Genomic DNA, 57538 nt, shown 5'->3' with positions numbered 1-57538 from the left:
AAAAGCCCACACCGAACTGACCAATCAAAGCGCCTTGGTCTTTGGCGTTGGCTTTGTCGTCGCCGCTGAGCTTGCCCATGAATTCGCGCGTGCCGCTCTTGGCGATGGTGCCGAGGTGGGCGATGGCTTCTTCTTGGCTCATGCCAATGCCGTTGTCGGCAATGGTCAGGGTGCGGGCATCTTTGTCAAAGCTCACGCGCACCTCAAGGTCTGCGTTGCCTTCAAACAAAGCATCGTTGTTCAGGCCTTCATAGCGCAGCTTGTCGCAGGCGTCAGAGGCGTTGGACACCAACTCGCGCAAAAAGATTTCTTTGTTGGAATACAGCGAATGCGTGACGAGGTGCAGCAGTTGCGAAACTTCGGCTTGGAAGGAATGGGTTTGTTTGGTCATGGTTTCAAAAACTAAATTACAAAAAACAACGCCCCAAGATGCGGGGCGTGAGCCTAAATTTCAAGAGGAATAAAACGCGGAAAATTAATGCAGCTTAAAAGCGCTCGTGGGCACCCAGGTAGCGCCATTGCCCAGCAGGCAGTTGCCCCAGTTGGACGTGCCCGATGCGAATGCGCTTGAGGCCCACGACCTGAAGGCCAACTTGCTCGCACATACGGCGAATTTGGCGCTTCTTGCCTTCGGTCAGCACAAACCGAAGCTGCTCTGGGTTTTGCCATTCCACCTGGGCACGTTTGAGGGGCTTGCCGTCCAAGCTCAAGCCGTGGCGCAAGCGTTCGAGTTGGTCCTTCGGAAACACAGCTTGCACGTTGTTGGTCACGCGGTCGTGGTCGCCAATGGCGCTGAGTTGGTTGGCTCTGCCGCCATAGGTGGCGGATGCAGCGGTGGCTGCGGCGATGTTTTCTTGACCGGTGTAGGTCACGCGCACCAAATATTCTTTTTCCATCTCCGAGTCTTCGCCGATCAGTTGACGTGCGACGCGGCCGTCTTGCGTCAACACCAACAAGCCTGTGGAGTCGATGTCGAGTCGGCCCGATGGGGCGAGGCTGCGCAACTGTGTGGGCGTGAAGCGTCGCTTGGATGAGTCGCCCGCCCAATGCGTGCGAGGGTTGATCAGCATGATGGCGGGCTCGTGCCCGTCTTCGGCTTGCCCGCTCACATAGCCCATGGGCTTGTGCAGCAGGATAGTGACTTGTGTGTCTTGGTGGCCCTTGGCACGTGGGTCCACCTCAACGCGGTCATTCGGGCCAACTTTCACACCCATTTCGGCAGGACGGCCGTTGACCAACACCCAGCCTTGATCTATCCACGCGTCGGCCTCGCGGCGTGAGCAAAGGCCAAGTTCGGCCATGCGTTTGTTGAGGCGTGTGAGTTCTGTGGGGGTGTCTGACATAAGGGGCAAATTCTAAGTGCCGCTGGCGCGCAGCGCGGCAAGGTTCAGCACGCGCATGCCGCCGTATTCAATGCGAATCGCGCCTTGTTCTTCCAATCGATTCAGTGCCACGTTCACACGTTGGCGCGACAGGCCCACCAGGTAGGCCAGCTCTTGCTGCGTGATGCGCAAAATCTCGCCCACGCCCGGAAACAAAGTGGGGTTGAACAGCGCTGCCAAGTTGCGTGCCACGCGCACATCTGGATCGCTGGAGCGGTCAATCTCGCGGGCCTCAATGAATTGCGCCAAGCGTTCGTTGAGTTGGTTCATCACAAAGCGGTTGAACCCAATCGAGTTGTCCAGCAACCAATGAAACGTGTCAATTGGCAGCCCCGCCACCACGCTGCGGCGCAAGGCCATGATGTTGTAGCGGTAGGTCTCCCGCTTGATGGCCGTGCCCTCACCAAACCAACCACCGGGCGGCACACCCGTGAAGGTGATGGTGCGCCCGCTGGCGCTGTCCGTGCTCATCTTCAACAGGCCTTCCACCACGCCAAACCAATACGTGGCTTGGCGCCCCATGCGGCACACGTAGTCACCAGGCATGGGGTCGCTCACCACCAGCTGCGATTCGATGCGGTTGCGCTCGTTTTCTTTGAGCAAGCCAAACCACGGGATGAGCTTGAGCTCTTGCTCCGTGAGAGAGCGTCGTCGCTGGTAAACGGTGGGTGTTTGCGCCATGATTCTGATCAATAGAAAAGTTTTATTCGGGTAATCACTGCTCAGTGTCTACCCTAAATTGTCGTCGAAACGACAACTTGGCGTCAAACCGGAGCCTACGATCGCACCCAACGTGAGAAACGCGTCACATGCGCGTCACGATTTTTTGTCGACACACAAAGCAAGGATTAGGAATGCAGACCACGTTCCCACGACTGTTACTCAAGCATGCCAGCGAGCGCCCAGGCGCCCCCGCCATGCGTGAGAAGGAATACGGCATTTGGCAAACCACCACATGGGCCGACATGGCTCAGATGGTGGAGCACATGGCGTGCGGCTTGCACCAAGCCGGTTTGACACGCGGCGAGCACTTGGTGGTGATTGGCTCCAACCGTCCACGCCTGTACGCCACCATGTTGGCCGCCCAATCGTTGGGCGCGATTCCGATCCCCTTGTACCAAGACGCCGCAGGCCCTGAGTGCGTATTTCCATTGAACAACGCCGAAGTGCGCTTCTGTGTGGTCGAAGACCAAGAGCAAGTCGACAAGCTGTTGGAGATTCGTGAGCAATGCCCACAAATCGCTCACATCTTTTTTGACGATCCTCGCGGTCTGCGCAAGTACGACGAGCCCGGCTTGGCCTCACTCGAAGAGTTGCTCGCTGCTGGTGCCGTGTTTGCCAAGCAACATCCTGAGTTTTACAAAGACGAAGTTGAAAAAGCTCACACCGACGACGTGGGCGCGATGTTCTTCACCTCCGGCACCACGGGCAACCCCAAAGGTGTGGTGCACACGCACAACTCGCTCATCAACCGTGCCGAAGCGGGCGCGCTGTTTGACAAACTCACCTCGCATGAAGACGTGTTGGCCTATTTGCCACCCGCTTGGATTGGCCAAAACATTTTCAGCTACGCCCAGTGGTTGTACTGCGGCTATGTGGTGAACTGCCCTGAGTCTGCAGCCACCGTCACCATCGACTTGAAAGAAGTCGGCCCCACTTACTACTTCGCACCTCCCCGCGTGTTTGAAGGCTTGCTCACCAGTGTGATGATTCGCATGGAAGATGCAGGCGCGATCAAGCGTGGCATGTTCCATTACTTCATGGATGTGGCCCGCAAATACGGTCCCACCAAGATGGATGGCAAGTCGATTGGTTTGGTGGGCGGCTTGCTCTATACCTTGGGCAACTTCTTTGTGTACGGCCCTTTGCGTAACAACCTCGGCATGAGCCGCGTGCGTGTGGCCTATACCGCAGGTGAAGCGATTGGCCCAGATTTGTTCAGCTTCTACCGCGCCATTGGCGTGAACTTGAAGCAGCTCTACGGTTCTACCGAAACCGCTGTGTTTGTTTGTTTGCAGCCTGACCACGAAGCACGTGCCGACACCGTGGGTGTGCCTTGTGCTGGCGTGGAAATCAAAGTGGCTGACAACGGCGAAATTTTGGTCAAGTCACCAGGCTTGCTCAAAGGCTATTACAAGAACGATGCAGCTACTGCTGAAGTGCTGACCGCAGATGGTTGGTATCACACCAGCGACGCCGGTTTCTTGGATGCGCATGGTCACCTGAAGATCATTGACCGCGTCAAAGACGTGGGCCGCATCAAAGGTGGTTCAAACGACGGCGCCATGTTTGCGCCAAAGTACGTCGAGAACAAACTCAAGTTCTTCCCGCACATCAAAGAGGTGGTGGCCTACGGCGACCAACGCGAAAAAGTGTGCGTGATGATCAACATCGACATGGAAGCCGTGGGTAACTGGGCTGAGCGTCACAACTTGCCCTACGCTGGCTATACCGATTTGGCGCAAAAGCCAGAGGTGTATCAGTTGATCAAAGAGTGCGTCGAGAAGGTCAACGCAGATTTGGCAGCTGACGAACTTTTAGCCGGTAGCCAAGTGAGCCGCTTCCTCGTCTTGCATAAAGAGTTGGATGCTGACGACGGCGAACTGACACGTACCAACAAAGTGCGTCGCGGTTTCATCGCTGAAAAATACGACGCCTTGGTGGGCGCCCTATACAACGGCGCTACCGAGCAATTCATTGAAACCGTGGTGAAGTTTGAAGACGGTCGCACCGGCAGCGTGAGCGCCACGCTCAAGCTGTCTGATGCCAAAACCTTCACGCCTGTGGGGAAAGCAGCATGAGCAAGAAAATCGGCGACGTCATCCTTGACGTCAAAAATATCAGTTTGCGTTTCGGTGGCGTCAAAGCGCTGACCGACATTTCGTTCAACGTCAAAGAGCACGAAGTGCGCGCCATCATTGGCCCCAACGGTGCAGGCAAGAGCTCCATGCTCAACTGCATTAACGGCGTTTACGCACCGCAAGAAGGTTCGATCACTTTCCGCGGTCAAACCTTTGACCACATGGACAGCCATCAAGTGGCCACCATGGGCATTGCGCGCACCTTCCAAAACTTGGCCTTGTTCAAAGGCATGAGCGTGCTCGACAACATCATGACCGGTCGTAACCTGCGCATGAAGAGCAACATCCTCATGCAAGCCCTGCGCATTGGCCCGGCCGAAAACGAAGAAATGATGCACCGCGAAAAAGTCGAGCGCATCATCGACTTTTTGGAAATTCAAGCCTTCCGTAAAACGCCTGTGGGCCAGTTGCCTTATGGCTTGCAAAAGCGCGTCGACTTAGGTCGTGCGCTGGCCCTTGAGCCCCAAGTGTTGTTGCTCGATGAGCCGATGGCCGGTATGAACGTGGAAGAGAAGCAAGACATGTGTCGCTTCATCTTGGACGTGAACGACGAATTTGGCACCACCATCGTGTTGATCGAACACGACATGGGCGTGGTGATGGATATTTCTGATCGCGTGGTCGTGCTCGACTACGGCAAGAAGATCGGCGACGGCACCCCCGATGAGGTGCGCAACAACGAGGAAGTCATCAGCGCTTACCTCGGCACTTCACACTAAGGACAAGAACATGGCATTTTTTCTTGAAACCCTTTTCGGCGGCCTCATGGCAGGCATGCTGTATTCGTTGGTGGCCCTCGGCTTCGTGCTGATTTACAAAGCCTCTGGCGTGTTTAACTTTGCGCAAGGTGCGATGGTGTTGTTTGCTGCGCTGGCCATGGCCCGCTTTGGCGAATGGATTCCCGCGCTCACAGGCATCGACAACTTCGTTCTCGTCAACTTGCTCGCCTTCGCTGGCGCTGCTGCTGTGATGTTTGTGGTGGCTTGGGTGATTGAGTTCTTGGTGTTGCGTCACTTGGTGAACCAAGAAGGCACCACTTTGTTGATGGCCACTTTGGGTATCACTTATTTCCTCGACGGTTTGGGGCAATCCATCTTTGGCAGCGACATCTACAAGATCGATGTGGGCATGCCCAAAGAGCCGTTGATGTTGATGGAATCCACCTTTGACGGCGGCATCATGATCAACCAAGAAGACTTGGTGGCTGCGTTCATCGCAGCAGCCTTGGTGGCGTTGCTCAGCGTGTTCTTCCAAAAAACCACCACTGGTCGAGCCTTGCGCGCTGTGGCGGATGACCATCAAGCGGCGCAATCCATTGGTATTCCCCTCAACCGCATCTGGGTCATCGTTTGGTGCGTGGCCGGTGTGGTGGCTTTGGTGGCCGGCATGATTTGGGGCTCTAAGTTGGGTGTGCAGTTCTCGCTGTCCACCGTGGCTTTGCGTGCCTTGCCTGTGGTGATTTTGGGTGGCCTGACCTCTGTGCCTGGCGCCATCATCGGCGGCTTGATCATCGGTGTTGGCGAGAAATTGTCTGAAGTGTTCCTCGGCCCCTATGTGGGCGGCGGTATTGAAATTTGGTTTGCGTACGTCTTGGCCTTGGGCTTCTTGCTGGTTCGTCCACAAGGTCTGTTTGGCGAGAAGATCATCGACCGCGTGTAAGGAAAAGAATCATGTTTTACAGAGAAAACGGTCAATTCAAAACGACTTATAAGGAAGACCAACAAATCTTCCCGATCACGCAAGACCGCATTGGTGTGTTGCTGCTCATTGCCTTTGCATTCATCGGTGTGCCCATGCTCGCTGACGAATACATGTTGCGTGCGATTCTGATTCCCTTCCTTATCTTGTCGCTCGCCGCTTTGGGTGTGAACATCTTGGTGGGTTACTGCGGTCAGATCTCTTTGGGTTCAGGCGCTTTCATGGCCGTGGGTGCCTACGCCGCGTACAACTTCTTTGTGCGCATTGACGGCATGCCGCTCATCGTGGCTTTGTTGATGGGCGGCTTCTTTGCAACCTTGGTCGGCATGTTCTTTGGCATCCCAAGCTTGCGCGTGAAGGGCCTGTACTTGGCCGTCGCCACATTGGCTGCGCAGTTCTTCTGTGACTGGGCGTTCTTGCGCATCAAGTGGTTCACCAACGACTCTGCTTCTGGTACAGCCTCGGTGTCTGACTTGCAAGTGTTTGGCTTCCCCATCAACACGCCGTTCGAAAAGTACATCTTCTGCTTGAGCTTTTTGGTGGTGTTTGGTTTGCTCGCTAAAAACTTGGTTCGCAGTGCGATTGGTCGCGAGTGGATGGCCATCCGCGACATGGACGTGGCGGCTGCTGTGATCGGCATTCGTCCCATGTACTCGAAGTTGAGCGCCTTTGCTGTCAGCTCGTTCATCGTGGGTGTGGCTGGCGCTTTGTGGGCCTTCGTTTACCTGGGTTCTTGGGAACCAGCCGCGTTCTCGGTGGACCGCTCATTTCAGTTGTTGTTTATGGTCATCTTGGGTGGCATGGGCTCCATCATGGGCAGCTTCTTTGGTGCGGGCTTCATCGTGATCTTGCCCGTCATCATCAACCACGCATTGCCTTGGTTGGGTGACTTGGTGGGCATTCCTGTCAGCACGGCTGCGCTCACGCATGCTGAGCAAATGATCTTCGGTGCTTTGATTGTTTGGTTCTTGATCGTCGAGCCTCACGGCTTGGCCAAGTTGTGGAGCGTGGGTAAGCAAAAGCTACGTCTGTGGCCTTTCCCTCACTGATCCGTATTTCGTTTTTCTGGTGTTCGCATAATTTTTCTAAGGAGACTTCAATGAAAATCCGTTCCCTCATGATGGCAGTGGCCGTTGCTGCGACTGGTTTGACCAGCGCCTTGGTCACCACGTCAGCTCAGGCGCAAGCCAAAGAGCAATTCTTCCCTGTGCTGCCTTACCGTACCGGCGCTTATGCGCCGAACGGTGTGCCATGGGGTAATGCCTATGTGGACTACCTCAAGCTGATTAATGCACGCGATGGCGGCATCAACGGCGTGAAGATCACTTATGAAGAGTGCGACACCGCCTACGCGACAGACCGCGGCGTGGAATGCTACGAGCGCCTGAAAGGTAAATCACAAGGCGGCGTGTTCCAGCCTTTGTCGACAGGTATCACTTTCGCTTTGACAGAAAAAGCGCCTACAGACAAAAACCCATTGATCACTGGCGGTTATGGCCGTTCAGAGTCCAGCGATGGTCAAGTGTTCAAGTGGAACTTCCCATTGCAAGGTACCTATTGGTCTGGTGCTGACATCATCATGCAGATCATCACCAAAAAAGAAGGTGGCAACATCAAGGGCAAGAAAATCGCCTTGGTTTACCACGACAGCCCATTCGGCAAAGAGCCAATTCCTCTCTTGCAAGAGCGCGCCAAGATGCAAGGTTTCGACCTGCAACTCTTGCCTGTGACAGCGCCTGGTGTTGAACAAAAAGCCACTTGCTTGCAAGTGCGTCAAGCCCGTCCTGACTATGTGTTGTTGTGGGGCTGGGGCGTGATGAACTCCGCTGCTTTGAAAGAAGCCGTAGCCACAGGCTACCCCCGCGAAAAAATGTACGGTGTGTGGTGGTCCGCTGCTGAGCCAGACGTCAAAGACGTGGGCGAGGCTGCCAAGGGTTACAACGGTTTGGTCGCCACAGGCGAAGGCGGCAAAGTCATTGCTGACATCAAGTCTGTTGTGCACGGCAAGAAGCAAGGCACAGGTCCTGTCGAAGAAGTGGGTACCACCCTTTACAACCGTGGCATGGTCAGCGCTGCTTTGGCGGTCGAAGGCGTGCGTCGTGCGCAAGAGCGTTACGGCAAGGGTAAGGTTATGACCGGCGAGCAAATTCGTTGGGGCTTGGAGAACTTGGCTTTGGACCAAAAAGCCCTCGACAAGTTGGGCCTGGGCACAGTGATGAAGCCTATCAGCACCTCTTGCTTGGACCACGAAGGTTCACGCTCTGCACGTCTGCACACATGGGACGGCAAGAAGTGGGTTTACAGCACTGACTGGATCGAAGCCGATGAATCCATCATCAAACCTTTGGTCAAGCAGTTCGCAGACAAGTATGCCGCTGAGAAAAAACTCACACGCCGCACACCTGCAGATTGCCAGTCTTAATCTGACGCACATCAGCCCAAGGGGCTGATGATTTGGCGGCTCTCACGAGCCGCCAAACCTCAGAGGTAAACCTCCCGTTTGCTTTGAGGTTTGGTCCAGTCCAACAACGTTTTTTTAGCAAGGTAAGTTATGAGCGCCAACAACATCGTTCTCAACGTCAATGGCATTGAAGTCATTTACAACCACGTCATCTTGGTGCTCAAGGGCGTCTCGCTCAATGTGCCAGAAGGCAGCATCGTGTCTTTGTTAGGCGGCAACGGCGCTGGCAAAACCACCACCTTGCGCGCCATTTCCAACTTGCTGCAAGGCGAGCGCGGTGCGGTCACCAAAGGCAGCATTGAGTTGCGCGGCGAACGCATCGAAAACCTGACCCCCGCTGACTTGGTCAAGCGTGGCGTGGTGCAAGTGATGGAAGGGCGTCACTGCTTTGCCCACTTGACCATCGAAGAAAACTTACTTACGGGCAGTTACACGCGCAGCAGCAAAGGTGAGATTGAAGCCAACTTGGAGAAGGTCTACAACTACTTTCCTCGCTTGAAAACACGTCGCACCTCACAAGCTGCCTACACCTCGGGTGGTGAGCAGCAAATGTGCGCGATTGGACGCGCCATCATGGCCAACCCCAGCATGGTGTTGCTCGACGAACCATCCATGGGCTTGGCCCCGCAAATCGTGGAAGAGGTGTTCAACATCGTGAAAGATTTGAACGAGAAAGAAAAAGTCACCTTCCTCATTGCTGAACAAAACACCAACATGGCCCTGAAGTACGCCGACTACGGCTACATCATGGAGTCGGGCCGCATCGTGATGGACGGCGCTGCATCTGATTTGGCCAACAACGAAGACGTGAAAGAGTTCTACCTCGGTATGGGCGGTGGTGAGCGCAAGAGCTTCAAAGACGCCAAGAGCTACAAGCGCCGCAAGCGTTGGTTGGCATAAGGGGCGCGCACATGTCCAAGCACTACGACGCGCTCGAAACCCGTAACCCTGTCGAGCGCGAAGCGGCGCTCATGGCTGCGTTGCCTGCACAAATCGCGCATGCACAAAAAAACTCACCTGCATTTGCCAAATCTTTGGCAGGTGTGAGCGCGGCCAGCGTGACCACTCGCGAAGCGTTGGCCAAATTGCCCGTGATTCGCAAATACGAGTTGTTGGCGCAGCAGCAAGAGCAACGTGCTACCAATGTGTTTGGTGGCTTTGCCGCCATTGGTTTTGGCAAAGCCATGCCCCGCGTGTTTGCCAGCCCCGGCACCATTTACGAACCCGAAGGTGCACGCTCAGATTACTGGCGCATGGCCCGTGCCATTTATGCCGCAGGTTTCCGTCAAGGCGAACTCGCACACAACTGCTTCAGTTACCACTTCACGCCTGCGGGCTCGATGATGGAAACCGGCGCACACGCCATTGGTTGCACCGTGTTTGCGGGCGGCACGGGGCAGACCGAACAGCAAGTGGGTGCAATGGCCGAGCTAAAGCCTGCGGGCTACATCGGCACGCCCAGCTTTTTGAAAATCATTGTGGAAAAAGCCGCCGAGATGGGCGTGAAGTTGCCCAGCGTCACCAAAGCCTTGGTGTCTGGCGAAGCGTTCCCGCCTAGCTTGCGTGACTGGTTGGCTGAGCGTGGTGTTGCCGGTTATCAGTGCTACGCCACGGCCGACCTCGGTTTGATTGCGTATGAAACCGAAGCTCGCGAAGGCTTGGTGCTCGACGAAGGCGTGATTGTCGAAATCGTGCGTCCCGGCACGGGTGACCCTGTGCCCGAGGGCGAAGTGGGTGAGTTGGTGGTGACCTCACTCAACCCTGATTACCCGCTGATTCGTTTTGGCACTGGCGACTTGTCCGCTGTGTTGCCAGGCCAATGCCCCACAGGTCGCACCAACGTGCGCATCAAAGGCTGGATGGGTCGTGCCGACCAAACCACCAAGGTGCGTGGCATGTTCGTGCACCCAGGCCAAGTGGCTGAGGTGGTCAAGCGTTTCCCCGAAATCAAACGCGCGCGTTTGGTGGTGACGGGCGAGATGGCCAACGACCAAATGAGCCTCAAGGTGGAAGCGCAAGAGGTGGATGGTTTGGCTGCAAAAATTGGCGATGCCGTACGCGACATCACCAAGTTGCGTGCCGATGTGACGCTGGTGGCCGTGGGCAGTTTGCCCAACGATGGCAAGGTGATTGAAGACGCGCGAACGTATCAATAAGTACGCACGAATAAAAGCCTTTGAGAGGTGGGGAAATAAGTAATTTCCGTCATGAAAACGACCCTTGATCGGCTCTAATACAGGTTCCGTTATTAAGGAGACTTCATGAAAAAATTGTTCGCTTTGAGCGTGTTAGCGTTGGTCACATTGACAGGCGCAAATGCCGCAGATTTCCCCATCAAAGACAAGCCCGTCACCATCGTGGTGCCGTTCGCTGCGGGTGGTCCAACTGACCGTGTGGCACGCGATTTGGCTGAAGCCATGCGCAAGCCTTTGGGCACCACCGTGGTGGTCGAGAACGTGGCAGGCGCTGGCGGCACGATTGGCGCCAACAAAGTTGCCAAGGCCCCACAAGATGGTCACACCATCTTCTTGCACCACATCGGCATGGCCACTTCGCCAGCCCTGTATCGCAAACTGCCTTACAACACGCTCGAAGATTTCGAATACTTGGGCATGGTCAATGACGTGCCTATGACCTTGATCGGTCGCCCCACCTTGCCAGCCAACAATTACAAAGAATTGGCCACTTGGATCGAGCAAAACAAAGGCAAGATCAATTTGGGTAACGCCGGTTTGGGCGCCGCCTCTCACCTGTGTGGTTTGATGTTCCAAAGCGCATTGAAAGTGGACATGACCACTGTGCCTTACAAAGGTACTGCGCCTGCCATGAACGACCTCATGGGCGGCCAAATCGATTTGTTGTGTGACCAAACCACCAACACCACAGGTCAAATCGAAGGCAAAACCGTCAAGGCTTTTGCGGTGACAACTGCAAAGCGCTTGACAACGCCTGCACTGAAAGACTTGCCTACCCTGCAAGAGTCTGGCCTCAAAGGTTTTGAAGTCACCATTTGGCACGGTTTGTATGCCCCTAAAGGCACACCTGCTGACGTGACGACTCAAATCAACAAAGCCCTCAAAGCGGCTTTGAAGGACCCCGAGTTCATCAAGAAGCAACAAGCCTTGGGCGCTGTGGTGGTCACTGACAAACGCTCAGACCCTGCTGAACACAAGAAGTTTGTGGCAGCTGAAATCGCCAAGTGGGGCCCTGTCATTCAGGCCGCTGGCGTCTACGCTGACTAAGCCGAAGTCACTTCGCGTGTGACAAAAAACAAAGCCACCTTCGGGTGGCTTTTGCATGGGCGGTTCACTTAGCTGTGATTCAGATGTTCGAACGGCAGTGACTGTTTCACCAAGATAACCGTGCACGGTGCATCCATTGCCACCTTGATAGGAATGGTCGCTACAAAGCGTTGCATCTGCAGACCATGCGTGGCCGCACCCATGACGATCATGCTCACGTTGTTGCCTTCTGCATAGCGCACGAGGGCGTTGGCCACATCGCTGGCTTCGAGCACATGGAACGAGGTTTGGTGTGTGCCCATGTCCAAAGGTTGGGCCCATTGGTGCAGCATCGTGAGGTATTGGCGATGCACCGAGGTCTCGCTCTTGTCACTTTCAGACGCGCTGGTTTGGTTGGGCGAAATCACCGTCACCACCGCAAGCCGAGCACCAGGGCGAATGCCCAGCGAACGTGCCACGGCTTGGCGCAGTGAATACAAGGTGGCATCACTGGCCTCATGGTGTGGCACGGCCACCATCAGGATGGGCACTTCGTCAATTTGCTGCGAAGGCAATGGACTGGGCTGGTAGTGCATGCCTGCCGCCTTGAGCCAACGTTTGACGTGCGTGAAGAACGGCGTGCCTTGTATCTGTTTGCCGCGCGAGGTGACCTTCACCTGCTCAGGGTGTTCCAAGTCAAATGCCAAATGCGCGGCCGATGGGTAACGCTTGACCGCCTCGGGCTCTAGGCAGCGCAACACCACCTCTTGCAACCACTCGGGCAAGTCGTCGCGCAAGCGGCGTGGCGGGGTCGGGTCCATCCACAAACGTTGGCGCATGCCACCATCGGTTTGTGGGTTGCCAAAAGGCAATTCGCCGGTGGCCAATTCGTACAGCATCACACCAATGGCAAAGATGTCGCTGCGCGGGTCCCCGCGCACGCCCACCACTTGTTCGGGGGCAATCCACGCGGGTGATCCCACGGCCTTGCGCAGCTCTTCGGCCAGCAAGTCGGGGTAGTGCGCATGGGATGACAAACCAAAGTCCAGCAACACGGCGTGGCCGTTTGGGTGCATCAGCACGTTGGCGGGCTTGATGTCGAGGTGGCAGGTGTTTTGTTGGTGCAGGCTGTGTGCGGCGCGTGCGATGGCTGCGCCGAGGCGTGTGATGTCACTCACTTCTGCGCGCGTGCGGTGGTGCGTGTGCGCATCCAGCACTTGCTGCAAGGTCTGCCCTGGCACATGCTCCATCACCAGATAGGGCAAGTTCACCAAATCACCGGCGGCCACAAAGCGTGGCACATGTGTGCCGTGCAGCACTTGCAAAATTTGGTGTTCGACCTCGAAGCCCACAATGTTTTCTGCGCCATCGCCTGCGGTCATGCGGGGGACTTTCATCACCATGTCAAACGGCGCGGGGCGCTCGTCGGCATAGGTCACTTTGTAGATGTGCGCCATGCCGCCCGCATGCAAGCAAGCGCCGATGCGAAAGCCGTCCAACTCGGTGCCTGCTTCTAAGCGTTTCATTTGCCGGTCTCCAAGCGTTGGGCAAAGTATTCGGGCAAGCCTGCTTCACGCACAGCGCGAGCGGCCGCACGGTGGTCATACGCCACGCGGTGAAAAGTCAGCTTGGCGGCAGTGCTGTCAAACACGGCATACATGGCGCGTGGGTTGCCATCGCGTGGCTGGCCCACCGAGCCAATGGTGGCAATCCACTGGCGGTGTTTGGGGGTGGGGATGGGCACGCCAGGCGCGGGTTTGAAAGCCATCAGTTGGCGACCCGTGCCTCGGTAGTACAGCGACTGGTGGTGCACATGGCCACCAAACACGTAGCGCACATCGGGGTGGGCGCAGGCTGCATCTAGGCTCAGGCCTGCGGTGCGTTCGTCTTCCACATAACGCCAACGCTCAGGGGCATCCGCGCTGGCGTGGACCAACAACATCTGATCAACCTGCGCGGTGAGCGGCAAGATTTCTAGCCAAAACCGCTGCGCAGGTGACAGTTGGTTGTGCGTCCATTCCGCGGTTTGACTGCCCAGCGAAGGGTTGGGGTTGGCCGAGTTGATGTGGTGCGTTTGAATCAGCTCTTCGTGGTTGCCACGCAGCACGATGGCGCCGTCTTGCTGCAGCTTTTGGCAACGTGCCACCACTTCGGCGGGAAAGGCGCCATAGCTCACCAAATCACCTAGCAGCGCCATGCGCTCAACGCCTTGCGTTTGTGCGTGTGCCAAGCACGCGTCAAGCGCGTGCAAGTTGCTGTGAATGTCAGAGAGCAGGGCGTACTTCATAGCCAGCGTGTGAAGTGGTCGTTAACGCTGACTTAGTAGGTGTACACGCCTTTGCCGGTCTTGCGACCCAGCTGGCCTGCGGCGACCATTTCTTTGAGCAAGGGGCAAGCGCGGTATTTGCTGTCACCAAACTCTTGCAAGTACACGTCCATCACGGCCACGCACACATCCAGGCCAATCATGTCGGCCAGAGCCAATGGGCCGATGGGCTGGTTACAACCGAGCTTCATGCCTGCGTCGATGTCTTCTGCAGTAGCCACACCTTCGGCCAACACAAAGAAGGCTTCGTTGATCATGGGCACCAAGATGCGGTTGACCACAAAGCCTGGCGCGTTCTTGACGGTGATGGGGCTCTTGCCCAAGCGCGTGGACAGGTCGTGCACGGCCGCGTGGGTGGCATCAGAGGTTTGCAAGCCGCGGATGATTTCAACCAAGGCCATCATGGGCACGGGGTTGAAAAAGTGCATGCCAATGAAACGGTCGGCACGTGTGGTGACGGCTGCAAGTTTGGTGATGGAGATGGAGGAGGTGTTGGATGCGATGATGGCTTCAGGGGCCAGCATGCCGTCGAGTTGTTTGACGATTTTGACCTTGAGGTCGTAGTTCTCAGTCGCAGCTTCGATGACCAGTTGCGCGCCTTTGAGGTCGTCGTAACTGGTGCTGGTTTTGATGCGCGACAAGGCAGTGGCTTTGTCGGCTTCGGTGATTTTTTCTTTCTTGATCAAACGGTCCAAGCTGCCTGCGACGGTGGCGAGACCTTTGGCCACGGCTGCGTCAGAGATGTCGACCATCACCACGTTCACGCCAGACACAGCACATGCTTGTGCGATGCCGTTGCCCATGGTGCCAGCGCCGATGATGCCTACGGTTTGAATGCTCATTGGGGAATCCTTGTTTTGTCGGTTGAATTGATAAATCAATATTAGCGGGGGAAGGGTTGCGTTTGGCTGACGTTGGTCAATATCTTGTCGCCTGTGTTTTTTGTGCGCTCCGGTGAATGGGCTTGGGGCGGCTTCCTCATGCTGGGGTACCAGAAATCGTCAGCCGCCCCAAACCCATTCACCTGCGGGTGTTTGTTTCGGCACTTCGCTTTGCTCGTGCCGTCCGCATTAGGCTTTGAAGCGTTTTTTTGTCAGGTGCAGGGCGATGTTCCAGCCTACGAGTGCGTAGGCAGCCAGCACACCAAGATGTAATGCTGGGTTGGCAGGCCATTGGTCTAGGAACAAAGGCCGCACGAGGTCGATGGCTTGTGTGAGGGGCAGCCACGCTGAGATGTCGCGCACGATGCCTGGCAGTTGGTCGCGCGGAAAGAACACGCCGCTCAAGAACATCATGGGGGTGAGGAACAGCGTGAAGTAGTAGGTGAAGAAGTCGTAGCCTTTGGCCAGCGCGTTGAAGATGAGTGCGATGCAGCTGAAGGTGATGCCCACGCACAAGAGGATGGGCCACGCGGCCAACAGTTTCCAGCTTTGGGTGATGCCCAGGGCAAACATCACGCCCAAGATGGCGGTGATGGTGAACAGCGATTTGAAGGCGGCCCACAGCATCTCTGCCAAGAGCACATCGTCCAAACGCATGGGGGCGTTCAAGATGCCGTCCCATGTTTTTTGCACATGCATGCGCGAGAAGGCCGAGTACAGCGCCTCAAACGTGGCGGCGTTCATGGCGCTCATGCAGATAGAGCCGCTGGCCAAGAACAAGATGTACGGCACTTTGTCTTCGCCTAGCGTCACGTCGCCCACCAAGTCGCCTAAGCCGTAGCCAAAAGCGACGAGCCACATCAAGGGTTCGGCGATGTTGGCCACAAGGCTGGGGATGGCGAGCTTGCGCCACACCAAAAGGTTGCGTAAGAAGACGGGCCAGAAACGGAAATAGGTGTTCATCGCGCTTAGCCTTCCTCACGGATTTGGCGTCCGGTCATTTTCAAAAACAAGTCTTCCAAGTTGGCTGGGCGGTGCAGTGTGCGCAAGCCTGCGTGGGTGCTGAGTGCTTGCAACAACTGTGCGGCATCTTGGGTGTAGAAAAACACCGTTTCGCCGCTGGTTTCTACACGTTGCGCCAAGGCGGCGATGGGGCTGTCGACCAAGGCCAAGGCTCCGCTGCCATACACCTCGACCACATCAGGTTCTAAGTGTTGGGCAATCAAATCACGCGGTGTGCCTTCGGCAATTTTTTTGCCGTGATCCAGTACCAACAAACGGTTGCACAAGCGCTCGGCTTCATCCATGAAATGGGTGGTCAGCAAAATGGATTTGCCTTGTTGCAAGAGTTGCTGCAAACGCTCCCACATCAGGTGGCGGGCTTGGGGGTCTAGGCCTGTGGTGGGTTCGTCGAGCAGCAGAAGGTCAGGGTTGTTGATGAGGGCGCGGGCCAGACTCAGTCGGCGCTTCATGCCGCCCGACAACTCGCCGGGCTTGGCGTTGGCTTTGTGCGAGAGCGCTGCAAACTCCAGCAGTTGCGGAATGCGCGCTTGGATATCGGCCTTTTTCATGCCGAAGTAACGGCCAAACACCATCAGGTTTTCGGCGCAGGTGAAGTCGGGGTCGAGCGTGTCGAACTGGCTCACCACGCCTAAGCGTGCTTTGATGGCCAGTGCGTCATCGGGCATGGACAAGCCAAACGCGTTGATGCTGCCGCCATCGGGTTGAGCGAGTCCTAAGCACATGCGCAGCGTGGTGGTTTTGCCCGCGCCGTTGGGGCCGATGACGCCCAAACATTCGCCGGGGGCGATGCTGAAAGACACATCGTTCACCACGGTGTTGTCACCGTAGCGTTTGAGAAGGTGCTTGCATTCAAAAAGTGGGGTGCTCATAGGTTTGATTGTGCCTGTGGCACGGCAGTTTCGCTGTGCGGTCTGTCGCTCGGGTACATGGCGTGAAGCGCCTAAAATCTACGCAACTTACTTCAAGGCTACGCTGTGTCCGATACCTTATTTGTTCTCTCCCAATATGTGATGCCCAAACAACTGCTGACGCAGCTTGCGGGCGCTGTGGCGCGTGCGCGTTGTGGCAAATGGACGCATGCCCTGATCAAGTGGTTCGTTGGCAAATACCAAGTCAACATGGACGAGGCGGCACAGCCCGACATCACGCAGTACGCATGCTTCAACGACTTCTTCACCCGAGCCCTAAAGCCCGGCGCACGCCCTCTGGCCGACGCCGCGTTTGTGTGCCCGGTGGACGGCGCGATCAGCCAGCTGGGCCACATCGATGGTGACCAAGTGTTTCAAGCCAAAGGCCACAGCTACAGCACGCAAGCGCTGGTGGGTGGCGACGCCACCTTGGCGGCGCAGTTCCAAGATGGCGAGTTCGCCACGATTTACCTCAGCCCCAAGGACTACCACCGCATCCACATGCCCAGCGCGGGCCGCTTGCGCCGCATGATTCATGTGCCGGGTGATTTGTTCTCGGTTAACCCTGCCACGGCTCGTGGCGTGCCCGGCTTGTTTGCGCGAAATGAACGTGTGGTGTGCGTCTTTGACATGCCTGCTGCTTCAGGTGAAAAACCTCAGCAATACGTGTTGGTGTTGGTCGGTGCGACCATCGTGGGCAGCATGGCCACGCCATGGCATGGCGTGGTCAACCCACCCCGCCCCGGCACGGTGCGTGAGTGGACGTATGACGACCAAGACCTGAGCTTGAAGCAAGGCGATGAAATGGGCCGCTTCTTGCTGGGCTCTACCGTGGTGTTGCTGTGGCCTAAGAACACCATTGCGTTCAACCCTGCTTGGCAAGCCGCACAAGGTGTGCGCTTGGGCGAGAAGATGGGTGATGCAGCGCACGCTTAAAGCAGCGCCCTGCATACGTGAAAACCGCCTCTGTTGAGGCGGTTTCTTTTTGTGCGGTTGATGTGAGGCTTATTGAAACGCCACTTCCGCAAAGCTGCGTAGTTTGCGGCTGTGCAGTTGTGCAGGCCCTTGCTGGCGCAGCAGCTCAATCGCGCGCATGCCAATGCGCAAATGTTGGTCCACGCGCTCGCGGTAAAAGTGGTTGGCCATGCCCGGCAGTTTGATTTCGCCGTGCAGCGGTTTGTCGCTCACACACAGCAGCGTGCCGTAGGGCACACGAAACCTAAAGCCATTCGCTGCAATCGTGGCGCTTTCCATGTCCAGCGCCACCGCGCGGCTTTGGCTAAAGCGGCGTTGGGGCGTGTTGTCTGGCAGCAGTTCCCAGTTGCGGTTGTCGGTGCTGGCCACAGTGCCTGTGCGCAAAATGCGTTTGAGTTCTGCGCCTTCGCACTGCGTCACGTCTTTCACTGCCTGCTCTAGCGCCACTTGGATTTCAGCCAGCGCGGGAATAGGCACCCAGAGCGGCAGCTCTTCGTCCAGCACATGGTCTTCGCGCACATAGCCGTGGGCCAGTACGTAGTCACCCAGTTGCTGCGTGTTACGCAAGCCCGCGCAGTGGCCCAGCATTAGCCACGCATGAGGGCGCAGCACTGCGATGTGGTCGGTGATGTTTTTGGCGTTGGCGGGGCCCACACCAATGTTCACCATCGTGATGCCCGTGTGGTCTGCCCGTACCAAGTGGTAGCCGGGCATTTGCGGCAGGCGCGGTGGCACTTTACCCAAGGCATCATTGGCTTCTTCGGGCAAGCCTATGCGGCGCGTCACCACGTTGCCGGGTTCCACAAACGCGATGTATTCGCTGTTTGGGTCTTGCATGGCCTCGTGGCCCAAACGCACAAACTCGTCGATGTAGAACTGGTAGTTGGTGAACAACACGTAGTTCTGAAAATGCTCAGGGCTAGTACCGCTGTAATGGCGCAGACGCTGCAACGAATAGTCCATGCGCGCAGCGGTGAACAGCGACAAAGGTTGCGGCTCGTTGGGCTTGGCTTCAAAAGTCCCATTGGCAATGCCGTCGTCCATGGCTGTGAGGTCGGGCAGGTCAAACACCTCGCGCATCAGCTGGCGGCGCTCGGCGCTCATCTCGCCTTCAATGTGATCGTTTTCCGCAAACGAAAAGTGCACCGGGATCGGCTGATGGCTCACACCCACCTCCAGCGTGCCGCCGTGGTTTTGCAGCAGCAGGCTGAACTGTTCGCGGTAATAAGCAGCAAACAAATCGGGGCGTGTGAGGGTGGTCTCATACCTGCCTGGCTCGGCTACAAAGCCGTAGCTCAAGCCTGCACCTTCGCTGTTGGCTTGCAATGCGCCCGTCTTGGTGTGGATGCGCACAAACGGGTAGAACGCCCGCACACGTTGTTCAAAGTGCGTGCCCGCCACAAACTCGCGCATGGCTTGGCGCAGGTGGTCAAGGCTGGTTTGGTACAGCGCCTGCACTTGTGCAAGTGCGCTGTCGGCGTCGGTGTGACGGGTGGGGGCGGTGAAGGGGGGACGAATACTCATGCCCCGATATTACCGACTACATGTTGCGGCGGTATTGCCCACCCACCTCAAACAAAGCGTGAGTGATCTGACCCAGTGAACACACGCGCACCGCATCCATCAACACCTCAAACACGTTGGCGTTGTCGATGACGGCTTGTTGCAAGCGCTTGAGTTGCACCTCTGCTTCGGCTTTGTGGCGTGTGTGGAAGTCGTTCAAGCGGTTCAGCTGGCTCAACTTTTCTTCTTCGGTCGAGCGGGCCAGTTCGAGCTTGTCCATCACTTGCTCGCCATGAGGGTTGCGGAAGGTGTTGACACCGATGATGGGCAGCTCGCCGGTGTGCTTGAGCATTTCGTAGGTCATCGATTCGTCTTGAATCTTGCCGCGTTGGTAGCCGGTTTCCATCGCGCCCAACACGCCGCCGCGTTCGGCAATGCGTTCGAACTCGGCCAGCACGGCTTCTTCCACCAACTCGGTGAGTTCTTCGATGATGAACGCGCCTTGGTTGGGGTTTTCGTTTTTGGCCAAGCCCCACTCGCGGTTGATGATGAGCTGAATCGCCATGGCGCGACGCACTGAGTCTTCGGTGGGCGTGGTGATGGCTTCGTCAAACGCGTTGGTGTGCAAGCTGTTGCAGTTGTCGTAAATGGCAATCAACGCTTGCAGCGTGGTGCGGATGTCGTTGAACTGAATCTCTTGCGCGTGCAGAGAACGGCCTGAAGTTTGAATGTGGTACTTGAGCTTTTGTGAACGCTCATTCGCGCCGTATTTTTCTTTCATCGCCACGGCCCAAATGCGACGTGCCACGCGGCCCATCACGGTGTACTCGGGGTCCATGCCGTTGCTGAAGAAGAAGCTTAGGTTAGGCGCGAAGTCGTCAATGTGCATGCCGCGCGCCAAGTAGGCTTCCACAAACGTGAAACCGTTGGACAACGTGAACGCCAATTGCGAAATCGGGTTCGCGCCCGCTTCGGCAATGTGATAACCGCTGATCGACACGCTGTAGAAGTTGCGCACTTGGTTGTGCACAAAGTACTGAGCGATGTCGCCCATGACCTTCAATGAAAACTCAGTGCTGAACAGGCAAGTGTTCTGCCCTTGGTCTTCTTTCAAGATGTCGGCTTGCACCGTGCCGCGCACGTTTTGCATCACCCATTCTTTGATCTTCGCAGTCTCGGTTTCGGTCGGGTCGCGGCCGTTGTCCTTTTTGAACTTCTCAATGTTCTGGTCGATGGCGGTGTTCATGAACATCGCCAAGATGGACGGCGCTGGGCCGTTGATGGTCATCGACACGCTGGTGGTCGGATTGCACAGGTCGAACCCGTCGTACAACACCTTCATGTCATCCAGCGTGGCCACGTTCACGCCCGAGTTGCCCACCTTGCCGTAAATGTCTGGACGTGGATCTGGGTCGTTGCCATACAGCGTGACCGAGTCAAACGCAGTGGACAAGCGCTTGGCCTCCATGCCCTCGCTCACCAGCTTGAAGCGGCGGTTGGTGCGGAAGGGGTCGCCTTCGCCCGCAAACATACGGGTGGGGTCTTCGCCCTCGCGCTTGAACGCAAAAGTGCCAGCGGTGTAGGGGTAGCTGCCGGGCACGTTGTCAAGCATGAGCCACTTCAAAATTTCGCCGTGGTCTTCGTAGGTGGGCAGGGCCACTTTGCGAATCACCGTGCCGCTGAGGGACTTGGTGGTGAGCGCCGTACGAATTTCTTTGTCGCGAATCTTCACCACGTACTCGTCGCCTGCGTAGGCGGCTTGCATGTCGGGCCATTGGGCCAAGAGTTTGCGCTCAGCGGCGCCTAAGTTTTCTTCACGTGCAAAGGCCAAGTCGATGGCAGCTTCTGAAGCTTTGGCACGGCCCGGTTTGTCCTCGGACAACATGCGCGCAGCTTCGCGCAGTTGTTGAATTTCGCGAGCCAATTTGGCCTGTGTGCGTGCACGTTTTTTGTAGCCGCGCACGGTGTCGGTGATCTCGGCCAAGTAACGCGTGCGTGCGGCAGGCACGACTGGCGTTTGGTTGCTGCTGTGGCGCACGTCCACCAGCGGCAAACGACCTTCTTTGAAGGTCAGACCCAGCTCGGTCAAGCGGCCTTTGAGGGCTTGGTACAGAGCGGTCACGCCGTCGTCGTTGAAGCGGGCGGCCATGGTGCCAAACACGGGCATTTGCTCTGTCGGTGTATGCCACGCTTCTTTGTTGCGTTGCACTTGTTTAGCCACATCGCGTAGAGCGTCGCTGGCACCTTTGCGGTCAAACTTGTTGATAGCCACAAACTCGGCAAAGTCGAGCATGTCGATTTTTTCCAGCTGGCTGGCGGCGCCAAACTCGGGCGTCATCACATACATGGGCACGTCTACGTGCGGCACGATGGCGGCATCGCCTTGGCCAATGCCCGAGGTTTCCACAATGATCAGATCAAAGCCCGCGCACTTGGTGGCGGCCAATACATCGGGCAGGGCGGCGCTGATTTCGCTGCCAAAGTCGCGCGTGGCGAGTGAACGCATGAACACGCGCTGACCGCTGCTCCAAGGCGAAATGGCATTCATGCGGATGCGGTCACCCAGCAATGCGCCGCCGCTCTTACGGCGTGATGGGTCGATAGAGATCACGGCAATGCGTAGCGCATCGCCTTGGTCTAAACGGATGCGGCGCACCAGCTCGTCGGTGAGCGACGACTTGCCCGCACCGCCAGTGCCCGTGATGCCCAACACCGGCACATGACGGGTGAGCGATTCTTTGCGCACCGCTTCAACCATGTTGTGGTCGGCCTTCTCGTTTTCTAACGCGGTGATGAGCTGCGCTAATTTACGCCAAGCCATTTCGTCATGGCCTTGAATCTCTTTCAGAGCAGTTGGCGCATAGTTTGACAAGTCTTTGTCGCAGCGCATGATCATCTCGCCGATCATTCCTTGCAAGCCCATTTTCTGGCCGTCTTCTGGGCTGTAAATGCGTGTCACGCCGTAGGCTTGCAGCTCGCGAATTTCAGGGGGCACGATCACGCCACCGCCGCCGCCAAACACTTGGATGTGTTCACCACCGCGTTCGCGCAGCAAATCCACCATGTACTTGAAGTACTCCACGTGGCCGCCTTGGTACGAGCTGATGGCAATGCCTTGCACGTCTTCTTGCAGCGCAGCCGTCACCACTTCATCCACGGAGCGGTTGTGGCCCAAGTGAATGACTTCAGCGCCCATGCCCTGCAAGATGCGACGCATGATGTTGATGGCAGCGTCGTGGCCGTCAAACAAAGAGGCGGCGGTGACAAAGCGCACTTTTTGCGTGGGCTTGTAGTTGGCAAGGGCTTGGAATTCGGCGGACAGGTCAGACATGGGGTGGCTCCGATAAAACGGCTGAAGTCACGCAAGCTTTGAAGCTTACGTTTACGTAAACGTCAATCATAACGATTTGGCTGCCTGTGTGGGCAGAAATTGGGGAGGATTTGCCCTAATAAAAAAGCCGCAGGGCCAAAGGCGCTGCGGCTTTTAAAGGGGCTGTCAGGGCTTATTTGTAAAGCACGTTAGGCAGCCACATGCCAATTGCTGGGAACATGTACAGCAAGAAGATGGCAAACACTTGGATCGCCATGAACGGCAACATGCCCGCAAAGATCTGGTTCAGCGTCACATGAGGAGGGCTCACACCCTTCAAATAGAACGCAGCCATCGCCACAGGTGGGCTCAAGAAGGCGGTTTGCAGGTTCAGTGCCACCAACAAGCCGAAGAACAGCGGGTCGATGTTGAAGTGCGGCAGTAAGGGGATGAAGATGGGCATGAAAATCACAATGATTTCAGTCCACTCCAGCGGCCAGCCCAGCAAGAAGATCACGACTTGCGCCAAGATCATGAACTGAGTTGGCGTCAGGTCCATGCCCAGCACCCAGGTGTTGATCAGCTCTTGTCCGCCCAACAGCGCAAACGCTGCCGAGAAGATGCTAGAGCCCACAAACAACCAGCACACCATGGCGCTGGTCTTGGCCGTTAGGTACACCGATTCGCGCATCACCGTCATGTTGAGGCGGCGGTAAGCACCGGCCAGCAACAAGCCGCCCATCGATCCCATCGCCGCAGCTTCCGTTGGTGTGGCCAAGCCAAACACGATGGTGCCCAGCACGGCCAAGATCATCAAGGCCAGTGGGAAGAACGAGCCCAGCAACATCTTGAAAATCTCAAGACGCGTGAAGCTGAAGTAGGCGTAGAAGATGACCATGGCCACAATCACGCTGACCAAGCCGATCCAGAAAGCTGCAGGCGCATCCAAGCGCTCTTGCGCAGCTGCAGGCTCGGTAGGAGCTACTTCTGCAGCAGGTGCAACTTCGGCAGCCACTTTGGCCACCGGGGCTTCAGAGCCGGGAGGTGCTTGCAAGGCATCAGGTTCAGCCAAGCCGCCAGCTTCCTCTTCAGGGGCTGCGTCGTCAAAGCCGCTGCTCATCTCGACCACGCCTTGCGTGTCTTCAACCGGAGCAGGTGCAGTCACGGCCATGAAGATCGCGCCCATGATCACCACTGCCGAAATGGCAGGCAACAGGGCAATGCCCAATTGCTTGAGCAGTTCGTTCATTGGCACAGCGGCGTTGCGCTTGCCTTTGATCGCAGCGATCAAGGCGGGCACAGCTTTGTCGCTGATGGTGGTGGCCAACTCTTGTGCCACAGGTGGCAGCGGCACATAGCGGTCTTCAGCCGACATGGGCGGGGCCAAGTGTGGCTTGAGCTTGGCCACGATGATCACGTAGCCCACGTACAAAGTGGCCAACATGATGCCGGGGAAGAACGCACCTGCATACAACTTAACCACTGACACGCCGGCGGTTGCACCGTAGACGATCAACATGACGGAGGGTGGGATCAAGATACCCAAACAACCGCCTGCAGTAATCGCACCCGCCGACAACTGCACGCTGTAACCCGCGCGCAACATGGCGGGCAAAGCCAGCAAGCCCATCAAGGTCACGACTGCACCCACAATGCCGGTCGCAGTCGCGAAGATGGCGCAGGTAATGATGGTGGCCACGGCCAAAGAGCCAGGCACGCGAGCTGCGGCCAAGTGCATGCTTTTGAAGAGCTTTTCAATCAAGTTGGCGCGTTCAATGAGGTAACCCATGAACACAAATAGCGGGATTGAAATCAGCACATCGTTAGACATGACCGAATAGGTGCGTTGCACCATCAGGTCAAGCGTCTGCATGACGGCGAGATCAGGGTTTTGACTTCGGTAGGCCAGCCACGCGAAGATCATGCCCATGCCCATCAGGGTAAAAGCAGTGGGGAAGCCCAACATGATGGCAACCACCACCAAGGCGAGCATCAGTAAACCTAGGTGACCGTTGGTCATCTCTGCCGCAGGCGGCAGGAAAATAAAGGCTGCCAACACGACCATGGCCATGATGGATAAGCCGAACCATATTTCTTTTTTCATTTGTGTGCTTCCTTGTCACCCACAACGTAGGCATCGAGCTTGGCGATGTCTTCGTCTTTCACGTTGACCATTTCTTTGAGTTTTTCAACGTCGACTTCGTCCACGTCATCACCACGTGAGGGCCATTCGCCTTGCTGCAAACAAACCACGCAGCGCACGATCTCGACCAAGCCTTGTAGCAGCAGCAGCACGCCTGCGATTGGAATGATGGTTTTGAACGGGTAAACAGGTGGGCCGTTGGCCGTGATGTTGGAGTGCTCGCTGATGGCCCAAGATTCGCCAGCGAATTCAAAGCCAGCCCAAGCTAAGGCCACGATGCCTGGAATAAAGAAGATGATGTACAGCGCCAAATCCAAACCCGCTTGCAAGCGCGGTGTGAAAAAGCCGTACAACACGTCGCCGCGCACATGCCCGTTTTTAGACAAGGTGTAAGCGCCGGCCATCATGAACAGCGAGCCGTACATCATGCTCATGACGTCAAAGGCCCAAGGGTGCGGATTGTCAAACGCGTAGCGCGACACAACCTCCCATGTGATCATGAGTGTGAGCGCAAAAATTAGCCAAGCAAACGCTTGGCCAACCTGTGTGCTGATTTTGTCAATGGTGAGTAATAGTTTTTGCATGGTGTGCTAACTTAAATGAATCAGCCACCCGACGACTGTCGGATGGCTGATGAAAACGCAATAGCTCAAACGAGCTAAGTGAGTTTAGGCTTTCTTCGCGCCGAAGAAATGGTTAACAGCCATACGGCGGTTGATCACGGTGTCTTGTTCCCACTTCACTGCGCGCTGAGCGAAGGCTTTTTGTGAAGCCACGATCTCTTTGAACAATGGGTTCTCAGCAGACTTCTTCTCCACAATTTCAGACCACAGCTTGAGCTGGTCTTGCAGCACAGAGTCAGGGGTCTTGTAGAACTTGACTTTGTCTTTGTTTTGCAACTCAACGTAGTCTTTGGAGTAGCGGTCCACGGCCTTCCAAGACATGTCAGCAGATGCGGCTTCGGTAGCGCCGGCAATCACAGCCTTCATCTTGGCTGGCAGTGCGTCGTACTTGGTCTTGTTGAACATGATCTCGAATGTCTCAGCGCTTTGGTGGAAGCTTTGCAACATGCACACTTTCGACACATCGGGGAAGCCCAACAAACGGTCAGAGGTTGCGTTGTTGAATTCGGCACCGTCCAGCAAACCGCGGTCCATCGCTGGCACGATCTCGCCGCCTGGCAATGCGTTCACAGCAGCGCCCATGGCGGTGAACAAGTCAATGGCCAAACCGTTGGTGCGGAACTTCAAGCCCTTGAAGTCAGCAGACTTGGTGATTGGCTTTTTGAACCAGCCCAAAGGTTGAGTCGACATAGGGCCGTACAAGAATGACTGCACGTTGCCACCAATGGAGGCGTACAACTTAGCCAGCAACTCAGCGCCGCCGCCGTACTTGTGCCAGGCCAAGATCATGTTGGCATCCATGCCGAACGCTGGGCCAGAGTTCCACAAAGCCAAAGCGTTTTGCTTACCGTAGTGGTAGCCCAACACGCCATGGCCACCGTCCAAAGTGCCTTTAGACACCGCTTCGAGCAAACCGAATGCTGGCACCACAGAACCTGCGGGCAACACTTCGATCTTCAAATCGCCACCGGTCATGTCGTTGACCTTCTTGGCGTAGTCGGTGGCGTACTCATGGAAGATGTCCTTGGCTGGCCAAGTGCTCTGCCAACGCATGTTGATAGGGCCGGTTTGGGCCACCACCATCGGTGCGGCGGCGACGCCAGCGGCAGCGGCAGCTGCGCCTTTGAGTACGTTACGACGTGCTGTTGTTTTTTTGATATCGGTCATGAGGGGAAGTCTCCTAAGTTTTGTCAAAGACATGAATGGGAGTGGCGATTTTGATCGCTGCTATTCAAGTTGTCGCAAGGGTTTCCCCTCGTCTGGTCTTGAAATCGACGCGTCCATGTCTCCTTGGGGACGAGCCGCTTCTATACTGAGTGTTCATTTATTTCGCTTTATAAATATGAGCAACAACGAGCTGGGTTACGCGGGCGATATCAGCCCCGAAACCGCCAACGAATGGATGCAGTCTGGTGCGGCTGTGATGATTGACGTGCGTTCAGATGCTGAACTCGCGTGGGTCGGTTTTGTGCCGGGCGCGGTGCCTGTTGCTTGGAAGCAATGGCCAAGCATGTCTATGAATCCTGCTTTTGACGACGCGGTTCGTGCGGCCGCCAACGGCAAAAAAATTGTGCTCTTGTGCCGCAGTGGCGTGCGTTCAATCGCTGCGGCCAAACGCGCCACAGAGCTGGGCCTAGAGGCCTACAACATCCTCGAGGGCTTCGAGGGCGATGCCAATGCAAATGGCCATCGCGGCACCCAAGGTGGCTGGCGCATGCGCGGCCTGCCTTGGCGTCAAAACTAATTCACACACTTATGACATTTCTTGCACTCGATGTGGGCAACACACGCCTCAAGTGGGGCCTGTACGACAGCCCTGCACCTGGCGCCAAGCTGCTCGGCAGTGGCGCGGTGTTTTTAGAAAACATCGACCGATTGGCCGACGAAGACTGGCGCGAGTTGCCCGAGCCCACACACATGCTCGGCTGCATCGTGGCGGGTGAGGCGATTCGTCGTCGCGTCGAAGAGCAAATGGAGTTGTGGGACATCACCCCACACTGGGCCGTGTCGTCTGCCGCTGAAGCGGGCATGACCAATGGCTACGACCATCCCACGCGCCTAGGTGCAGACCGCTGGGTCGCCATGATTGGCGCACATGCGCGCATGTTGCAGCAAGTCAACGGTGCGGCGCCTAAGCCGATGGTGGTGGTGATGGTGGGCACGGCCGTGACGGTAGAAGCCATCGATGCCCATGGCAAATTTTTAGGCGGCCTTATCTTGCCTGGTCACGGCATCATGCTGCGTGCGTTGGAGTCGGGCACTGCAGGTCTGCGCGTGCCAACCGGTGAGGTGTGTGAGTTCCCCACCAACACCAGCGATGCCCTCACCAGTGGCGGTACCTACGCCATTGCCGGCGCGGTTGAGCGCATGGTGCAACACGTGCGCCAACACTGTGGTGCCGAGCCTGCGTGCTACATGACCGGTGGGGCCGGTTGGAAGATGGCGCCCAGCATGTCGGTGCAGTTTGAGCTGGTCGACTCGCTCATCTTTGATGGCTTGCTGGAAATTGCCAAGCAGCGCTTAGACCATCCCACGCCCTTGTGGCCCTCGCGCTCGCTCTTTTGAGCTTGCGCTTCTGACATTTTTTACGGGATAGCCCTTCGTGACACAGGGCCAGCGCAGCAGCTAGACTCAAAGCCATGAAAGTCCTTGATTCACTCACCAAGCAAGCTTCCTCCATCGCGGCCATTCGCCGCGACATTCACGCCCACCCAGAGCTGTGTTTTGAAGAAATTCGCACAGCCGATTTGGTGGCGCAAAAGCTAACCGAATGGGGCATTCCCATCCATCGCGGCATGGGTAAAACAGGCGTGGTGGGCATTTTGAGGTGCGGCAGTGGCGACCGCGCGGATCGTGCAATAGGCCTGCGCGCCGACATGGATGCATTGCCCATGCAAGAGTTCAACCAATTTGCCCACGCCAGCCAACACGCTGGCAAGATGCACGCCTGCGGCCACGACGGCCATGTGGCCATGCTCTTGGCGGCGGCGCAATATTTATCTCAGCACCAAGACTTTGATGGCACGGTGTACTTCATCTTCCAACCCGCAGAAGAGGGCGGTGGTGGTGCGCGCGAAATGATTCGCGATGGCTTGTTCGACAAATTCCCCATGCAAGCCGTCTACGGCATGCACAACTGGCCGGGTCTGAAAGAAGGGCAGTTCGCTTTGAGTGCTGGCCCTGTGATGGCGTCGAGCAACGAATTCAAAATCACCATCCACGGCAAAGGCTGTCACGCAGCACTGCCGCACAACGGCATTGACCCTGTGGTGATTGCTTGCCAAATGGTGCAAGCCTTTCAAACCATCATCAGCCGCAACAAAAAACCAGTCGATGCGGGCGTGATTTCGGTCACCATGATCAACGCAGGCGAAGCCACCAACGTGGTACCCGACCATTGCGAGCTACAAGGCACGGTCCGTACATTTAGCTTGGAAGTGCTCGACATGATCGAGCAGCGCATGCGCGACCTGGCTGCACACACCAGCGCCGCCTTTGGCGCCACTTGCACCTTTGAGTTTGAACGCAACTACCCGCCCACCATCAACCACCCAGCCGAAGCCAACTTTGCGCGTGAGGTGATGGCCGACATCGTGGGTGCAGACAACGTGCTGCCGCAAGAGCCCACCATGGGCGCAGAAGACTTCTCATACATGCTGCAAGCGAAACCCGGAGCGTATTGCTTCATCGGCAACGGTGACGGTGTGCACCGCGAAATCGGCCACGGCGAAGGCCCATGCACCTTGCACAACCCCAACTACGACTTCAACGACGCACTCATCCCCTTGGGCGCCACCTATTGGGTCAAACTCGTTGAGGCTTCGCTGCGCTAAGTTTCTAATCGGGGTCAGAACCCAATTATTTAACTCACATGGGCTGTGAGTTTTTGGGGCTTAATAAGCAGACAGCAGCGCGTTCAAGTGCTCTTTGTGCTCCGCTGTCGCATACGGCAGCAACAAGCCCAACACACTCTTAGCCCCGCGCAGCAGCGATGCCTGCGCGCTCTCGGGCTCTAGTGCATGGCGTGGGTCGCGCACGTATTCGTAACTAAGCCACCAAGTCAGCATCACCACCATGTGTGTGGCGGTGGCTTCGCGTTCCGACACCGTCATGGCCAGCGCGCCATCGTGCTCTAAGCTATCCAGCAGCGTGCGAAACGCTGTGGTCTTGTGCAACAGCGCGTCTTTGATGTGCGTTTCAAGCTTACGGTTCTTGCTCAGCAAGTCGTTCAAGTCGCGGTACAAAAAGCGGTATTGCCACACCAGCTCAAACAAGGTGTGCATGAAAAACCAAGCGTCTTCCACATCGTGCACACCGGGCGCTGCATCTAGCAGTTCATCCAGCGCCGCTTCATAGCGGTTGAATAGCGCCGTGACCAGCTCCTCTTTGGCGGGGTAGTGGTAGTACAGGTTGCCGGGGCTGATGTTGAGCTCGGACGAGATCAATGTGGTCGACACATTGGGCTCGCCAAAGCGGTTAAAGAGGTCGAGCGTGACCTCCAAAATCCGCTCTGCGGTACGGCGTGGCGCTTTCTTAGCCATGGTGCGCAATTGCAGTTAATTAGGTTCTGACCCCAATTACTTCTTAACTGCCTTTTTGGCTGGCGCTTTCTTTGCAGCCACCTTAGCAGCAGGTTTTGCCGCAGCTTTCGGCTTTGCGCCCAGCTGCGCTTCCAGCGCTGCGACACGCGCATGCAAGGCTTTCAGCTCTGCAGCAGAGGGCACGCCCAAACCATGCATGGCCTTGGCCACGCGTTCTTCAAAAATACCTTCCAGCTTGCCCCATTGACCGGTGGCGCGCTCGCTCAGCGTGTGGGCTGCTTGCTGGGCTTTCTGTGTGGCTTCAGCCAGTTTTTCTTCGGCAGTGGTGTGCACCTTGCGTTGCATGGTGATGCCGTCACTCACCAGCTTTTCAAATGCTTTAGTGCCGTCTTGCTGTGCCTTGGAAAATGCGCCCAAGCCAGCCAGCCAAATTTGTTGGGCTTGCTCTTTCACGTTGTCAGACATTGCTGCGGGATCAAACGGATTTTTGGTAGACATGTGGGCACACTTTCAAACAAAACATAAAACCGCACTTTAACGCCGAGTGCAGCCAAACACCACATGAAGTTTAGTTAGACTTCTCTAACAATGAGTAGCGAAAAACCCGAGACAACCCACCAAGCTTGGTATGTCGTGCACACCAAGCCCCGCCAAGAGGCCCGAGCCCTTGAAAACCTGCAAAACCAAGGGTTCAACTGCTTCTTGCCCACCATGCAGGTGCAAAAACTGCGCAACCAAAAAGTGCAGACCATCACCGAGCCCATGTTCAGCCGTTACCTGTTCATTCAGCTCGACGACCAAACGCAAAACTGGGGCCCCATCCGCTCCACCTTGGGTGTGAGCAAGCTGGTCAGCTTTGGTCCTCAGCCCGCCAAGGTTCCGCCTGAGTTCATCGCGTTTTTAAAAGAAGCCCCACCCGAAACCCTAGAGCGCATGTTCGCTCCCGGCGACAGCGTGCAAGTGGCCAGCGGCCCGCTGCAAGGCTTAGAAGGCAAATACATCGTCCACGATGGCGAAACGCGTGCCTTTGTGTTGGTCGATTTGCTGGGCCAGCCGCAAAAGCTGCGCATGGCTGTCGAAAGCCTGCGAGTAGCGTAAACAGCCAATCTCTTTGTCTGGGACAAATTCACACCAGTAAAAACAAGCCATGTTTGTCAAATCCAATAGATAATAAGAAGCTTTGCTATTCAGCAAAAGGCGGTAGCGTGCTCGTTGTTTTTTTATTAAGTTCGTGACCGTACAAGCCACAGCCACATTGCCCCAACACATTGCCATCATCATGGATGGCAATGGCCGTTGGGCCCAGCAGCGACATCTGCCCCGAACTGTGGGGCATGCCAAAGGCTCGTCTGGGGTTAGAGGCTTGGTTGAGCATTGCGCCAAACTGGGCGTGAAATACCTCACCCTGTTTGCCTTTAGCACCGAAAACTGGAACCGTCCAGCTGACGAGGTGTCCACCCTCATGGGGCTGTTTGTGCAGTACCTCGAAAAAGAAATGAGCAGCTTGGCGGCCGCAGGCGTGCAACTGAAGGTGATAGGTGATGTAGCCGGCTTTGCGCCAGAGCTGCAAACCCGTATTCAAGCAGCAGAGAAAGCTACCCAACACAACCAAACCATCACACTGGTAGTGGCGGCCAACTATGGCGGTCAGTGGGATGTGGTGCAGGCAGTGAAGAACTGGCAGGCAGCCCATCCAGAAGCAAGTGCCGATCAGCTCACCCAAGCACAGTTGGCGCAATACCTTAGTACCGCGGGCATGCCCGATGTAGACCTGCTGATACGCACGGGCGGCGAGCAGCGCATCAGCAACTTTTTGCTGTGGCAATCGGCTTATGCCGAGCTGTACTTCACGGATGTGCTTTGGCCGGACTTTGATCGGGTGCAACTAGAAAAAGCAATATATTGGTATGGCCAACGTCAGCGCAGATTTGGTTTAACAAGTGACCAGTTTTTAAAAGCAGCAGTTTGAGTATGAAAAAAATAGCCATCATTGGTCTTGGATATGTTGGTCTTCCGCTTGCAGTTGAATTCGGAAAGTACCGCCCCGTTTTGGGCTTTGATATCAATCAGCAGCGAATTACTGAGCTTCAATCAGGGCAAGACCATACGCTTGAATGCAGCCCTGCGCAGCTGCAAGAGGCTACCCATCTTACTTATAGCAATCAGCTTGATGATTTGCGTGCCTGTCAAATCTACATTGTCACTGTGCCAACACCTGTGGATCAAGCCAATCGCCCCGACATGACTCCCTTGGTCAAGGCCAGCGAAACAGTTGGCAAAGTGCTCAAGGCGGGCGATATCGTTATTTATGAATCTACCGTATACCCAGGCGCCACCGAAGAAGTCTGTGTGCCGATGCTCGAAAAACTCAGTGGGCTCAAATTTAACCAAGACTTTTATTGCGGATACAGCCCTGAACGCATCAACCCTGGTGACAAAGTCAATACGCTCACGACGATTAAAAAGATCACCAGCGGCAGCACGCCTCAAATAGCAGATGAGGTGGATGCTTTGTACCAACAAATCATCAAAGCAGGTACATGGAAGGCCAGTAGCCTGAAGGTGGCAGAAGCGGCCAAGGTCATTGAAAACAGCCAGCGCGACCTCAACATCGCATTTGTCAACGAGTTGTCTGTCATCTTTGAGCGCATTGGCATTGACACGCTTGAAGTCTTAGAGGCTGCTGGCAGTAAATGGAACTTTTTACCGTTTCGGCCTGGCATGGTGGGAGGGCATTGCATCGGTGTGGATCCTTACTACCTTACGCATAAAGCGGAAGAGCTGGGTTATCACCCGCAAGTTATCTTGGCAGGGCGTCGTATCAATGACGACATGGCGCGCTATGCTGCCAGCAGCGTTGTCAAGCGAATGCTGCAAAACGGCATTGATGTCGCGCGCAGCACCGTAGGTGTGATGGGCATCACTTTCAAAGAGAATTGCCCAGACATTCGCAACAGCAAAGTGGCCGATTTGGTCAAAGAGCTTCAGCAATGGGGCGTTAACGTGGTGGTGGCTGATCCTTGGGCTGAGGCTGGTGAAGTTAGTCATGAGTACGGCATTCAACTTGGAACCATTGATGCACAAAACCAAGTGGATGCCTTGGTTATAGCTGTCGGACATCACGAGTATCGCGAAATGACAGCTGCCCAGCTTCGTGCATTATGCAAATCGGAGAAACCTGTCTTGGCCGACATCAAATCTCTTTATAACCGCCACGAAGCTGCCAGCGCGGGCTTTACGGTCTTTCGTTTTTAAGTGTCATTCACATGCAAAACTACACGCCAATCACAGGCCGAAAACTGCGCCTTGCTTTAGTTGGCTGCGGCCGCATTGCGGCAAATCACTTTGGCGCAATCGAGGGTCATGCAGACAACATCGAGCTGGTTGATGTTTGCGACATTGACCCCGCTGCGTTGAAGTCTGCCGTCGAGCGTACCGGTGCTAAAGGCCACCTGCAAATCGCAGATATGCTCAAAACCACCGCTGCAGACTTGGTGGTGCTCACAACCCCCAGTGGCCTGCATCCTCAGCAAGCGATTGACGTGGCAAAAGCAGGCAAACATGTGATGACCGAAAAGCCCATGGCCACCCGTTGGCAAGACGGCCTGCACATGGTCAAGGCTTGCGATGACGCAGGCGTCCGCATGTTTGTTGTTAAGCAAAACCGCCGCAACGCCACCCTGCAGCTGCTCAAGCAAGCTGTAGAGCAGGGGCGTTTTGGTCGTATTTACAACGTCGCACTCAATGTGTTTTGGACCCGTCCGCAAGATTATTACGACCAAGGTAACGGCTGGCGCGGCACTTGGGAGTTTGATGGCGGCGCATTCATGAACCAAGCCAGTCACTACATTGACTTGTTGGACTGGGTCATTGGCCCAGTTGAGAGTGTCATGAGCTACACGGCCACTCAAGCGCGCAACATTGAGGCGGAAGACAGTGGCGTAGCTGTTATCAAATGGCGCAGTGGTGCAATGGGAACCCTCAATGTCAGTATGCTGACCTATCCCAAAAACTTAGAAGGCAGCATCACCATCTTGGGCGAAAAAGGCACGGCGCGCATCGGCGGTGTGGCCGTGAATGAAATTCAAGAATGGCAGTTTGCCGACGCCCGTCCCGAAGATGCCGAGGTGAAGGCCGCCAGCTACGCCACCACTAGCGTATACGGCTTTGGGCACCCCCTGTATTACGACAACGTCATCAAAACCTTGCGTGGTGAAGCTCAAGCCGAGACCGATGGCCGCTCGGGCCTCAAGAGTCTTGAGCTGCTGGTGGCCATGTACCGCTCGGCCAAAGACGGGGTGAAGGTGTCTTTGCCCTTGGATTGCTGACATGACCGCCCCCAACGTCACCATCCACACCAGCGCCATCGTCGACGATGGCGCCCAGATCGGCGAAGGTAGCCGCGTGTGGCACTTCGCCCATGTGTGCAGCGGTGCAAAAATTGGGCAAGGCGTGTCCTTGGGGCAAAACGTCTTCGTGGGCAACAAGGTGGTGATCGGTGACCGCTGCAAAGTGCAAAACAACGTCAGCGTGTACGACAACGTGACGCTGGAAGAGGGCGTGTTTTGTGGCCCCAGCATGGTCTTTACCAATGTTTACAACCCGCGCTCACTCATCGAACGCAAAAGCGAATACCGCGACACTTTGGTGAAAAAAGGCGCCACGTTGGGCGCCAACTGCACCATCGTGTGTGGCACCACCATTGGTGAATTCGCCTTCATCGGAGCTGGTGCGGTGGTGAATAAGGATGTGAAGCCTTACGCACTGATGGTGGGCGTGCCCGTCAGACAAGTGGGTTGGATGAGCGAATACGGCGAGCAAATTCCACTGCCCACCCAAGGTGAAGGCACATACACCTGCCCGCACACGAATCAGGTTTACACCCTCAATCACGATCAATTGAAGCGTCAACAGCCATGAGCATCCCCTTCATCGACCTCAAAACCCAATACCAAGCGCTCAAGCCGCAGATCCAAGCCCGCATCGACGCGGTGCTGGAACACGGCCAATACATCATGGGCCCGGAGGTCAAAGAGCTGGAAGACAAGCTCGCGGCTTTCACGGGTGCCAAGCACTGCATCACCTGCGCCAGCGGCACCGAGGCCTTGCTCATGAGCCTGATGGCGCTGGGCATTGGCCCTGGCGATGAAATCGTCACCACGCCCTTCACCTTTGTGGCCACGGCCGAGGTGATCGTGCTCTTGGGCGCCAAGCCCGTGTTTGTGGACGTGGAGCCCGACACCGGTAACATCAATGCCGCCTTGATTGAAGCGGCCATCACCCCCCGAACCAAAGCCATCATGCCGGTGAGCCTGTTCGGCCAAACCGCCGACATGGACGCCATCAATGCCATTGCGGCTAAACACGGCAACTTGCCTGTCATTGAAGACGCCGCTCAAAGCTTCGGCGCCACCTACAAAGGCCGCCAGAGCTGCAACCTCAGCACCATCGGGTGCACCAGCTTCTTCCCCAGCAAGCCACTGGGTTGCTATGGCGACGGCGGCGCCATCTTTACCAACGACGACGCCTTGGCCCAAGCCATGCGCGAGATTCGTGTGCACGGCCAAAGCCAGCGCTACGTGCACACCCGAGTGGGCGTGGGCGGCCGGATGGACACCCTGCAGTGCGCCATCGTCTTGGCCAAACTCGAACGCTTTGAATGGGAAGTTCAGCAGCGCCACGTCATTGGCGAACGCTACAACCAGCGTCTGGACCAAGCCGGCATCGCTCGAATCCAGCAGCGACCCGAGCGCACCAGCGTCTACGCCCAATACACCGTCATGGTGTCCAACCGCGAAGCGCTGCAAAAGCGCTTGGCCGAAGCCGGCATTCCCACCGCGGTGCACTACCCCGTGCCGCTGAACGAGCAACCGGCTTATAAACACCTGTGTTGCCCAGACTGCACACCCGTGGCGCAGCAATTGGCCAAGCGAGTGATGAGCTTGCCCATGAGTGCAGAAATTACGCCTGAGCAACAGCAGTACATCGTGGCCACCCTGGTAGCTTAAACCGCATGGAAACCATTAAAAAGCTACTCGACCTTTTGAGCCCAGCGGAGCGCAAACGCGCCGGGGTGCTCATGGCCATGATGTTGGTGATGGCATTGTTGGACATGCTGGGTGTGGCTTCCATCCTGCCTTTCATTGCCGTGCTCGCCAACCCCGCCTTGGTTGAGACCAACCTCATCTTGTCTTGGGCTTATCAGCTTTCTGCGAACGTTGGCGTGGCTTCGGTGGAGCAGTTTTTGTTTCTACTGGGGTTCTTGGTGTTCCTGTTGTTGGTCTTTTCCTTGACCTTCAAGGCCCTCACCACCTACGCGCAAACCCGTTTTGCGCTGATGCGCGAATACAGTATCGGTAAGCGGCTGGTGGAGGGCTATTTGCTTCAGCCCTACAGCTGGTTTTTAAATCGGCACAGCGCCGATCTGGGTAAAAACATTCTTTCCGAGGTTAGTGGGGTTATCTATGGCGGAATGATTCCGCTGATGACCCTCATGGCGCAGCTTGCAGTCACCATTGCCTTGTTGGGTCTTTTGTTATTGGTAGACCCTTGGCTGGCTGTTTTCGTGGGGCTTGTTTTGGGCGTCGCTTATGGAGGCATCTTGGTCCTCATGAGTGGCTGGCTCAATACCCTTGGCCAAGCACGCATCCAAGCCAACCAAGAAAGATACACCGTCGTCAGCGAAGCCTTTGGTGCGGCAAAAGAAGTCAAAACGGGAGGCTTGGAAAGCGTCTTTATTGAGCGCTTTGCCAAACCCGCCGAAACCTATGCCAAAGGCCAAGCCACCGCACAAGTCATCGCCCAAGTGCCCCGTTTTGCGCTAGAGGCCATTGCCTTTGGGGGCATGTTGTTGGTTATTTTGTATTTGATGGCCCAAAGCGGCAGCTTTGCTGCTGCATTGCCCATCATTGCTTTGTATGCCTTTACGGGCTATCGGCTCATGCCAGCGCTTCAGCAAATTTACGGTGCAATCACCCAGCTCAAGTTTGCAGGTCCAGCATTGAATGCATTGCATGCCGACTTGACGGGCTTGAACGCAGTCGAGTCCTACGCCAAGTTGACTGAACCCTTGCCGCTCAACAAGTGCATCGAGCTCAACAACATTGTTTACCAATACCCCAATGCCAATTCACCGGCGCTTAATGGAATCGACCTCACCATTACTGCACGCTCTACGGTGGGCTTGGTGGGCTCCACGGGCAGCGGCAAAACGACCACGGTTGATTTGATTTTGGGCTTGCTCGAACCCCAAGAGGGAGCACTGTGCATCGACGGCCAAGTGATTGACGCCAGCAACAGGCGTCAATGGCAAAAAAGCATTGGGTATGTGCCACAGCACATCTATTTGGCCGACGACACAGTTTCGGCCAATATTGCTTTTGGGCTTGCCCCAGAGATGGTGGACCAAGAGGCTGTTAAGCGTGCAGCCAAAATTGCGAACTTGCACGACTTCGTGGTTCAAAACATGCCCCAAGGCTACGGCACCATGGTGGGTGAGCGAGGTGTCCGCTTGTCCGGTGGCCAGCGCCAGCGCATTGGCATCGCCCGTGCGCTGTATCACAACCCCAGTGTTCTTGTTTTGGATGAAGCCACCAGTGCACTGGACAACATCACCGAGCAAGTCGTCATGGAAGCTGTGCACAACCTGAGCCACAGCATCACCATCATTCTGATCGCCCACAGATTAACCACCGTTCGCGAATGCGATCAGATATTTTTACTTGAAAAAGGTGCCGTGAAATCAAACGGTACCTTTAAACAACTCGTTGAAAAAAGCGATCAGTTCCGGGCAATGGCTTCAAATCACTAAAGACAGAAACATGCTTTCCAACTCCACCATTCTCGTCACCGGCGGCACAGGTTCTTTTGGACACACCTTTGTGCCCATGACCTTGGCCAAGTACAACCCCAAAAAGCTCATCATTTATTCGCGCGACGAAATGAAGCAGTGGGAAATGGCCAAACTCTTCCAGGGTGACGTGCGTGTGCGCTTTTTTATCGGCGATGTACGCGACAAAGATCGTTTGTACCGTGCGCTGGACGGGGTGGACCACGTGGTCCACGCCGCCGCGACCAAAATCGTGCCCACGGCCGAATACAACCCCTTTGAATGTGTGAAGACCAATATCAACGGGGCCATGAACCTGATCGATGCCTGCATCGACAAAGGCATTAAGCGCGTGGTGGCCTTGTCCACCGACAAAGCCAGTAGCCCCATCAATTTGTACGGAGCCACCAAGCTGGCGTCTGATAAGCTGTTTGTAGCGGGTAATTCTTATTCTGGCGGGCACGATACACGCTTTGCCGTGGTGCGCTATGGCAATGTCATGGGCTCCCGCGGCTCGGTCATCCCGTTCTTCATGTCCATCAAAGACAAGGGCGTGTTGCCTATCACCGACGAGCGCATGACGCGCTTCATGATTTCCCTAGAGCAGGGGGTGGAGCTGGTGTGGCACGCCTTTGAAGATATGGTGGGGGGCGAGATCTACGTCAAAAAAATACCATCCATGAAGGTGACCGACTTGGCGCGTGTGGTGGCTCCAGGCTGCAAGCAAGAAATTGTTGGTATCCGCCCCGGTGAAAAGTTGCACGAGCAAATGATTGGTGCTGAAGACGCGTACTACACCTACGAATACCCCGAGCACTACAAAATTTTGCCCGCCATCCACAACTGGGATCAAGACGCAAACCGCATCAAAGATGGCAACAAAGTGTCTGAAGGTTTTGTTTATGCCAGCGACAACAACAGCGAATGGATGAAGGATGCCGAGCTGAAGGCTTGGATCGCCGCCAACCGCGGAAAAATCGGGGCTATTTAAGCCATGATCCCCTACGGGCGCCAAGACATTACTCAAGCCGACGTTGAAGCGGTGGTGGGCGTGCTGCAGTCGGACTTTCTGACGCAAGGCCCGCAAGTGCCAAAGTTTGAGCAAATGGTGGCCAACCATGTGGGGGCCAAGCAAGGCTTGGCGGTGAACAGCGCCACGTCGGCCCTGCATATCGCCTGCATGGCCTTGGGGCTGGGTCCTGGCGACTGGCTCTGGACGAGTCCTATCACCTTCGTGGCCTCGGCTAACTGCGCTTTGTACTGCGGTGCTCAGGTGGACTTTGTGGACATCGACCCCACCACCTACAACCTGTGCCCGCAAGCCCTGGAGCGCAAGCTCCAGTTGGCGCAGCAGTTGGGCAAGCTGCCCAAGGTGTTGGTGCCGGTGCACCTGTGTGGCCAGCCCTGCGACATGGCGGCCATCCATGCACTGAGCCTGCAATACGGCTTCAAGATTATTGAAGACGCATCGCACGCCATAGGTGGGCGTTACCAAGCTGAATTCATAGGCAACGGGCGCTTCAGCGACATCACGGTGTTCAGCTTCCACCCGGTCAAGATCATCACCACCGCCGAGGGCGGTATGGCCATGACCAACAGCGATGAGCTGGCGCACAAAATGGCTTTGCTGCGCAGCCACGGCATCACTCGCGACCCCGCTCACATGACGCACGAGCCCGATGGGCCGTGGTATTACCAGCAGATTGACCTAGGCTACAACTACCGCATGACCGAGCTGCAGGCCGCTTTGGGCCTGAGCCAGATGACTCGCCTGGACAGCTACGTGGCCAGCCGCCACACCCTAGCCCGCCGCTACGACGCACTATTGGCTGATTTACCCATCACCCTACCTTGGCAACACCCAGACAGCTATTCGGGTCTGCACCTTTATGTGGTGCGCTTAAAGCTCGACCAGATCACAAAGACCCACCGTGAAGTTTTCGAGGCTCTGCGCGAGCAGGGCATTGGCGTGAACCTGCACTACATTCCGGTGCACACCCAGCCTCATTACCAGCGCATGGGTTTCAAGCCAGCAGACTTCCCCGAGGCGCAAAGCTACTACGCCCAAGCCATCAGCCTGCCCATGTATCAAACCTTGACCGAAGAACAGCAAGACCGCGTGGCGGCGGTGCTGAAAGAGGTGTTGCGGGCATGAAGTTGGCCATCATTCCTGCGCGGGGCGGCAGCAAGCGCATACCCCGTAAAAACATCAAGCCCTTTGCTGGCAAGCCCATGATTGCTTGGTCTATTGAGGCGGCCTATGCTTCGGGCTGTTTTGACCACATCATTGTCAGCACCGACGATGCTGAGATTGCCGATGTCGCCCGAGCCCACGGGGCCGAAGTGCCTTTCATGCGTCCGACCGAATTGTCGGACGACCACACCGGCACGATCCCCGTGTTGGCCCACGCCGTGGGCTGGATGGGCCAGCAGGTGGGGCCCGTGGAATTCGCATGCTGCTTGTACGCCACGGCCCCTTTTGTGGAAGCTCAAGATTTACGCCAAGGCTTAGACATGTTGCAGAGCTCTGGCGCTCAATATGCTTTCACGGTGACCAACTTTGCTGCACCGATTCAACGATCGTTTCGTATCACAGGTCAGCAGCGCATTGAAATGTTCAACCCTGCGCAGTTCAACACACGCTCACAAGACCTCGAAGAGGCTTACCACGATGCTGGCCAGTTCTATTGGGGGCGAGCGCAAGCTTGGTTGGAGGCGACGCCTTTATTTTCGCAAGCCTCAGTACCCATCGTTTTACCTCGCTACAGGGTTCAAGACATCGACACACAAAACGACTGGATTCGTGCCGAGATGATGTTTGAAATTCTCAATCCGACAACAGAAAGAAAATCATGACCTTTAAAACCGATCAAGAAGCCTTTTGGGCTGGTCAATTCGGAACCGAATACATACAGCGCAACCAAGGTGATGCCTTGTTGGCCTCGAACTTGGCTTTTTTCGCCAAGGCCTTACATCAAGCCACAGGGTTCAAGACTTGCATTGAGTTTGGTGCCAACATCGGCATGAACCTCAAGGCCTTGAAGCTGTTGCATCCAGGTCTCGATGCCCATGCCATTGAAATCAACGCCGATGCAGCACAAGAGTTGGCCAAGGTTATTCCAGCCAAGCAAGTCCACAACCAGTCCATTCTGGATTTTTCCCCATCCCAGCAATGGGACCTGACTTTGATCAAGGGTGTCTTGATTCACCTGAATCCAGAGGTCTTGCCGCAGGTCTACGACCAATTGTTCGCCGCCTGTGGACGCTATTTGTTGGTGGCGGAGTATTACAACCCAGCCCCAGTAGCCATCTCCTATAGGGGCCACAGCGACCGCCTGTTCAAGCGTGACTTTGCCGGTGAAATGATGGACAGACACCCACAGCTCAAATTGATTGACTATGGTTTTGCGTACCGTCGAGACCCCAATTTCCCCCAAGATGACATCACTTGGTTTTTGATGGAAAAAAATAATTTTTTTGGAGTTGCTTAAATGCTCAAGTATTGCAAATGTTGCGTCATGCCTGACACCAAGCCTGACTTGCATTTAGATGAACACGGAATATGCAACGCCTGCCGAAGCTTCGAAAAGCGAAAAGAAGTCGATTGGGATGCTCGCTACCAAGAACTTTTAAAGCTGCTTGATAAGTACCGTCAGAGAAATGGCGCCAATTGGGATTGCATTGTTCCCGTCAGCGGTGGCAAAGACAGTACCTACCAAGTGGTGCGCATGCTTCAGTTGGGCTTGAACCCGCTTTGCGTCACGTCCACCACTTGTGATCTTTCGCCTTTGGGGCGGGCCAATATTGAGAACCTCAAGCATTTGGGCGTTGATTACATCGAGGTCTCGCCCAACCCGCTGGTTCGTGCCAAGCTCAACCGTGTGGGCCTGACGCAGGTGGGCGATATTTCATGGCCGGAGCACGTGGGTATTTTCACTATACCGGTCCGAGCGGCCGTTCAATTCAATGTGCCTCTCATCGTTTGGGGCGAAAACTCACAAAACGAGTACGGGGGCCCTGCAGCGGCCGCCGACAACAACGTTCTCACACGCCGCTGGCTAGAAGAATTTGGTGGGATGCTCGGTTTGCGCGTTTCTGATTTGATATGCCAAGAAGGCATTGAAGCCAAGCACCTCATTCCATACACCTACCCCACTGATGAAGAGTTGCAACGGGTGGGTGTGACCGGTCTGTTTTTGGGCCATTACATTCCTTGGGATGGTTTGGCCAATACGCTGATCGCACAAGCCAACGGATTTCAGACCTACCACAAGGTGGTTGAGGGATCGATGGTGAACTATGAGAACTTGGACAACCACCACACAGGCATTCACGACTACTTTAAGTTTTTGAAGTTTGGTTTTGGGCGTGCCACCGACTTGGCTTGTTTACATATCCGCCGTGGCCGTCTGACGCGACAGGACGGGATTGAAGCGGTTAAGCGCTTAGACGGTTTGTTTCCTTGGGAATATTTGGGTAAGCCGTTGAAAGACATTTTGCAGCCGCTCGATATGTCGGTGGATGAGTTCACTCGCCTGAGCGATCAATTCACCAACAAGAAAATTTTCAAACGAGACGTCAGTGGAGCGTTGGTAAAAGATCGCAACGGAAACCTCACTAAAATAAATCATGACAATGTCTAACATTCCATTCCCGAAGGTCTTGCGTATTGAACCTGCGAGTCAATGTAATCTTGCCTGCTCACATTGTCCAACTGGCACGGTTGATATGGGTAGAGGAGTGATGTCTGAACCGATATTTAATTTGATATTGAATGAGCTAAAGAATAATATCGATTCAATTGAAATTGTGGTGCTATATCATGGTGGCGAGCCCCTGCTTAACTCATTATTTTATGAGATGGTTGCTAAAGTTAAAAGTATCAAGCCATCAATTTTTATTAAAAGTGTAACGAATGGGATGGCTTTAAATAAGTCTAACGCAATTAGGTTGGTGAAATCTGGGATAGATGCAATTGAGGTGTCATTGGATGGGACTTCAGCCGAAGAGAGTATGAGCATACGAAAAAATAGCAATACAGAAAAGATTGTCTCTAATGTTAAGCAATTAATTAGATTGCGATCTGAAATGGGCTCGAGAACGCCAAAAATCAGTTTAGCAACCACGCAATTCATAAAATCAAAAGATGAGTCTTTCCCTCTGCAGCAGGCCTTGCCGCCAAAATGGTTGAGTGATGAGTTTGGCAATGTCTTAGACTTCAAGGCCACTTATGCTGTGAGATGGCCGCATATGAATGTCTTTGAGTATGACTTGGTCACTTCGCCATTGAAGGAAGAGTTTAAAAATTGTGATCACGTCATAAATACAATTACGATTCGTTCTGATGGGGATGTGGTTCCTTGCTGCTACGATTTAACAAGCAAATTGGTGATGGGTAATATTGAACATCAATCTTTGCGCTCTATTTGGGACGGTGAAAGCTATCGCAGGCTTAGAGAATCATTGGATAAAGGTAATTTGTTTTCAATTTGCCGTACTTGTGCCGTTGTTACACCACCAGTCTATCTGATTCCGAGGCAGAAATTAGTTGATATTCCCGTAATTCAGACTTATACATCATGATAGTTGGAGTTGTCGATTACGGCGTCGGCAACGTGGGCTCTGTGATGCGAGCTTTGGAAGTGCTCCGCGTCACGCCCTTGCTGGTCAACCGAGCGACCGACATGCACGCAGCCGATTGCCTGATACTGCCCGGCGTTGGAAACTTTGCCGACTGCGTGCGCATGCTGGAGGCGGGGCAGTGGATCACGGCCCTCAAAGAAGAGGTGGTGGGTTACAACAAGCCCCTCTTGGGTGTGTGTGTGGGCATGCAATTGTTGGCCGATAGCAGCACCGAAGGCGCGGTCAATGGAGAGCCTGTGAAGGGTTTGGGTTTTGTATCAGGTCAAGTTAAACATTTGGCTGCCATGGGATGCCAATTTCGAGTGCCGCACGTTGGTTGGAATGCAGTCAACAGCGCGCAAGCTCAAGACCACTTGTTCCATGAAATCCCGCCCGAGACTGATTTTTACTTTGTTCACAGCTACGCCTTCGAAGCCAAAAACGCTGCCGACGTGATTGCCACCACCCAGCACGGCATCACCGTCACGGCGGCGGTGCGGCGCGGACATGTGTGGGGCACACAGTTCCATCCGGAAAAAAGCTCCAAAGCGGGCTTTAAGGTGCTGAAAAATTTCATCGAGGGGCCGTCATGTTGAAGGTGCGGGTCATCCCGACCCTTCTGTGGAAACAGTTTGGATTGATCAAAGGCGTGGCCTTTGACAGCTGGCGTCGAGTCGGCCCAGTGTTGCCTGCTGTGAAGGTTTACAACCAACGCGAAGTGGATGAACTGGTTTTGTTGGACATCGTGGCCCACTTATCCTCAGATGACCCCGACTTCGAATCGATTGCCGAGTTTGGCCAAGATTGCTTTGTGCCATTGACCGTTGGCGGTGGGGTCACACACATCGATCAAGTGCAGCGGCTGCTCAGAGTAGGGGCCGACAAAGTGGCGGTGAACACCGAAGCTTATGCACGGCCCAGTTTCATCAACGAAATTGCCAACCGCCATGGCGCCCAGTGCGTGGTGGCCAGCGTGGATGTTCGTTTTCAAGAGGGCGCTTGGCGGTGCTTCAGCCATGCGGGTCAACAAGCCACAGGCCTGGATGCCGTTGCTTGGGTGCGAGAACTGGAAGACCGTGGCGCTGGAGAAATCCTCATTACCTCCATCGAGCGTGACGGGACCATGCAAGGGTACGACTTGCCTTTGATTGAAGCGGTGGCGCAAGCCGTTAAGGTCCCAGTGATTGCATCGGGCGGCGCTGGTCATTATCAGCACATGGTTGAAGCGGTCACCCAAGCGGGTGCTTCAGCTGTGGCCGCAGCCAGCATGTTTCATTTCACCGAACAAACGCCGGCAGGTGCCAAACAAGCTTTGGCTGCCGCTGGTGCGCCCGTTCGTTTGCCCTTGGTTGCCTGAGATGCAAGTCGTCTTTCGCGCCGATGCATCCACCGACATCGGCACCGGCCATGTCATGCGTTGCTTGACCTTGGCGCGTGCGTTGGCCGAGCAAGGGGCCCGTTGCGATTTCATTTGCCGGGCTCATGCGGGGCACTTGGTCGACTTCATTCGCGAACAAGGTTTTGTGGTGCATGTGTTGCCCTTGGTCGCCAGCCCAAACGCTTTGGCCGATGGCACGGCCCACGCGCCTTGGCTGGGCGCCAGCCAAGCCCAAGACGCACAAGCGTGTGACCCCGTGTTAGTGGCGCTGCAGCCAGACTGGTTGGTGGTGGACCACTACGCCTTGGATGCCCGTTGGGAACAGGCTTTGGCTCACGCCTATGGGCAGCTGATGGTCATCGACGATTTGGCCGACCGACCCCATGTGGCATCGGTGTTGCTCGACCAAACCTTGGGCCGAGACCCGACAGACTATAAAGCGCACGTGCCCAGCGACTGCACCCTCTTGTGTGGGTCACGGTTCGCCTTGCTGCGCCCCGAATTTGCCGCACTGCGGCCTGGCAGCCTGCAACGCCGCAGCCCGCCCGTCCTTCGCCAACTGCTCATCACCATGGGTGGTGTGGACAAGGACAACGCCACCGGGCGCGTGCTGGATGCGCTGGCCATGTGTGCCTTGCCTGCTGATTGCCAGGTGGTGGTGGTCATGGGCCCCCATGCACCCCATGCGGCCCGGGTGCAAGCCCAAGCCCCAACCTTGCCCTGGCCCACACAGGTCTTAGGCGGGGTGCGTCACATGGCCCAGCTCATGGCCAATAGCGACCTGGCCATTGGTGCGGCCGGCGCCACGGCATGGGAGCGCTGCTGCTTGGGCTTGCCGTCTCTGATGCTGGTGTTGGCCGACAACCAACGCGGCATGGCCCAAGCGCTGGCGAAGACTGGGGCGGCCCAAGTGATCGAGCCGGCCGACCTGCCCCGCATGGACTGGTCGGCCTTGCTGAACATGGGCCCCAAGGCCGCGGCTTTGGTGGACGGTGAGGGGGTGGGCAGGGTCGTGCTAACACTCAGGGGGCTGCATGCCGCATGAGGCCCTGACGAGCATGCGCCGCATGAACCACGGCGACTTGGAAGAGGTTTTGCGCTGGCGCAACCACCCGGATGTGCGCCAGCACATGTTTACCCAGCACGACATTGGCTTGGACGAACACACCCGTTGGTTTGATCGCGCCTCGCAAGACCCCGCTCGTCACCTGCTGGTCCATGAGCGGGAAGGCCAAGCACTGGGTTTTGTGCAGATCCACGAAATCGCCTCGGGGGGCATTGCCGATTGGGGCTTTTACCTGGCCCCCCACGCGCCTAAAGGCACGGGCGCGGGTCTTGGTTTGGGGGCGCTGGCGTACGCGTTTGAAACGGCCCGCTTGCATAAAATCTGCGGCCAAGCTTTGGCGTCTAATGAACGGTCCATCCGTTTTCACCAAAAGCTGGGTTTTCAGCAAGAAGGCCGCTTGCATCAACACCATTTTGATGGGCAGCACCACCACGATGTGCTGTGTTTTGGGTTGCTGGCCAAGCAGTGGTCATCCCTTTGATTAGTAGGTTCCAACATGTCGAACTCACCCCACATCCAAATTGCCGGCCGCTCCATCGGGGTCGATCACCCGCCGTTTGTCATTGCCGAGATCTCCGCCAACCACAACGGGCGCTTGGACATTGCCTTGCGCATCATCGAAGAGGCCAAAAAGGCCGGGGCCGATGCCGTCAAGCTGCAGACCTACACGGCTGACACCATCACCCTTAACAGCCAAGCCGAAGACTTTCAGATCCATGGCGGGCTGTGGGATGGCAAAAACCTCTATCAGCTTTACCAAGAAGCGCAAATGCCTTGGGAATGGCACAAGCCCTTGTTTGAACGTGCGCGCCAAGTGGGCATCCCCATTTTTAGCTCGCCTTTTGACCCCACGGCGGTTGATTTGCTGGAAGACTTGAACGCACCGGCGTACAAGATTGCGTCGTTTGAGGCGGTGGACTTGCCGCTTATTCGGTATGTGGCCAGTACCGGCAAGCCCATGATCATCTCCACCGGCATGGCCGATGCCGAAGAAATTCAAGAAGCCATCGACGCCGCCCGCGAAGGTGGTTGTCAGCAACTCGCTGTGCTGCACTGCGTCAGTGGTTACCCCGCGCCGGCCGAAGATTACAACCTGCGCACCATTCCCGACATGATGGCGCGTTTTGGTTTGGTGACAGGTTTGTCGGACCACACCTTGGACAACACCACCGCTATCACCAGCGTGGCGATGGGGGCGAGCATCATCGAGAAGCACTTCACCCTGGACCGCAGCGGCGGCGGGCCAGACGACAGCTTTTCACTGGAGCCAGCCGATTTGGCCGCGCTGTGCCACGGTGCCAAAACCGCTTGGCACGCCATGGGGCGAGTGGACTACGGACGTAAGTCGAGTGAGCAGGGGAATGCGAAGTTTCGCCGTTCACTTTATTTTGTGAAAGATATGAAGGCTGGTGATGCCATTACCTTCGAGAACGTACGAAGCGTTCGGCCAGGCTATGGTCTGCCTCCTAAGTTTTTGGCTTGCATTATGGGCAAAAAGGTAAAAGTGAATATCCTTGCAAATACACCAACATCAAGCGACTTAATCGAAGAATGATCGATAAGATTAAATCGCTTGCTCGAAAATATTTGCGTTTTGCAAATCAATTAAAGCCACACTATTTTTATTCTGAAATTTCAAAAATAAAAAGATGTGACGTGCTTCTGTTTTGTCATGATGTCGATAGAGGATTAACTCTAAATGGATTGGCTTACTCTCCTTTGATTGACTCGATTTATGAGGAGTTCACAAGAAAAAAAATTAAGTGTCAAGCAATATCATTGCCCTGGTCGAGGCTTGGATTGAAAAGTGCAGCAAATGGATCTCTATTATTCAATCGCAATTATTTTATTCAGCTAATTAAGAATAAAATTTATAAATCAAAGAGTTTTGATGGGTATGATTTAATTTTTAAAAAGTCGCAAGCAAGGTGCGTTATTGGAATAGGCTTGCCATCAGACTTATGCCTAGCAGCCAAAAAGCATAATGTTACCACTGCTGAGCTGTTACATGGTATTGGGTATAGATTTGTTCCATGGGGATGGGATCAATTAACAGGCGATGAATTGCCAAACAAAGTATTGGTGTTGGATGATGTTTCCAAAGAGACATTTAAGTCTCTTGAGTCAAAGGGGTTATCAGTCATCAAGGTGCCGCATCCATTTTATAAAAAAATTACTGATCCCAAATATGTTTTTCCGGTCGAATGGAACTATGGAGAAAAGCGGGGTAAGAAAAATATAATTGTTACCCTTCAATGGGGTTATGATGGAGAAGTGGCGGAATTAAAGGGTGTTTTGAATAATGGAATTTTCTATGAAAATTTAGTAGAATTAATCAGAAAAAGAAGCGATTTTTTTTGGCATTTTAGGCTGCATCCCGTTCAGATGAAAAGATCTTCTTTTGAAAAAGCAATCTCATTTGTGCGCGATATTTCTGATAGACATACAAATGTGGTTTGGCAAGAGTCATCTGCTGCACCTTTGGTAAGTGTTGCATCGTTATGTGATGCACACATTACAATGAGTTCAATGTCTTGTTACGATGTGGCAATGCTTGGAGTGACTTCGCTAGTTTTATGTCCAACGACTCGTGGTGATGGCTGTTATAACAATTACTTCACTGAGTTGGTTGATGATGGTTATGTAATTAAACATCCTTTTGATCTTGACTTTATTGAAAATTGGATCGACAGCGCGAAAAAAAAACCATCAAGATCATTAGTTGGTGGGCAATATGATTGGGATCAGATTGTCATAAAGATTGTGAATGATGTTAAGATATTTTCCGCCTGATGTTTGCTTGTGGCTTAATTTTTGATGCGGGTTGATTGGCATTGTTAATTGTTTGCGTCTATGTGTATGAGTTTTTCTTTGATCGTTTTGATGGCGTGAAAAATTGTGTTATCAATAATCGCATGACGAGGTAAAAGTGTAAATGGTTAAATGCGTAAAAGTGCATCAAGCTCAAGCAATGAACTTGCTTGCATTGGTTGCAATTTATAGTCTTGCTATATTGTGGCTAGTTAGTAATCGAGTTACATTATTTGTGCTAACTTCAACTGGACTGTGCTTTTTTTTTGCTAATTCAAATGCAAAGCTCGCTCCGCAATAGTCCGGTAAAACTTCGCATCTCTTTGTTTGCGATGGCTATATCTGTTTCGGCTTTTGTTGTAATTTTTTACTATCGGGAAAAATTTAACTTTTATGCTACTAATGCATTGGCGTCTGCAGGCTTGGTCTATGCCTTGTATCTAATTAAATTAAATCACATAAGATTTTTATTATACTTGATAATAAGTCTTTGGTGCGGGCTTGTATTATGGAAAATTGACTTGGATCAAACGATTATATCGATTGGTCAAAATGGAATAACGCTGCATTTCTTAATCCTTTACGTGGTGTATTTTTTTCGAGTGCATTTTCCATTGCGAGATACGCGCACTCTTTTGTTTAGGATTGAAAATTATCTTTTTGCAGCTGTGCTGTTTACATTGGCCGTTTGGAGTCAGGGGCGTTCGGCTGCTGGTGCTGCCTTAATCGTTCTTTGCGTGGCTACATGTATTTTAATGGGTGAATTTGATCGGAAAAGGAAATATTGGGTCATTGCAGTATCATTGGCAATAGTTTTTTTTAACTATTATTCGCCGGTGCTGATGGGCGAAAGATCGTACAGTGCGATAGATCGAGTGGCAATAAGTGGGGTTTCTGATGTCAGATTTACCTTATGGGTAGACTATTTTAAATCACTTACTCCGGAGGGGTTGTTTATGGGGAATCGAGATTCGAATTGTCACAATATTCTTGTTGGGTATAGTCGCGAAAATTGTAATATTCATAGTAGCTATCTCCGTGCGCACCAAGCGTATGGACTCTCAGGCGTGGTAATGATTGTTGTGATTTTATTTCTGTGTTTTAGACGATTGTTGAAATTGAGAGAATGGTTTGCGATATTTATTTGTATGGCTTTGCTTGCTAGAGTGGCTACTGACGAAGCCTTTTTTACAACTCCTTATTTGGCTGTAGTTTTTTTTGTTTATTCAAAGGTTATGGGTGATTATTCAAGTGCAGATGGCCGGAGTGGAGAGTGATCGTAGTTGTTGATTATGGGGTGGGTAACCTTTCGTCCGTTGGGAATATGCTGCGAAAGGCTGGCGCAGATGTCTGTATTTCGAATGATCCAAGCGAAATTAGTCGGGCTGATAAGTTGTTGCTTCCTGGGGTTGGCCATTTTGACTATGGTATGAAGATGCTTAATAGTTCAGGACTACGTGATGTGATTGAAGAGTTTGCTCTTCATATGTCACGTCCAGTACTGGGTATCTGCCTTGGTGCACAGATGCTTGGTAAAGGAAGTGAGGAGGGTGACACGCCGGGCTTGGGTTGGATTGATATGGAGTGCCGTAAGTTGTCGGCTCACCCAAGAATAAGAGTTCCACACATGGGTTGGGCTCAGATTGACAAATCTCAATCTTCACCTTTGTTTGATGGTGTTCCCGAGGATGCTCGTTTTTACTTTGTTCACTCTTATTTCATGAGTTGCGAAAACCAAAAAAATGTTATCGCAACAGCTAAGCATGGCGTTGAGTTCACCTGTGCGGTGCAGCAAGGCCAGATATTTGGAACCCAATTTCATCCTGAAAAGTCTCTTAGGCATGGATTGGCACTTATGAGTGCGTTTGTAGGTGTTGTGTCGAAATGAATAAAACGCGTGTTATTCCTGTGTTGCTGTTGCGTGGCCGAGGGTTAGTTAAAACCATTAAGTTCAAAAAATCCACATATATAGGAGATCCAATTAATTCAGTCAGGATATTCAACGAAAAAGAAGTTGATGAATTGGTTTTTCTTGATATTGACGCTAGCCGCGAGAAAAGAGGTCCAGATTTTGATCTTCTTGAGGATATTGCGAGTGAGGCCTTTATGCCGATGGCCTATGGCGGTGGCATTAGTTCTATGGATCAAATTAGACGTGTTTTTGCTCTTGGTTTTGAGAAGGTTATCATTAATTCTGCGGCTTATGGTGGTGAAGCCCTTATTCGTCAGGCATCTGTCACATTTGGTGCCCAAAGTATTGTCGGATGTGTCGACGTCAAACGTACGTTACTGGGGCGATACGAGTTGTTTTCTCATTCCGGTCAGACTAGGCAACCTGTTACTTTGCTGGAGCACGTTCGTTCGCTTGAGCAGCAAGGTGTGGGTGAAATCATTGTGAATGCCGTAGATCGGGACGGCACTCAAGCCGGATACGATCTGAAGTTGATTCGTGAGGTGGCGTGCGCGGTTCATTTACCGGTGGTTGCTTGTGGAGGAGCAGGTGGCATAGATGATCTGGTTGCGGCCGTCAATGTCGGCGGAGCAACGGCTGTCGCAGCGGGCAGCTTATTTGTTTTTGTCGGGCCTCATCGTGCCGTCTTGATCAATTACCCACCGCGGGCAGAGCTGGCAAGGCTGTTGCCGTGATGTTCATATTGAACTTCTTCTTGAACGCTTGCTACGTTGAGCTGTAAAGCTAAAAATTATTGAAAGACACAAATCAGTTATGTCCTCACCAGATTACAGTGATCCTGCAGAAGCCGTTTGTGCCCCTACTGACGGTAGCCCAATTACCCGTGCGGCTTTTGTGCCGATCGATCGTAATTATCAGGTGTGTACACGTTGCGTGATGGATACCACCGATCCTGAGATCGATTTTGATGAGCACGGGGTTTGTAACCATTGCCGTCATTTTGACTCGGTCATTAAGTCGCAGTGGCCGACACTGGAACAAGGTGGGTTGTTACTGACCAATATGATCGAAACCCTGAAGTTGCAAGGCACAGGTAAGTCCTACGATTGCATTATTGGCTTGTCTGGCGGGGTTGACAGTTCTTATTGCGCATTAAAGGTGGCTGAGTGGGGTTTGAGACCTTTGGTGGTTCATGTAGACGCTGGTTGGAATTCAGAACTCGCGGTCATGAACATTGAGCAGATCTGTAAGCGCCTCGGCTTTGATCTCGTCACTCATGTAATCGATTGGGAGGAGATGCGTGACATGCAACTTGCTTTTCTAAGGTCCAATCTTGCCAATCAAGATGCCCCTCAAGATCATGCATTTTTTGCAGCCCTCTATGGTTATGCCGAAAAGGCTGGGATCAAGTACGTGATTAATGGTAGTAACTTTGCCACTGAGAGCATCCTTCCCCGAGCTTGGGGTTATGACGCAATGGACGCAACCCTTCTCAAGGGTATTCACAGTCGATTCGGAACTAGACCACGAGGTAAGTTTCCAGTCATCAATTTCTTTGATCTTTATGTAAAGTACCCTCATCTGTTGAAGATGGAGGTACTTAAGCCGTTGAATTTTCTTCCTTATCGAAAGCAAGATGCGATAGAGACTCTGGAGCGTGATTTGGGTTGGCGCTACTACGGGGGGAAACATTTTGAGTCTCGGTGGAGCCGCTTTTTCCAAGCTTATTACCTTCCTTACAAATTTGGATACGACAAGCGCAAGGCGCACTTGTCCAGTCTCATTTTGGATGGGCAGATGGATCGATCGGATGCACTAGATGCATTGAATCAGCCACTGTACGATGAGCGTCTGTTGCTTGAAGATAAAACTTTCATTGCCAAGAAATTGAAATTATCAGTTGCCGAATTCGAAGATCTGATTAATCAGCCTATCCGGCATTACAGCGAATACCCCAATCACCAGAAAAAACTTCGAGTAATTCGATATGTTTATAGAACTATTCGGAAGATGATCAGCACTATTCTGGGGCGCTAATAAGGCGAAAAACGTTTATTCGGTTAGGACTGGTTAATTAGTTGTGCGTCTACTCAGAATGTAATTGCACAGTTACCCTGGAAAAGGTTTCTTTTGAAAATATTACACCTAACACATACAGACATTAGAGCAGACAGTCGAATCCTAAAAGAGCTGAGCGCACTTGAGGATGCGGGCTTGTATGAGTTGCATGCTATTGGGATTGCCGAATTCGGATCGAAAGGTGGGGAGTGCACCAGACACTCTGCGGATGTGAGTACCCTGAAAGTGTTTTTCAGGTCAATCCGATGGATACCTGCCCATCTGCGTTATGGTTTGATTTATCTCGAGATCTGGATGCGCGTACTTGTCAGGGGGCTGGCCATCCGTCCACATTTGATTCATTGTCACGACACGCCACTACTCCCAATTGCGGTCACGATAGCGTGGCTCTGCAGGGGCAAGGTCATCTACGATGCTCATGAACTGGAGTCTGACAAGAACGGGCAGACACGTTGGATGGCCTGGTGTACGCTGGCGATAGAGAAATTTTGCTGGCGAGGCGTGGACGGTTTCGTGACGGTTAGCTCTTCGATCCTACGCTGGTATATGGAGCGTTTCACGCACAAGGACTCTGCACTGGTCTATAACTCTCCAGTATTTAATAGAGATCCGGTTCAGGACGTACCCGAATTCAAGGGGCGCTACTTCCATCGTAAATACGGTATTTCAGAAGATCAGCTGGTCTTCGTGTATTTGGGGTTGTTGGGGCCAGGTCGGGGCATCGAAACGTTGTTGAAGGTGTTCACCAGTCAGGAAGTGCGGGCTCATGTCGTATTTATCGGCCGAGGTTCCTTGCGGGAGACTATCGTTAATCACGCGGTCCAAAATGGCAGGGTTCATTTGCATGATGTTGTACCCCACGAGCAAGTTGTGCCACTGGTCAGGACGGCGGACTACGGGTTTTGTATGGTGGAGTGTGTTTCTCTTAGTGATTACTATTCGCTGCCAAACAAGCTGTTTGAGTACGCGTTTGCGGGCGTCCCAGTGCTTGCCTCGAACTTCCCAGATATTCAGGAACTGGTGGAGCGTTTCCAATTGGGCTTGTGCGCAGTCAATGAGGTCGATGCGATAGCACATGCTGTTATTCGACTACAGCGAGAGGGGCGGCAACGTATGACATCGGATATTGAATCGCTTGGCTGGAAGGCGCAGGCTGAAAGATTGCTGGCGATGTATCAGCGGCTGACCCCCACAAATGGCAACGTCTACAACGTGAAATGAATACACTAGTTTACACGGGCCGACTTTTTTGTATTTCATCTTTTAGGGGGGCTTGAGCGGTGCTGATCGAGTTTCTTAAAGATGAAGATATTGAAGAGTGCAACGATTTTCATAATCGCGCCTATGGGTCAAAACGATCCCTTGCTCAGTGGCACTGGCAATTTGATCAACTGCTGGGCGGTAAAAGGCCATTCGTCGTCGCCAAAGAAAATGGGCAAGTTGTAGGGACGCAGGCGTTGATGCCGATCACCATGCTCGACCCCAAAGGGGAGATATTGACGGCTAAGTCCGAAGAGACCCTAGTGGATCCGAGCATGCGTGGCAAGGGCGTGTTCCAGAAGATGTACGAGCCCTTGATGGCCTTCGCGCTAGAGCAGGGCGTGCAGTCCATTTGGGGTTTTACACCAGCCAACAAGGCGTTCGAGGGTGTCGGCTTTTATGTGCCTGGCCGCACCTCGCAGTTGGTGCATCCTCTGTCGGTTCGGGCCGCAGCCGCCTTTGGCGACTCGGTGGGGATGGGCATGCGACGGGTGGCCATGACCGCTGCGATTGGCGCTGCCTCCTTCGTTTCGGCTGCCCGCATAGCGTTGGCGTCGAACCGCGCTCAGGGTGTCCGTTTTGAAGTCTTGGAGCAACCGCCGGCCGAAGGCGGCGCCTTGTGCAGGGAGTTTGTGCAGGGCTGGGGTGGAACGACAATTCTGCGCGACCAGGCCTATCTGAAATGGCGCTATTACGATAACCCTGCGGTGAGGGCCACCCTGCTAGGAGCGTATCGTGGCGACACGTTGGTGGGGTGGGTTGCCTACTCTCTCGACGAAGCGTCCATAGGCTATATCGTGGATGTCATCGTGCTGCGTACGGATGATGCGCATCATGTCCTGCACGACTTGATGCTGCAGGCCGTGCTGAATTTGCGTGCCGCTGGCGCGGTTGCCATCCGAAGCTGGCGACTCAACGCGCATCCGTTCGATCAGATGATCTCAAAGACGGCGCACAGCTTGGGCTTCTATCTGATTCGGCGCGGCGAACCGGTCGTGCTCTATCTGGCGCCTGGCAAGGATGCACCAGCATCTATGGACGTCTGGGACGATTGGTTTGTGACCCGCGCCTATACACAAGGCGATGTTGGCTGATGCTGGCGGCGGAAACCCTTTATCTTGAAGAGGCGATTCGTGCGCATGTCCATCGCTTTTTCACGGATATGGCGCGGGTGGCATTTGAATCTGTTCCACTGCGCTGGTGCTCGATGGAGGAGGCTGCGCATCCTGAAGAGGCGGGCTTATTTATCCCCACAGACGTTGCGCCAGGCGTGGTGCCTGGGAATGTCTGGAAAGTGCCATTCGGTGCGACCCGGTTGACCTTGTGGAATGCGCTTCCCCCTCCATCAAACGAATGGCGTCTGCAGGACCCATCGGCTCCCCTGTGGTATGTCCACCCCTGCGGCGCTGTCATGCCGGTCTGGAATCTGGCACCCACGCTGTTCGACCTGCTCGCACTCAAAGAGGAAACGTCATGTCCGGATCGAGACGAACATGGCCGTTTCGTTGGCCGGATGAGCCCGCGAGCTGAGGCGGGCTTGCTCGAATCCCCGATCTTTAACGATTCCGTGGCCGCATTGGTAGCAGCCTGCATGGGACTGCAAAAGAGTGGTGTGCCGGATGCCACGCTGGCAGCAGGGATGGTTGCCCCGCCGGTGCTGGTACTTTCACATGATCTTGACCAGCTGAAAGGTAACGATTTCTGGACACAGGTGGTGCGTTTGTCGCGAGCCTTCCTGCCGCGCGGCCGTTCCTTTCCCCAAATGCGCAATGCCTGGCTGGCGTTGGTGAATACTGTCCTACCTCGTCGCTACTATTTCGACAACATCGTCGGCATGATCGCGATCGAGCGGATGCTTGGCTTCACTTCATCGCTCTACTTTCTGAACGGTACCGGCGGCCGTTTTGGAGCACGCAGCGGCTCCGAGTTGATATCTTCCGTGTCGGCCTTGACGCCAATCGGCTGGGACCTGGGTGTGCACTACAACTATGACACCCATCTCGAACCTGAAGCCTTTACAGCCCAGTGTGCCGAGCTTGAGGCGCTGCTGGGGTGGCGTGTCGTGGCTGGACGGGCTCATTATCTGCGCTTCGACCCGGCCCGCTCTTGGCACTTTTACGTCGACATGAGCATCTTGGCAGACGAGTCCTTGGGTTACTACGATCGCATCGGCTATCGCGCTGGTATTGCGGGGCCGTTCCGGCCCTATGATGCTGAGAGCGAGCAGGCCCTGCCCTTGGTCGAAATGCCCATGGTGTTCATGGAGGGCACGCTGGTCAAGCAATACCCTTCTGATCCGGCTGCGGCTTTCGAGCGTCATCTGCGCCACATCTCCGTGGTTGGCGGAGCGGTTTCGCTGCTGTTCCATCCCGGTCAGTTCAACAATCCCGAGCACCCAGAAACTTTGGGTCTTTATCGTCGCTTGTTGGGCTGTGCGCGACAGCTGGGCGTGCGGTCAGTGAATGCAAGGGATTTATGAGGAGACTTCGTTGAGGCGCATTGTTCATGCCAGTACTGGGCATTACAGGAACGAAATTCGGGTCCATCTGAAGCAATGCAACAGTCTTGCGGCTGTTGGGTATGAGGTTTTCTTTGTCGTGGCGGATGGGCAGGGTAACGAGAAAATCGGTGGCGTGATGGTTGTTGACTCTGGCCGTTCGACCGGTAGGTTGGAGCGGATGTTTTTTGGCTCACGGCGGGTCTACAACAAGGCGTTGGCCTTAAATGCGGACCTTTACCACTTGCATGATCCGGAGCTACTGCCCATGGGCTGGAGACTCAAGAAAAAAGGCAAGCGGGTGGTGTTCGACTCGCACGAGGATGTCCCCAAACAGATCCTTGGCAAGCATTACCTGCACCCTTTTGTACGAAAGTTGGTTTCTTGGGGATTCGCTCGATACGAGAGCTTTGTCTGCTCCCGCCTTGATGGCATCGTGGGTGCAACACCATCTATCCGTGACAAGTTCAAAAACATCAATCCGACTTCTGTTGATATCAACAACTTTCCGATGCTCGGCGAGCTGGATGCCCAAGTGCCTTGGCAAAACAAAGCCATCGAGGTCTGCTACGTCGGGACGATCGCACAGGCTCGGGGCGTCAAGGAGCTGGTGCGGGCCATGGAGCTGACGCGCTCTGGCGCGCGTCTGAATATGGTCGGCGCATATGCAGAGCCGGAGGTCGAGGCGGAGGTTCGAACCTATGCTGGGTGGTCTTATGTCAACGATCACGGTATTCAGGATCGCAGGGGTGTAGCCGAGGTGCTTGGCCGCTCTGTAGCAGGACTGGTCAATCTTCATCCCCTCCCCAATTACTTAGATGCCCTACCGATCAAGATGTTTGAGTACATGTCTGCCGGTATTCCAGTCATTGCTTCTGGCTTCGATTTGTGGAGGGAAATCATCGAGGAAAGTCAATCTGGTATCTGTGTAGATCCCATGAATCCCGCCGAAATTGCATCGGCCATTGACTATCTGGTTACTCATCCAGATGAAGCCCAGAAAATGGGCGAAAACGGTCGTCGGGCCGTCTTATCCCATTACAACTGGACGCAAGAAGAAGCGAAGCTCCTTGTGTTTTATGAACAGATAATGTCGGTTTGACTGTCGTTCGCTTTATTTTTTTTGAGATTTTGATTTATGTGTGGAATATTCGGCATCGTAGCGTCAGCAACAATCAACCCCACCGATTTGCAGGTGTTGGTTAAACATGCGCAGCAGCGCGGCAAAG

General features: G+C 54.4%; 55 protein-coding genes (2 of these 55 cut by a window edge). 40 read left to right on the top strand and 15 right to left on the bottom strand.

Features of this window, described 5'->3' with window-relative positions:
• The 3 genes from htpG to C5F52_RS02385 all read right to left on the bottom strand — a co-directional run.
• Positions 1-391, bottom strand: the 5' end (the start) of a protein-coding gene (gene htpG / locus C5F52_RS02395) for a molecular chaperone HtpG (protein ID WP_104796720.1). The gene continues 1595 nt to the left of window position 1, outside the view; the window shows 391 of its 1986 coding nt (coding positions 1-391); the start codon lies at positions 389-391; its stop codon lies beyond the left edge, outside the window.
• Positions 392-485: 94 nt separating this feature from the next.
• The gene (locus C5F52_RS02390) at positions 486-1343 is read right to left on the bottom strand and encodes a pseudouridine synthase (protein ID WP_201746943.1); all 858 of its coding nucleotides are present in this window, start codon (positions 1341-1343) and stop codon (positions 486-488) included.
• Between the two features lie 12 nt (positions 1344-1355).
• Positions 1356-2063 carry a Crp/Fnr family transcriptional regulator gene (locus tag C5F52_RS02385; protein ID WP_201746942.1) on the bottom strand — a complete coding sequence of 236 codons (708 nt, stop codon included), beginning with the start codon at positions 2061-2063 and terminating at the stop codon, positions 1356-1358.
• A gap of 173 nt (positions 2064-2236) precedes the next feature.
• On the opposite strand from C5F52_RS02385, the gene C5F52_RS02380 reads away from it, so the two are divergent.
• From C5F52_RS02380 to C5F52_RS02345, 8 genes are all read left to right on the top strand, one after another.
• A complete protein-coding gene (locus C5F52_RS02380) occupies positions 2237-4183 on the top strand; it encodes a long-chain fatty acid--CoA ligase (protein WP_104796717.1) in 1947 nt (648 codons plus the stop codon).
• Positions 4180-4962 carry an ABC transporter ATP-binding protein gene (locus C5F52_RS02375; RefSeq protein ID WP_104796716.1) on the top strand — a complete coding sequence of 261 codons (783 nt, stop codon included), beginning with the start codon at positions 4180-4182 and terminating at the stop codon, positions 4960-4962. The genes C5F52_RS02380 and C5F52_RS02375 overlap by 4 nt, the downstream gene beginning before the upstream one ends.
• Positions 4963-4972: 10 nt before the next feature.
• Positions 4973-5902, top strand: coding sequence for a branched-chain amino acid ABC transporter permease (locus C5F52_RS02370; RefSeq protein WP_104796715.1), 930 nt, complete (start codon positions 4973-4975; stop codon positions 5900-5902).
• Positions 5903-5913: 11 nt separating this feature from the next.
• Positions 5914-6990 (top strand): branched-chain amino acid ABC transporter permease, encoded by a 1077-nt coding sequence (locus C5F52_RS02365; protein ID WP_104796714.1) that lies wholly within the window; start codon positions 5914-5916, stop codon positions 6988-6990.
• Between the two features lie 50 nt (positions 6991-7040).
• Complete coding sequence (locus C5F52_RS02360) at positions 7041-8363, top strand: ABC transporter substrate-binding protein (protein WP_104796713.1); 1323 nt, start codon at positions 7041-7043, stop codon at positions 8361-8363.
• A 129-nt stretch (positions 8364-8492) separates the two neighbouring features.
• Positions 8493-9302, top strand: a complete 810-nt coding sequence (locus C5F52_RS02355; protein WP_104796712.1) for an ABC transporter ATP-binding protein — start codon at positions 8493-8495, stop codon at positions 9300-9302.
• Between the two features lie 11 nt (positions 9303-9313).
• A complete protein-coding gene (locus C5F52_RS02350) occupies positions 9314-10558 on the top strand; it encodes a phenylacetate--CoA ligase family protein (RefSeq protein WP_104796711.1) in 1245 nt (414 codons plus the stop codon).
• A gap of 105 nt (positions 10559-10663) precedes the next feature.
• The gene (locus tag C5F52_RS02345; protein ID WP_104796710.1) at positions 10664-11644 is read left to right on the top strand and encodes a tripartite tricarboxylate transporter substrate-binding protein; all 981 of its coding nucleotides are present in this window, start codon (positions 10664-10666) and stop codon (positions 11642-11644) included.
• A gap of 68 nt (positions 11645-11712) precedes the next feature.
• Here the strand turns inward: C5F52_RS02345 and C5F52_RS02340 are convergent, their stop codons facing one another.
• The 5 genes from C5F52_RS02340 to C5F52_RS02320 all read right to left on the bottom strand — a co-directional run bounded on the left by C5F52_RS02340 (position 11713) and on the right by C5F52_RS02320 (position 16722).
• Positions 11713-13149, bottom strand: coding sequence for a bifunctional serine/threonine-protein kinase/universal stress protein (locus tag C5F52_RS02340; protein WP_104796709.1), 1437 nt, complete (start codon positions 13147-13149; stop codon positions 11713-11715).
• A complete protein-coding gene (locus tag C5F52_RS02335; RefSeq protein WP_104796708.1) occupies positions 13146-13910 on the bottom strand; it encodes a metallophosphoesterase in 765 nt (254 codons plus the stop codon). Before C5F52_RS02335 ends, C5F52_RS02340 begins: the two co-directional genes overlap by 4 nt.
• A 32-nt stretch (positions 13911-13942) precedes the next feature.
• Positions 13943-14791 (bottom strand): 3-hydroxybutyryl-CoA dehydrogenase, encoded by an 849-nt coding sequence (locus C5F52_RS02330; RefSeq protein ID WP_104796707.1) that lies wholly within the window; start codon positions 14789-14791, stop codon positions 13943-13945.
• Positions 14792-15019: 228 nt separating this feature from the next.
• The gene (locus C5F52_RS02325; RefSeq protein ID WP_104796706.1) at positions 15020-15793 is read right to left on the bottom strand and encodes an ABC transporter permease; all 774 of its coding nucleotides are present in this window, start codon (positions 15791-15793) and stop codon (positions 15020-15022) included.
• 5 nt (positions 15794-15798) lie between these two features.
• Positions 15799-16722, bottom strand: coding sequence for an ATP-binding cassette domain-containing protein (locus C5F52_RS02320; RefSeq protein ID WP_104796705.1), 924 nt, complete (start codon positions 16720-16722; stop codon positions 15799-15801).
• Positions 16723-16863: 141 nt separating this feature from the next.
• Here C5F52_RS02320 and asd point away from each other — a divergent pair, with 141 nt between their 5' ends.
• Entirely contained in the window at positions 16864-17697 is an 834-nt protein-coding gene (asd, locus tag C5F52_RS02315; protein ID WP_201746941.1) for an archaetidylserine decarboxylase, read from the top strand.
• 69 nt (positions 17698-17766) lie between these two features.
• Here the strand turns inward: asd and C5F52_RS02310 are convergent, their stop codons facing one another.
• The 5 genes from C5F52_RS02310 to C5F52_RS02290 all read right to left on the bottom strand — a co-directional run bounded on the left by C5F52_RS02310 (position 17767) and on the right by C5F52_RS02290 (position 26482).
• Entirely contained in the window at positions 17767-19260 is a 1494-nt protein-coding gene (locus C5F52_RS02310; protein ID WP_104796703.1) for an AMP nucleosidase, read from the bottom strand.
• A gap of 16 nt (positions 19261-19276) precedes the next feature.
• On the bottom strand, positions 19277-22570 hold the full coding sequence (gene icmF, locus C5F52_RS02305) for a fused isobutyryl-CoA mutase/GTPase IcmF (protein ID WP_104796702.1): 3294 nt from the start codon (positions 22568-22570) through the stop codon (positions 19277-19279).
• Positions 22571-22742: 172 nt separating this feature from the next.
• Entirely contained in the window at positions 22743-24653 is a 1911-nt protein-coding gene (locus C5F52_RS02300) for a TRAP transporter large permease subunit (protein ID WP_104796701.1), read from the bottom strand.
• Complete coding sequence (locus tag C5F52_RS02295; RefSeq protein ID WP_104796700.1) at positions 24650-25276, bottom strand: TRAP transporter small permease subunit; 627 nt, start codon at positions 25274-25276, stop codon at positions 24650-24652. Before C5F52_RS02295 ends, C5F52_RS02300 begins: the two co-directional genes overlap by 4 nt.
• A gap of 84 nt (positions 25277-25360) precedes the next feature.
• Positions 25361-26482 carry a TRAP transporter substrate-binding protein gene (locus C5F52_RS02290; protein ID WP_104796699.1) on the bottom strand — a complete coding sequence of 374 codons (1122 nt, stop codon included), beginning with the start codon at positions 26480-26482 and terminating at the stop codon, positions 25361-25363.
• 175 nt (positions 26483-26657) lie between these two features.
• Between C5F52_RS02290 and C5F52_RS02285 the strand changes: the two genes are divergently transcribed.
• From C5F52_RS02285 to C5F52_RS02275, 3 genes are all read left to right on the top strand, one after another.
• Entirely contained in the window at positions 26658-27059 is a 402-nt protein-coding gene (locus C5F52_RS02285; protein WP_104796698.1) for a rhodanese-like domain-containing protein, read from the top strand.
• Positions 27060-27070: 11 nt separating this feature from the next.
• The gene (locus tag C5F52_RS02280; protein WP_104796697.1) at positions 27071-27880 is read left to right on the top strand and encodes a type III pantothenate kinase; all 810 of its coding nucleotides are present in this window, start codon (positions 27071-27073) and stop codon (positions 27878-27880) included.
• 74 nt (positions 27881-27954) lie between these two features.
• On the top strand, positions 27955-29148 hold the full coding sequence (locus C5F52_RS02275) for a M20 aminoacylase family protein (RefSeq protein ID WP_104796696.1): 1194 nt from the start codon (positions 27955-27957) through the stop codon (positions 29146-29148).
• A 60-nt stretch (positions 29149-29208) separates the two neighbouring features.
• Here the strand turns inward: C5F52_RS02275 and C5F52_RS02270 are convergent, their stop codons facing one another.
• Both C5F52_RS02270 and C5F52_RS02265 read right to left on the bottom strand, forming a co-directional pair.
• Positions 29209-29856 carry a TetR/AcrR family transcriptional regulator gene (locus C5F52_RS02270; protein WP_104797132.1) on the bottom strand — a complete coding sequence of 216 codons (648 nt, stop codon included), beginning with the start codon at positions 29854-29856 and terminating at the stop codon, positions 29209-29211.
• Positions 29857-29892: 36 nt separating this feature from the next.
• Entirely contained in the window at positions 29893-30354 is a 462-nt protein-coding gene (locus C5F52_RS02265) for a phasin family protein (protein WP_104796695.1), read from the bottom strand.
• A gap of 90 nt (positions 30355-30444) precedes the next feature.
• On the opposite strand from C5F52_RS02265, the gene rfaH reads away from it, so the two are divergent.
• The 28 genes from rfaH to C5F52_RS02130 form a co-directional block, all read left to right on the top strand.
• The gene (gene rfaH, locus C5F52_RS02260; RefSeq protein ID WP_104796694.1) at positions 30445-30954 is read left to right on the top strand and encodes a transcription/translation regulatory transformer protein RfaH; all 510 of its coding nucleotides are present in this window, start codon (positions 30445-30447) and stop codon (positions 30952-30954) included.
• 133 nt (positions 30955-31087) lie between these two features.
• Entirely contained in the window at positions 31088-31825 is a 738-nt protein-coding gene (gene uppS / locus C5F52_RS02255) for a polyprenyl diphosphate synthase (protein WP_255416343.1), read from the top strand.
• A 2-nt stretch (positions 31826-31827) separates the two neighbouring features.
• Positions 31828-33111: a nucleotide sugar dehydrogenase gene (locus C5F52_RS02250; protein WP_104796693.1), complete on the top strand. Its 1284-nt coding sequence runs from the start codon at positions 31828-31830 to the stop codon at positions 33109-33111.
• Positions 33112-33122: 11 nt separating this feature from the next.
• A complete protein-coding gene (locus C5F52_RS02245) occupies positions 33123-34184 on the top strand; it encodes a Gfo/Idh/MocA family protein (RefSeq protein ID WP_104796692.1) in 1062 nt (353 codons plus the stop codon).
• Between the two features lies 1 nt (position 34185).
• Positions 34186-34776 carry an acyltransferase gene (locus C5F52_RS02240; protein ID WP_104796691.1) on the top strand — a complete coding sequence of 197 codons (591 nt, stop codon included), beginning with the start codon at positions 34186-34188 and terminating at the stop codon, positions 34774-34776.
• A 2-nt stretch (positions 34777-34778) separates the two neighbouring features.
• Positions 34779-35864 carry a DegT/DnrJ/EryC1/StrS aminotransferase family protein gene (locus tag C5F52_RS02235; protein WP_201746957.1) on the top strand — a complete coding sequence of 362 codons (1086 nt, stop codon included), beginning with the start codon at positions 34779-34781 and terminating at the stop codon, positions 35862-35864.
• 5 nt (positions 35865-35869) lie between these two features.
• On the top strand, positions 35870-37666 hold the full coding sequence (locus C5F52_RS02230) for an ABC transporter ATP-binding protein (RefSeq protein ID WP_201746940.1): 1797 nt from the start codon (positions 35870-35872) through the stop codon (positions 37664-37666).
• Between the two features lie 10 nt (positions 37667-37676).
• Positions 37677-38675 carry a UDP-N-acetylglucosamine 4,6-dehydratase (inverting) gene (gene pseB, locus C5F52_RS02225; RefSeq protein WP_104796689.1) on the top strand — a complete coding sequence of 333 codons (999 nt, stop codon included), beginning with the start codon at positions 37677-37679 and terminating at the stop codon, positions 38673-38675.
• Between the two features lie 3 nt (positions 38676-38678).
• The gene (pseC, locus tag C5F52_RS02220) at positions 38679-39839 is read left to right on the top strand and encodes a UDP-4-amino-4,6-dideoxy-N-acetyl-beta-L-altrosamine transaminase (protein WP_104796688.1); all 1161 of its coding nucleotides are present in this window, start codon (positions 38679-38681) and stop codon (positions 39837-39839) included.
• Positions 39836-40540, top strand: coding sequence for a pseudaminic acid cytidylyltransferase (gene pseF, locus C5F52_RS02215; protein WP_104796687.1), 705 nt, complete (start codon positions 39836-39838; stop codon positions 40538-40540). The genes pseC and pseF overlap by 4 nt, the downstream gene beginning before the upstream one ends.
• A complete protein-coding gene (locus C5F52_RS02210; protein ID WP_104796686.1) occupies positions 40537-41175 on the top strand; it encodes a pseudaminic acid biosynthesis-associated methylase in 639 nt (212 codons plus the stop codon). The genes pseF and C5F52_RS02210 overlap by 4 nt, the downstream gene beginning before the upstream one ends.
• Complete coding sequence (locus C5F52_RS02205) at positions 41176-42327, top strand: N-acetyl sugar amidotransferase (protein ID WP_104796685.1); 1152 nt, start codon at positions 41176-41178, stop codon at positions 42325-42327.
• Entirely contained in the window at positions 42314-43267 is a 954-nt protein-coding gene (locus C5F52_RS02200; protein ID WP_104796684.1) for a radical SAM protein, read from the top strand. Before C5F52_RS02205 ends, C5F52_RS02200 begins: the two co-directional genes overlap by 14 nt.
• Positions 43264-43902, top strand: coding sequence for an imidazole glycerol phosphate synthase subunit HisH (gene hisH / locus C5F52_RS02195; protein ID WP_104796683.1), 639 nt, complete (start codon positions 43264-43266; stop codon positions 43900-43902). The genes C5F52_RS02200 and hisH (C5F52_RS02195) overlap by 4 nt, the downstream gene beginning before the upstream one ends.
• Entirely contained in the window at positions 43896-44663 is a 768-nt protein-coding gene (gene hisF, locus C5F52_RS02190) for an imidazole glycerol phosphate synthase subunit HisF (RefSeq protein ID WP_104796682.1), read from the top strand. Before hisH (C5F52_RS02195) ends, hisF begins: the two co-directional genes overlap by 7 nt.
• A 1-nt stretch (position 44664) precedes the next feature.
• Positions 44665-45729: a UDP-2,4-diacetamido-2,4,6-trideoxy-beta-L-altropyranose hydrolase gene (gene pseG / locus C5F52_RS02185; RefSeq protein WP_104796681.1), complete on the top strand. Its 1065-nt coding sequence runs from the start codon at positions 44665-44667 to the stop codon at positions 45727-45729.
• Positions 45719-46231, top strand: a complete 513-nt coding sequence (gene pseH, locus C5F52_RS02180) for a UDP-4-amino-4,6-dideoxy-N-acetyl-beta-L-altrosamine N-acetyltransferase (RefSeq protein ID WP_236657690.1) — start codon at positions 45719-45721, stop codon at positions 46229-46231. Before pseG ends, pseH begins: the two co-directional genes overlap by 11 nt.
• 15 nt (positions 46232-46246) lie before the next feature.
• Positions 46247-47305, top strand: a complete 1059-nt coding sequence (gene pseI, locus C5F52_RS02175; protein ID WP_104796680.1) for a pseudaminic acid synthase — start codon at positions 46247-46249, stop codon at positions 47303-47305.
• Positions 47302-48543: a hypothetical protein gene (locus C5F52_RS29625; protein WP_146100019.1), complete on the top strand. Its 1242-nt coding sequence runs from the start codon at positions 47302-47304 to the stop codon at positions 48541-48543. Before pseI ends, C5F52_RS29625 begins: the two co-directional genes overlap by 4 nt.
• A gap of 296 nt (positions 48544-48839) precedes the next feature.
• Complete coding sequence (locus tag C5F52_RS02170) at positions 48840-49838, top strand: hypothetical protein (RefSeq protein WP_104796679.1); 999 nt, start codon at positions 48840-48842, stop codon at positions 49836-49838.
• Entirely contained in the window at positions 49835-50449 is a 615-nt protein-coding gene (hisH, locus tag C5F52_RS02165; protein ID WP_104796678.1) for an imidazole glycerol phosphate synthase subunit HisH, read from the top strand. Before C5F52_RS02170 ends, hisH (C5F52_RS02165) begins: the two co-directional genes overlap by 4 nt.
• A complete protein-coding gene (locus C5F52_RS02160; RefSeq protein WP_104796677.1) occupies positions 50446-51207 on the top strand; it encodes an AglZ/HisF2 family acetamidino modification protein in 762 nt (253 codons plus the stop codon). Before hisH (C5F52_RS02165) ends, C5F52_RS02160 begins: the two co-directional genes overlap by 4 nt.
• A 79-nt stretch (positions 51208-51286) precedes the next feature.
• A complete protein-coding gene (locus C5F52_RS02155) occupies positions 51287-52510 on the top strand; it encodes an N-acetyl sugar amidotransferase (RefSeq protein ID WP_104796676.1) in 1224 nt (407 codons plus the stop codon).
• 252 nt (positions 52511-52762) lie between these two features.
• Positions 52763-53773 (top strand): glycosyltransferase, encoded by a 1011-nt coding sequence (locus tag C5F52_RS02150; protein ID WP_161499635.1) that lies wholly within the window; start codon positions 52763-52765, stop codon positions 53771-53773.
• A 59-nt stretch (positions 53774-53832) separates the two neighbouring features.
• Positions 53833-54906 (top strand): GNAT family N-acetyltransferase, encoded by a 1074-nt coding sequence (locus tag C5F52_RS02145; RefSeq protein ID WP_104796674.1) that lies wholly within the window; start codon positions 53833-53835, stop codon positions 54904-54906.
• Entirely contained in the window at positions 54906-56291 is a 1386-nt protein-coding gene (locus tag C5F52_RS02140; RefSeq protein ID WP_104796673.1) for a hypothetical protein, read from the top strand. The genes C5F52_RS02145 and C5F52_RS02140 overlap by 1 nt, the downstream gene beginning before the upstream one ends.
• Before the next feature lie 10 nt (positions 56292-56301).
• Positions 56302-57411, top strand: coding sequence for a glycosyltransferase family 4 protein (locus C5F52_RS02135; protein ID WP_236657689.1), 1110 nt, complete (start codon positions 56302-56304; stop codon positions 57409-57411).
• A 36-nt stretch (positions 57412-57447) separates the two neighbouring features.
• Positions 57448-57538, top strand: partial view of a glucosamine 6-phosphate synthetase gene (locus C5F52_RS02130; RefSeq protein ID WP_104796671.1) — the 5' end (the start) only. The gene runs 1730 nt beyond the window's last position; only the first 91 of its 1821 coding nucleotides appear in the window; its start codon is at positions 57448-57450; its stop codon lies off the right edge, out of view.

The organism is Limnohabitans sp. TS-CS-82, assembly GCF_002943475.1.
This window is presented reverse-complemented; position numbering and strand designations above follow the sequence as displayed.

What these genes read in the sequence shown, in the direction of transcription:
- C5F52_RS02290 (WP_104796699.1), bottom strand. Translation starts at nt 26,482, where the DNA reads ATGACCGATATCAAAAAAACAACAGCACGTCGTAACGTACTCAAAGGC.
- C5F52_RS02270 (WP_104797132.1), bottom strand. Translation starts at nt 29,856, where the DNA reads ATGGCTAAGAAAGCGCCACGCCGTACCGCAGAGCGGATTTTGGAGGTC.
- C5F52_RS02370 (WP_104796715.1), top strand. Translation starts at nt 4,973, where the DNA reads ATGGCATTTTTTCTTGAAACCCTTTTCGGCGGCCTCATGGCAGGCATG.
- pseF (WP_104796687.1), top strand. Translation starts at nt 39,836, where the DNA reads ATGAAGTTGGCCATCATTCCTGCGCGGGGCGGCAGCAAGCGCATACCC.
- C5F52_RS02285 (WP_104796698.1), top strand. Translation starts at nt 26,658, where the DNA reads ATGAGCAACAACGAGCTGGGTTACGCGGGCGATATCAGCCCCGAAACC.
- C5F52_RS02330 (WP_104796707.1), bottom strand. Translation starts at nt 14,791, where the DNA reads ATGAGCATTCAAACCGTAGGCATCATCGGCGCTGGCACCATGGGCAAC.
- C5F52_RS02200 (WP_104796684.1), top strand. Translation starts at nt 42,314, where the DNA reads ATGACAATGTCTAACATTCCATTCCCGAAGGTCTTGCGTATTGAACCT.
- C5F52_RS02295 (WP_104796700.1), bottom strand. Translation starts at nt 25,276, where the DNA reads ATGCAAAAACTATTACTCACCATTGACAAAATCAGCACACAGGTTGGC.
- C5F52_RS02155 (WP_104796676.1), top strand. Translation starts at nt 51,287, where the DNA reads ATGTCCTCACCAGATTACAGTGATCCTGCAGAAGCCGTTTGTGCCCCT.
- C5F52_RS02325 (WP_104796706.1), bottom strand. Translation starts at nt 15,793, where the DNA reads ATGAACACCTATTTCCGTTTCTGGCCCGTCTTCTTACGCAACCTTTTG.
- pseI (WP_104796680.1), top strand. Translation starts at nt 46,247, where the DNA reads ATGTCGAACTCACCCCACATCCAAATTGCCGGCCGCTCCATCGGGGTC.
- C5F52_RS02365 (WP_104796714.1), top strand. Translation starts at nt 5,914, where the DNA reads ATGTTTTACAGAGAAAACGGTCAATTCAAAACGACTTATAAGGAAGAC.
- pseG (WP_104796681.1), top strand. Translation starts at nt 44,665, where the DNA reads ATGCAAGTCGTCTTTCGCGCCGATGCATCCACCGACATCGGCACCGGC.
- hisH (WP_104796683.1), top strand. Translation starts at nt 43,264, where the DNA reads ATGATAGTTGGAGTTGTCGATTACGGCGTCGGCAACGTGGGCTCTGTG.
- C5F52_RS02335 (WP_104796708.1), bottom strand. Translation starts at nt 13,910, where the DNA reads ATGAAGTACGCCCTGCTCTCTGACATTCACAGCAACTTGCACGCGCTT.
- C5F52_RS02345 (WP_104796710.1), top strand. Translation starts at nt 10,664, where the DNA reads ATGAAAAAATTGTTCGCTTTGAGCGTGTTAGCGTTGGTCACATTGACA.
- pseC (WP_104796688.1), top strand. Translation starts at nt 38,679, where the DNA reads ATGATCCCCTACGGGCGCCAAGACATTACTCAAGCCGACGTTGAAGCG.
- icmF (WP_104796702.1), bottom strand. Translation starts at nt 22,570, where the DNA reads ATGTCTGACCTGTCCGCCGAATTCCAAGCCCTTGCCAACTACAAGCCC.
- C5F52_RS02280 (WP_104796697.1), top strand. Translation starts at nt 27,071, where the DNA reads ATGACATTTCTTGCACTCGATGTGGGCAACACACGCCTCAAGTGGGGC.
- C5F52_RS02250 (WP_104796693.1), top strand. Translation starts at nt 31,828, where the DNA reads ATGAAAAAAATAGCCATCATTGGTCTTGGATATGTTGGTCTTCCGCTT.
- C5F52_RS02160 (WP_104796677.1), top strand. Translation starts at nt 50,446, where the DNA reads ATGAATAAAACGCGTGTTATTCCTGTGTTGCTGTTGCGTGGCCGAGGG.
- pseB (WP_104796689.1), top strand. Translation starts at nt 37,677, where the DNA reads ATGCTTTCCAACTCCACCATTCTCGTCACCGGCGGCACAGGTTCTTTT.
- asd (WP_201746941.1), top strand. Translation starts at nt 16,864, where the DNA reads ATGCCCAAACAACTGCTGACGCAGCTTGCGGGCGCTGTGGCGCGTGCG.
- C5F52_RS02390 (WP_201746943.1), bottom strand. Translation starts at nt 1,343, where the DNA reads ATGTCAGACACCCCCACAGAACTCACACGCCTCAACAAACGCATGGCC.
- C5F52_RS02320 (WP_104796705.1), bottom strand. Translation starts at nt 16,722, where the DNA reads ATGAGCACCCCACTTTTTGAATGCAAGCACCTTCTCAAACGCTACGGT.
- C5F52_RS02230 (WP_201746940.1), top strand. Translation starts at nt 35,870, where the DNA reads ATGGAAACCATTAAAAAGCTACTCGACCTTTTGAGCCCAGCGGAGCGC.
- C5F52_RS02170 (WP_104796679.1), top strand. Translation starts at nt 48,840, where the DNA reads ATGCAAAGCTCGCTCCGCAATAGTCCGGTAAAACTTCGCATCTCTTTG.
- C5F52_RS02340 (WP_104796709.1), bottom strand. Translation starts at nt 13,149, where the DNA reads ATGAAACGCTTAGAAGCAGGCACCGAGTTGGACGGCTTTCGCATCGGC.
- C5F52_RS02310 (WP_104796703.1), bottom strand. Translation starts at nt 19,260, where the DNA reads ATGAGTATTCGTCCCCCCTTCACCGCCCCCACCCGTCACACCGACGCC.
- C5F52_RS02240 (WP_104796691.1), top strand. Translation starts at nt 34,186, where the DNA reads ATGACCGCCCCCAACGTCACCATCCACACCAGCGCCATCGTCGACGAT.
- rfaH (WP_104796694.1), top strand. Translation starts at nt 30,445, where the DNA reads ATGAGTAGCGAAAAACCCGAGACAACCCACCAAGCTTGGTATGTCGTG.
- C5F52_RS02245 (WP_104796692.1), top strand. Translation starts at nt 33,123, where the DNA reads ATGCAAAACTACACGCCAATCACAGGCCGAAAACTGCGCCTTGCTTTA.
- C5F52_RS02265 (WP_104796695.1), bottom strand. Translation starts at nt 30,354, where the DNA reads ATGTCTACCAAAAATCCGTTTGATCCCGCAGCAATGTCTGACAACGTG.
- C5F52_RS02360 (WP_104796713.1), top strand. Translation starts at nt 7,041, where the DNA reads ATGAAAATCCGTTCCCTCATGATGGCAGTGGCCGTTGCTGCGACTGGT.
- hisF (WP_104796682.1), top strand. Translation starts at nt 43,896, where the DNA reads ATGTTGAAGGTGCGGGTCATCCCGACCCTTCTGTGGAAACAGTTTGGA.
- C5F52_RS02275 (WP_104796696.1), top strand. Translation starts at nt 27,955, where the DNA reads ATGAAAGTCCTTGATTCACTCACCAAGCAAGCTTCCTCCATCGCGGCC.
- C5F52_RS02350 (WP_104796711.1), top strand. Translation starts at nt 9,314, where the DNA reads ATGTCCAAGCACTACGACGCGCTCGAAACCCGTAACCCTGTCGAGCGC.
- pseH (WP_236657690.1), top strand. Translation starts at nt 45,719, where the DNA reads ATGCCGCATGAGGCCCTGACGAGCATGCGCCGCATGAACCACGGCGAC.
- C5F52_RS02300 (WP_104796701.1), bottom strand. Translation starts at nt 24,653, where the DNA reads ATGAAAAAAGAAATATGGTTCGGCTTATCCATCATGGCCATGGTCGTG.
- C5F52_RS29625 (WP_146100019.1), top strand. Translation starts at nt 47,302, where the DNA reads ATGATCGATAAGATTAAATCGCTTGCTCGAAAATATTTGCGTTTTGCA.
- C5F52_RS02380 (WP_104796717.1), top strand. Translation starts at nt 2,237, where the DNA reads ATGCAGACCACGTTCCCACGACTGTTACTCAAGCATGCCAGCGAGCGC.
- C5F52_RS02355 (WP_104796712.1), top strand. Translation starts at nt 8,493, where the DNA reads ATGAGCGCCAACAACATCGTTCTCAACGTCAATGGCATTGAAGTCATT.
- C5F52_RS02385 (WP_201746942.1), bottom strand. Translation starts at nt 2,063, where the DNA reads ATGGCGCAAACACCCACCGTTTACCAGCGACGACGCTCTCTCACGGAG.
- C5F52_RS02140 (WP_104796673.1), top strand. Translation starts at nt 54,906, where the DNA reads ATGCTGGCGGCGGAAACCCTTTATCTTGAAGAGGCGATTCGTGCGCAT.
- C5F52_RS02205 (WP_104796685.1), top strand. Translation starts at nt 41,176, where the DNA reads ATGCTCAAGTATTGCAAATGTTGCGTCATGCCTGACACCAAGCCTGAC.
- C5F52_RS02375 (WP_104796716.1), top strand. Translation starts at nt 4,180, where the DNA reads ATGAGCAAGAAAATCGGCGACGTCATCCTTGACGTCAAAAATATCAGT.
- C5F52_RS02210 (WP_104796686.1), top strand. Translation starts at nt 40,537, where the DNA reads ATGACCTTTAAAACCGATCAAGAAGCCTTTTGGGCTGGTCAATTCGGA.